We start from the raw sequence: 56404 nt of genomic DNA, 5'->3' as shown, positions 1-56404 counted from the left end.
GCGGATCTTCGCCAGGCATAACCTGACGTGTACAGTACTCGCAGCCGATACTCGGATAGTTCTGATCATGCAGTGGGTTATATATCACGTTATTGGCACGAATGTATTCCCACACATCCTCACTCGTCCAATGTGCAATAGGATTAAATTTCATCAGTCCAAACTTCGTATCATATTCTACCTTCTTCGCATTCGCACGTGTTGGTGCCTGATCTCTGCGGATGCCTGTAATCCATGCATCATATTGCGATAGAATACGCGTCAGTGGTTCCACTTTACGAATGTTGCAACAAGCGTTAGGGTCGGATTTCCACAACTCTTCACCATGCTCAGCAGCTTGCTCTTCAGGTGTAATTTTTGGTGATACTCTAACAAAATCAAGATTATACTTTTCTTGCATCCGATCACGTGTAGCATATGTTTCCTGGAAATGAAAATCCGTATCCAGATAAAAGATATCAGTAGAAGGGCTGATTTTTTGCAACATATCTACCAGTACTACATCCTCTGCACCAAAGCTACACGCAAATGTGATATTCGGGAATGTCTCGATCGCATAGCGAATAATATCTTCTGGACTTGCATGCTCCAGTTCTTCAGCCTTCGTGCGTGCTAGTTCTTCCTTTTCCAACAAATTCATTATTCCATTTCCCCCATTCATGATCTACAAATGAAACAAAGCCGACTAATCAAATATGAATTATTTATGTATAGTATAAAACTTTCACTCCGCATGTCAATGCCTACCATCTGGTATAATCGATCCATTCATCAAAGTTGTTACAACCTACCACTAAAAAGATCCGCATGTATAACAGGCTTACAGATGAAAAATATATGGAATAATGCAGAGATCTCCTAAGGGAGAATTTTTAGAGGGCACACGTGACTTATACTCCAAAACTGTTGTCGCCGTTGGATTTATAACATCATCAGTCCGCCATAATTTCATAAGTATAAAGTAGATCCACAGACATAATGATTCTTATAAAGCTCATTAGTTCTTGTTAAACGGTTGATGCAACTGATAATTAAAGTAAGCTCACTTTATCGTATTTATAAGAAAAACTGATAATCAAACAATGTGGAAACGTGAGATATAGAATTCAAATCCAGGGTGATCATAAAAGAGTATTAAAACAGTATTGAGAATGTAGAAGGTATTTAAAGCACAATAACAAGGATATGTACAGGCAGGCATACTCCTTACTGGGAGCAAACAATAGAGGTTGAATGTGTAAGTTAGGTATGGAAGTCGATAGCAAGCTACGTAAGGAAGTGAATATAATGGATGGACTTAAAAGAGATTGATATGAGGTCAATCAGATAAGTTCCTCGGCCAAAGAACATTTTATTGGACATTCCTTTTCATTTCGTAAATTGTCCAGGCAGTGTTAACAACCACCTTACGATGAATAAAGGATCAATACTCAAAGGAACATTACAGAAAGGATCAATACAGTGCAACTAAACCCACTTTGATTCATTATAAAAAAAGCCCTTGGCAGAAGCCAAGAGCTTTTGGACATATTAACGTTTGGAGAACTGAGGTGCGCGACGAGCCGCTTTAAGACCGTATTTTTTACGCTCTTTCATACGAGGGTCACGAGTCAGGAATCCTGCTTTTTTCAGGGATGAACGATATTCCGGATCTGCTTTGAGCAGAGCGCGGGAGATACCATGACGGATTGCGCCGGCTTGACCGGAGATTCCGCCACCATGAGCGATAACCAAAACGTCATAGTTTGTGAGCGTTTCTGTCAAAGTCAGTGGTTGTTTTACGATCAGTTTGAGTGTTTCCAAACCAAAGTATTCATTAATATCACGTTTATTGATGACAATGCGTCCTTCACCCGGTACAAGGCGAACACGTGCTACCGAATGTTTACGACGACCTGTCCCATAGTATTGTACTTGTGCCATGAAACTGTCCTCCTTTTAATTAACCGCGAAGTTCGTAAACTTCTGGTTTTTGTGCTGCGTGTGGATGCTCAGTACCTCTGTACGCTTTAAGCCTCAGCTTCATTTTCTCGCCCATGCGAGTTTTAGGAAGCATACCGCGAACAGCCAATTCCAACATACGTTCAGGTTTGTTTTTAACCATCTCTTCAGCAGATGTTACTTTCAAACCACCTGTGTGCATAGAGTGACGGTAGTATTTTTTATCTTGCATTTTGTTACCAGTCAATACAATTTTCTCTGCATTGATGATAACAACGAAATCGCCAGTGTCCACATGTGGAGTGAATTGGGGCTTGTGTTTGCCGCGGATCAAAGCAGCTGCTTCGCTTGCCAAACGTCCGAGGGTTTTGCCTTCAGCATCAATGATGTGCCATTGGCGCTCAACTTCGTTAGGCTTCGCCATGTACGTAGTACGCATGAAAAGTTCCTCCTTAAATGTTCAATATCATCATTTTCATTTATCTTCATTCGTTAAGTGATAACTTTAGGTGTTGATGGATAGTTGTTACGATGTGAACCTCTTAATTGGGGCTGTGGGAAAGCCATTAAGAAAACACAACTTTTATATTACATGATAGGCGATTAAATCGCAAGCATAAATTAAGCTTTTTACGCGCGGAATTCAATCTTTTTTGTACTCAAGATCCCAGAGCATCAATCCGCAACTAACTGCAGTAGGTCCTGCAGCAGAACGATTACACGCAGCAATCATATTCGGTACATCAGAGGCTTTCCGTTTGCCCTCTCCGATCTCCAGCAGTGTTCCTACAATGATCCGTACCATATGCTGCAAAAAGCCGTTACCACTCACATAAATATGAATGACACCCTGATCGCGCGGATGGTCTCTGCACATTGAACGATCCACTTCTATCCATGCTTCGTATACCGAACGTACATGATTCTCTTTCTGAGACTTGCGTGAAGCAAAAGACGTAAAGTCATATGTGCCTATGAAATGACGTAGGCCCTCCTCCATTGCAGCGATGTCCAACTTAGCATGATGATGATGCTGTAGTCTTCTATTAAAGACGTCCGGGAATTGATTAGCATTAATTGTATATCGGTAGGTTTTCTTTTTCGCTGCATAACGAGAATGAAAATCTAACGGTACCTCCATTGCATCAATGACAACAATATCAGATGGCAATCTGGAGTTGAGTGCTAAACACCATCGTTCTACCGGAATCTGAGACACTGTTGGGAAGTTGAAGATTTGTCTACGGGCGTGAACACCTGCATCCGTTCGGCCTGAACCTGTGATTTTAACCGTCTCACCAGTTAATGCCCGAATGGCTTCTTCAAGATGGTCCTGAATGGTATTGCCTCCTGGTTGTACTTGAAAACCATAATAGGCCGTCCCATCATAAGTTACCGTCATACATAAGTTGCGCATATTACCACACCTTTGTTCCATACTATACATAACCCTATCCCGAACAGCAAAAGAAGCCCCTTACGGAGCTTCATTTACAGCACGAATTCCGATATGAAGAGAAAAAAAGGGTTAAACCAGAATCGATGGACTCTGTCCCCTTTCCTCATCTCACATCTGTATTACGCGCGGTCTACCAGTTCCAAGTAAACCATAGGCGCTGCGTCACCACGACGAGGTCCCAGTTTCAGAATACGAGTGTATCCACCTGGACGCTCAGCGTAACGACCGGACAATTCGCTAAACAGTTTTTGGATTGCATCTTGCTCACCATCGATCGTTTCGCGGCGAACATAAGCTGCCACTTGGCGACGGGCATGAAGATCTCCCTTTTTCGCCTTAGTGATCAGTTTTTCTGCAATAGAGCGAACCTCTTTTGCTTTCGCTTCAGTTGTCTGAATGCGCTCATATAAGAACAGGTCAGTTACCAGGTCACGAAACAAAGCTTTACGTGCGCTGGAATTACGGCCCAACTTTTGGTATGCCATTGTTTTCCCTCCTTCACTTCAAGCACTCTAGCTGTCTATTCTTCTGTACGAAGTCCCAAACCAAGTTCCTCAAGCTTCTCTTGAACTTCTTCCAAAGACTTGCGTCCGAGGTTACGGACTTTCATCATGTCTTCTTCCGTTTTCGTAGTCAGCTCTTGTACGGTATTAATACCAGCACGTTTGAGGCAGTTGTAAGAACGAACAGAGAGATCCAGCTCTTCAATCGTCATTTCAAGTACTTTTTCTTTTTTGTCTTCTTCTTTTTCAACCATAATCTCTGCATCTTTCGCTTCGTCTGTAAGACCCACGAAGAGCATCAAATGTTCGGTCAAAATTTTAGCGCCGAGGCTTACAGCTTCTTCAGGACGAATACTTCCGTCAGTCCAAACTTCCAACGTGAGCTTGTCATAGTTGGTTACTTGGCCTACACGCGTATTTTCCACACCGTAGTTTACACGGCTAATCGGGGTGAAGATGGAATCGACAGGGATGACGCCGATCGGCTGGTCATCGCGTTTATTCCGATCTGCCTGGACGTAGCCGCGACCGCGATTGGCAAAAATACGCATGTGAAGTCTCGAACCTGGTCCAAGCGTAGCAATGTGAAGATCCGGGTTAAGGATTTCCACATCGGAATCAGCACGAATATCTCCAGCCGTGATTGCTCCTTCGCCTTCAGCATCAATCTCGAGCACTTTCTCCTCGTCAGAGTGAATTTTGAGCGACAAAGCTTTCAGGTTAAGGATAATCTCTGTAACGTCTTCCATTACGCCAGGAACTGTAGCAAATTCATGCAGAACGCCGTCGATTTGAACCGAAGACACTGCCGCACCCGGCAGTGATGAGAGCAGGATTCGGCGAAGCGAGTTTCCAAGCGTCGTACCGTATCCGCGCTCCAGCGGTTCTACTACGAATTTCCCATAGGTGCCATCATCGTTGACGTCTACCGTCTCAATTTTCGGCTTTTCGATTTCTATCACTGCAATACCCCTCCTTCAAAACGTCGGTCCTTTATGAAACATTTACCTTCTCTTGCGAAAACATGTAGTAGTATGCCTAAACAACCATTATTAGCAGATTGTGCCGGAAGTATACCACACGCAGGGGCAAATCTCATTAGACACGACGACGTTTTGGAGGACGGCATCCGTTATGTGGGACTGGAGTTACGTCTTTGATCAGGTTAACTTCAAGACCAGCAGCTTGCAAAGAGCGAATTGCTGCTTCACGACCTGCACCTGGTCCTTTAACCATAACCTCAACGGATTTCATCCCATGTTCCATTGCAGCTTTGGCAGCAGTCTCAGCAGCCATTTGTGCAGCAAACGGAGTCGATTTACGGGAACCTCTGAATCCGAGGCCGCCGGAGCTTGCCCACGAAATCGCGTTTCCGTGAGGATCCGTAATAGTAACGATAGTGTTATTGAAAGTGGAACGGATATGTGCCACGCCAGATTCAATATTTTTACGGTCACGACGTTTAGTACGTACGACTTTTTTCGGTTTAGCCATTTTCTCTTATCCCCCCTTATTATTTCTTCTTGTTCGCTACTGTACGACGAGGACCTTTACGAGTACGAGCATTCGTTTTCGTACGTTGTCCACGAACAGGCAGACCACGACGATGACGAACTCCACGGTAACAACCGATCTCCGTCAAACGTTTAATATTCAAAGAGATTTCACGACGCAGGTCACCTTCTACTTTGACCTCTTTGTCGATACTTTCACGCAATTTGCTGACTTCATCTTCCGTCAAATCACGAACACGAGTGTCCGGATTGATGCCTGTAGAGCTCAGAATTTTCTGGGAAGTCGTTTTACCGATTCCGAAAATATAAGTCAAGGCGATCTCAACGCGCTTATCTCGTGGCAAATCCACACCAGCTATACGTGCCATTTTACGCTACACCCCCTTCATTAACCTTGTTTTTGTTTGTGTTTTGGATTTTCACAGATAACCATTACATTCCCTTTGCGGCGAATGACTTTGCATTTTTCGCAAATTGGCTTGACCGAAGGTCTTACCTTCATGTGAATTACCTCCTCAAAGTTTTGCTTAGCAAAACCCTCTTCGTAAGCATTGACCTCGTTCTACTATTGTAAAACCGGCTTCGAAGCTTTCGCAAGTTTTGCCGGGCAAAACCCGCTAAATAAGCTTCACAGTTCATTGCAACTGTCTACTACTATTTACGGTAAGTTATACGACCTTTTGTTAGATCGTAAGGCGATAACTGAACAACTACTTTGTCTCCAGTCAGGATACGGATGAAGTGCATCCGCAACTTTCCGGAAACGTGAGCGAGAATTTGATGACCATTCTCAAGCTCAACCTTAAACGTTGCATTCGGCAGTGGTTCAAGAACCGTGCCTTCCACTTCAATGACATCTTCCTTGGCCATGAGTCAGTCTCCTTTCTCTTCAGCTTGAATGTTGGTGGATTCCAAAAACGAATGAACCGCATAGCGGAGCTTTCCATTTGTCACCCGACCACTCTCGTTTAAACTGTTTACAACCTCACTGCTAATCATGGGCTGAAGTTCAAGATGAAGAATATTCTTCTTCTTGGGTTGGTCAAACTTTCGTTTGTCTCCATCCGCAATATATACGAACCTATTGTCCACTATAGCAACAATTACTGCGGCTTGGTCCGCATCGCGGCCTTTACGGATCTTCACAAGTTGACCGAGCTGCGGATTCGACGGATTGTTCATGCCTAATCACCTACACGTTCAATTTTGTGAAAATTTCCATTCCCTCAGGTGTAACTGCTACGGTGTGTTCAAAGTGGGCACATAACGATCCATCAGCTGTAACGACAGTCCAGTTATCTTCCAACGTTTTCACATACCGTCTACCTGCGTTCACCATCGGCTCAATAGCTAGCACCATCCCAGCCTTTAACCTTGGACCACGATCAGGAAGACCATAGTTCGGAATTGATGGTTCCTCGTGCAAATTCGCTCCAATGCCGTGACCGACATATTCACGAACGACTGAGAATCCCTCATCTTCGACATATTTCTGAATTGCATGAGATATTGTAAACAAGCGAACATCTGGTTTTACCAGCGCCAGACCTGCGTATAATGAAGCCTCGGTGACGTCCAGAAGACGACGGGCTTCCTCGGAAATACGGCCAACCGGATAAGTCCAGGCAGAATCTCCATGATACCCCTGGTACTGCGCGCCAATGTCAAACGTAACGATATCGCCCTCGTTCAACTTGCGTTTGCCGGGAAATCCATGTACCAACTCTTCATTCACTGAAGCGCACACACTGGCAGGGAAACCGTTATAACCTTTGAAAGATGGTATAGCTCCTTGACTGCGGATAAATTGATCTGCCATATGGTCAAGTTCGCCAGTCGTGATACCAGGAGCGATATGATCTGCCAAGAGACGATGCGTTTCAGCAACAATTCTCCCTGCTTCTCTCATCAAACCCAGTTCCGTTTCAGACTTACCAATGATCATCAATTAACCTCTCAACAAGGACACGATTTCTTGAGAAACTTGATCGATATCCTGCTCTCCGTCGATTTGACGAAGAAGACCTTTAGTTTCGTAGAATGTGAGGAGTGGTGCTGTTTTATTGATATATTCGTCCAAACGAGTACCCACACTCTCTTCATTGTCATCCGAGCGTTGGTATAACTCGCCGCCGCATTTATCACAAGTACCTTCCTGCTTCGGTGGATTAAATACGACATGATACGTGGATCCGCAGTTTTTACAAATGCGACGACCCGTTAAACGAGCGAGCAATTTATTGCGATCCACTTTCAGGTTGATCACATGATCAAGACCTGAGTTCAGTCGTCCCAGGATGCCATCGAGCGCCTCAGCCTGAGATAAGGTTCTTGGAAATCCATCCAAAAGAAAACCTTCTCTGCAGTCCGGCTGCTGCAAACGTTCTTCAACGATGCCGATGGTTACATCATCTGGTACAAGTAATCCTTGATCCATATATTCCTTGGCTTTCAAACCAATGGGAGTTCCCTGTTTAATCGCTAGACGAAATGCATCGCCTGTTGAAATATGGGGAATACCGAACTCTTTCACAATGACGTCTGCTTGCGTACCTTTTCCTGCCCCCGGAGGGCCCATGAATAGGATGTTCACGTTATGTCACTCCCTCCAAGACTACCCTACATCAACAAACAGCACAATAGGTGCCGGCAAGTAAATCTTTACTCAACCGGAACCTATTGCCTATTTATTGATAAAACCTTTGTAGTGGCGTTTGATCAATTGGCTTTCGATTTGCTTCATCGTATCCAGCGCAACACCGATTACGATCAGGAGGGAAGTTCCTCCAATTTGCGCTGACTGAGGCAAACCAGAAAGTGCCCCTAAGAATACAGGCAGAACGGAAATAACTGCCAAGAAGATGGCTCCGGCCATTGTCAAACGAGTCATGACACGGGTCAGATATTTCTCGGTAGCTTTACCCGGGCGAATGCCTGGGATGTAACCGCCGTTCTTTTTCATATTATCAGCCATCTGCTGAGGATTCATCTGTACAAAAGTATAGAAGAATGTGAATCCGAAGATCATCACAACATACAGAACCATACCAAGAGGTTTGTGTGTAGTCAAGTTCTGACCAATCCACTGTGCCCAACCATGATTAGCCCAGAAGTTGGCGATAATCGTCGGGAACATCAACAGAGATGATGCGAAGATGACAGGAATAACACCAGCTGCATTAATCTTCAGCGGAATATGTGTATTCTGTCCACCATACATTTTGTTTCCTACGACGCGTTTTGCGTACTGTACCGGAATTTTCCGAATCGCCTGCTGAATGTAAATGACACCAATGATAATCAACACGATCACAATCGCGATGATCACACCTTTAAGGATGTTCATAAACAACTGATCAGGTTGAATGAAGTCGGACTCAATTGTTTGTTTGATGATATTAGGCACGGTTGCCAAAATACCAGCAAAGATCAGAATTGAAATTCCGTTTCCGATGCCTTTCTCGGTGATCTGCTCACCAAGCCACATCAAGAATGAAGTACCGGCCGTAAGTACAATAGCGATCAAGATATAATCTGCAAATGTTGCGTTAGGAACCATCTCTGTATTGTACAAGCGGTTAAATCCGATCGACGTACCAAACGCTTGAATCAATGCAAGTCCGATAGTTAGATAACGGGTCAATTGTGCTGATTTTTTCTTACCTTGTTCACCTTGCTTTGCCCATTCCGCTAATTTAGGAATAACGTCCATGGAAAGCAACTGTACTATGATAGACGCAGTGATGTATGGTACGATCCCGAGCGCAAATATCGAGAACTGGAACAGTGCTCCACCCGAGAACGTATTGAGAAGTCCAAAAACTTCTTTACCCGCAGAATTTGTCGCTTCGAACACATCTTTGTTGACACCTGGAACAGGAACAAAGGAGCCGATGCGGTAAATGATCAGTACAAAAAGGGTAAATAATACCCTTTTGCGCAGATCCTCAACCCGCCAGATATTCTTTAGGGTCTTGAACATTAAATCACCTCGGTTGTACCGCCGGCAGCTTCAATTTTCTCCACCGCAGATTGAGAAAACTTATTAGCTTTAACAGTCAGCTTCACAGTGACTTCACCGTTACCCAAGATTTTGATTCCGGATTTAGCGTTTTTAACAACGCCATTCGTCATCAAGAATTCTGGAGTCACTTCAGTACCCGCAGGCAAACTGTTCAGGTCTTCGATATTAACAACTGCATATTCTTTGCGAGTTGGGTTTACGAAACCACGTTTTGGCAAGCGACGATACAATGGATTCTGTCCACCTTCGAAGCCTGGACGAACACCACCGCCAGAACGAGCGTTTTGTCCTTTATGACCGCGACCTGATGTTTTACCCGTACCACTACTTGGACCGCGACCAAGACGCTTACGCTCTTTGCGGGATCCAGGAGATGGTGAAAGCTCATGTAACTTCATCGTTCGTTGCACCTCCTTAAAGATTTGTGGGAATATACCCGTTTTATGCTTCTACTTCTTTAACAGCTACCAAGTGACTTACTTTGTTAATCATACCACGAATGGCAGGATTATCGTTCTGAATCACTTTGCTGTTTACTTTGCGCAAGCCCAATGTTTTTACAGTGGTTCTTTGCGTCTCCGGACGTCCGATCAAGCTACGGACGAGGGTAATTTCTAATTTAGCCATGAGAATTCCCTCCTAACCCAGAAGCTCTTCGACGGATTTTCCGCGCAGTTTAGCCACGTCTTCAGCACGCTTCAAACGAGACAAACCTTCCAAAGTCGCATTGACCATGTTCATGGAATTCGAAGAACCCAGAGATTTTGTCAAAATGTCACCTACACCAGCAAGTTCGAGAACCGCACGTACAGGACCACCAGCGATAACACCAGTACCTTCAGATGCTGGTTTCAACAGAACGCGTCCTGCGCCGAACTTACCTGTTACCAAGTGAGGAATCGAAGTTCCTACGAGTGGAACGTGTACAAGGTTTTTCTTAGCATCTTCAATACCTTTGCGAATTGCATCAGGTACTTCGCCCGCTTTACCGATACCCGCTCCAACCCAGCCGTTGCCGTCGCCGACTACAACCAGTGCGCTAAAGCTGAAACGGCGTCCGCCTTTTACTACTTTAGCTACGCGATTAATGTTTACTACTCTTTCAGACAGTTCCAAAGTATTCGGATCTACACGCAAGTCGTTAACCTCCTTTTGAAAAATATCTTAAAACTCAAGTCCTGTTTCACGAGCCGCTTCAGCCAAAGCTGCGATACGACCATGGTACAGATATCCGCTACGGTCAAATACGATGTTGGAAACACCTTTGTCTTTCGCACGTTTAGCGACGAGTTCGCCAACTTTGCGAGCAGATTCAACAGATGCACCGTTTTTGATGTCGCCACTCAGTTCTTTATCTACAGTAGACGCAGAAGCGATGGTTACACCAGCTACATCATCGATGATTTGAGCGTAGATATGTTTACCAGAACGGAATACGTTCAAACGAGGACGTGCTGCCGTTCCTTGGATTTTCTTACGAACACGCAGGTGTCTTTTCAGACGAGCCTTGTTTTTATCCTGTTTCGTAATCATCTCAGGGATTCACTCCTTTCAGGTTACCTCGCTGGCTTCAAACCGGAAGCCACGGGGTATATTAGAAACACACGAAGCAAGCAAACCGAAAGCCACGAAAAGGCGGTAAGAGAAATCTTATTTCTTCTTACCGGCTTTACCTTCCTTACGGATGATACGCTCGCCTTCATATTTAATACCTTTACCTTTGTACGGCTCAGGTTCACGAACGGAACGAATCTTAGCAGCGTATGCACCTACGCGCTCTTTATCGATACCGCGAACGATGATTTTAGTGTTCGAAGGTACTTCGAACTCAATTCCCGGTTCCGGTGTAATTTCAACCGGGTGAGAGTATCCAACGTTCAGAACGATTTTATCTCCGGATTTGCTTGCACGATATCCGACCCCAACCAGCTCCAGAGATTTAGCGAATCCTTCAGTTACGCCGCTCACCATATTGCTGACAACGCTGCGTGTTGTGCCGTGCAAAGAACGGTGAGTTTTGTTATCGGAAGGACGCACAACTGTAATTTCGTTGTTTTCAACTGTAACCTTCATGTCTTTGTGAAGTTCACGAGTCAAAGTTCCTTTTGGTCCTTTTACCGTAATAACGGTGTTGTCCAGAGTGATGTCTACACCACTTGGTACTGTAATTGGTTTGCGACCAATACGAGACATGTGTTGCACCTCCTATCTTGTGACGTTATATTACCATACGTAGCAAACGACTTCTCCGCCGGATTTTGCTTGACGAGCTTCTTTGTCCGTCATAACACCTTTGGATGTTGAGATGATCGCGATTCCCAGGCCGCCAAGTACGCGAGGTACTTCATTGCTTTTCGTGTATACACGAAGACCAGGTTTACTGATTCTTTTCAGACCAGTGATAACGCGCTCGTTATTTTGACCGTACTTCAAGAAAATACGGATAATCCCTTGTTTGTTATCTTCGATAAATTCAGCGTCACGGATGAACCCTTCACGCTTCAAAATATCGGCGATTTGTTTTTTCATTGTCGAAGCAGGCATTTCTACCGTTTCGTGACGAACAGTGTTCGCATTACGAATACGAGTAAGCATATCTGCAATTGGATCAGACATAGTCATTGTGAGTTAACCTCCTTCCCGTTCAGGACTTTTTACCAGCTTGCTTTTTTCACGCCAGGGATCTGGCCTTTATAAGCTAATTCACGGAAGCAAATTCTGCAAATTTTAAACTTTTGCAGTACCGAATGTGGACGACCGCAACGCTCACAGCGTGTATAAGCACGTACTTTAAACTTTGGTGTACGTTGTTGTTTAACTTTCATCGAAGTTTTTGCCACTTTAGCCTGACACCTCCTAAATGATTTCGGAGAAAAGGGAGTCTTTCCAGACACCCGGAACGTTTATGCCAACATTATTTTACGAAAGGCATTCCCAGTTGCGTAAGCAACTCACGGGACTCTTCGTCTGTTTTCGCCGTTGTTACGATGACAATATCCATACCGCGGACTTTGTCTACTTTATCGTACTCAATCTCTGGGAAGATCAATTGCTCTTTCAGACCCAGAGTGTAGTTACCGCGACCATCGAACGCTTTGCTCGATACACCACGGAAGTCACGTACACGTGGAAGTGTAACGTTGAACAATTTATCGAGGAAGTAGTACATACGCTCGCCGCGCAATGTAACTTTCACACCGATAGGCATATTCTCACGCAGTTTAAAACCTGCGATAGATTTTTTCGCACGAGTGATTACAGGTTTTTGACCTGCGATCAGTTGCAAATCGTTTACTGCGGAATCCAACACTTTGGAGTTTTGAACAGCGTCGCCCACACCCATGTTGATAACGATTTTCTCGATTTTCGGCACTTGCATTACCGTTGTATAGTTAAACTTCTGCATCAAAGCAGGAGCGATTTCTTGCAGGTAACGTTCTTTCATTCTTGATGCCATGAATCATAGCCCTCCTTTCTCATTCGGTTCAATTAGTCGATAATTTCTCCGGAACGTTTAGCAACGCGCACTTTCTTTCCGTTATCCAACACTTTGTAACCGATACGGGTTACTTTTCCGCTCTTTGGATCGATGTGCATCACGTTGGAAACGTGAATCGGAGCTTCCTTCTCGATAATGCCGCCTTGCGGATTTTGCTGGTTAGGCTTCTGGTGTTTTTTCACCATGTTAACACCTTCCACAAGGACGCGGTTCTCACGAGGATAAGCAGCGATGACACGGCCTTTTTTACCTTTGTCTTTACCGCTGATCACCATAACCGTATCTTCCTTTTTAACGTGAAGTTTGTTGTTATGGGATTCCAGAACTTTTTTCACTCTTGGCATTTCGTACACCTCCTGTTTCTAAACATCACGAGCTTAATCTATTAGATAACCTCTGGGGCCAAGGAAACGATTTTCATGAAGTCTTTCTCGCGAAGTTCACGAGCAACAGGTCCGAAAATACGAGTTCCACGTGGGCTTCTGTCGTCTTTTACAACAACAGCTGCATTTTCATCAAAACCGATGTAGGAACCGTCTTTACGACGTACAGAACGTTTCGTACGAACGATAACCGCTCTAACTACATCACCTTTTTTGACAACGCCGCCTGGTGTTGCTTGTTTTACAGAACAAACGATCAGATCACCAATTTGAGCTGTACGACGTCCCGTTCCGCCCAGTACGCGAATACACATCAGTTCCTTCGCACCGGAGTTGTCGGCTACAGTCAAACGTGTAAATGGTTGAATCATTTAGAATTCCTCCTTTCAGCTATGCTGTTAATGCATTAGATGATAACCGCTTTTTCTACGACTTCAGTAAGTCTCCAGCGTTTATCTTTCGAAAGCGGACGAGTTTCCATGATTTTCACCACGTCACCGATTTTAGCAGTGTTTTCTTCGTCATGCGCTTTGAATTTTTTAGTGTACTTGATACGTTTATGGTACAAGTCGTGTTTTTTGTAAGTTTCTACAGCAACAACGATTGTTTTATCCATTTTATCGCTGACCACTTTACCAATTTGCACTTTACGTGCGTTACGCTCTTCGCTCATTGTTAGCCTCCTCCCTGATTACGGACGGATTGTATATCCGACCTCTGATTAACCGATTCCCAATTCTCTTTCACGGATGATGGTTTTAGCACGAGCTATTTCTTTCCGCACATCACGGATTCGAGTCGGGTTATCCAGCTGACCGGTAGCGAGTTGAAAGCGGAGATTAAAGAGTTCTTCTTTAAATCCGGCAATCTTTTGCTCGATTTCAGCAGAGGTTAGGTTGCGAAATTCACTAGCTTTCATTTGCTTCACCACCCAATTCTTCACGTTTCACGAACTTCGTTTTGATTGGCAGTTTGTGAGCGGCAAGACGCATTGCTTCGCGTGCGATCTCCTCCGGTACTCCAGCAAGTTCAAACATGATCTTACCTGGTTTCACTACTGCAACCCATTTTTCTACGTTACCTTTACCGCTACCCATCCGCACTTCGAGAGGCTTTTGAGTGATTGGTTTGTCAGGGAAAATTTTGATCCAGACTTTACCACCACGTTTAATGTAACGAGTCATCGCAATACGAGCCGCTTCGATTTGACGGTTCGTAATCCAAGCCGGTTCCGTAGCTTGCAAGCCATATTCGCCAAAGTTCAGCGTTGTTCCGCCTTTTGCTTGGCCTTTCATATGTCCGCGTTGTTGCTTACGGTGTTTTACGCGTTTTGGTACCAACATGATTAGTTGCCTCCTTCCTTAGCAGCTTGTTTCTTAGCCGTAGGAAGAACCTCTCCACGATAGATCCATACTTTTACGCCGATACGTCCGTAAGTTGTATGTGCCTCTGCTGTACCATAGTCGATGTCAGCACGCAGTGTGTGCAGTGGAACAGTTCCTTCACTGTAGCCTTCAGAACGTGCAATCTCAGCACCGCCAAGACGTCCGCCTACTTGAGTTTTAATACCTTTAGCACCGGAGCGCATAGTTCTTTGAATAGCTTGTTTCAACGCACGACGGAAAGAAACACGACGTTCCAATTGTTGTGCAATGCTTTCTGCTACCAGGATCGCGTCCAGGTCTTGGTTCTTAATTTCAGAAATGTTGATGTGTACTTTTTTACCGCCAGCAATTTTCGTAATTTGGTTACGAAGATTCTCAACTTCAGATCCACCTTTACCGATTACCATACCTGGTTTCGCAGTGTGAATCGTAACATTAACGCGGTTAGCCGCTCTCTCAATTTCTACACGAGATACAGCGGAGTCTTTCAATTTATTTTTCAGGAATTCACGAATTTTCACGTCTTCCATCAAAAGATCGCCGAAGTCTTTGCCTGCATACCACTTAGATTCCCAGTCACGGATAACTCCGACACGAAGTCCGACTGGATTTACCTTTTGGCCCACACGTTTTCCCTCCTTCTACTTTTCAGATACCACCAAAGTGATGTGGCTAGTACGTTTGTTAATACGACTTGCACGTCCCATTGCACGAGGGCGGAAACGTTTCATAGTCGGTCCTTGGTTTACGTAAGCTTGCGAGATCACCAAGTTATTAACATCCATAGAATAGTTATGTTCCGCATTCGCAATAGCGGAGTTAAGCAACTTCTCAACAACTGGAGAAGCGGATTTCGGAGTGTGACGGAGAATGGCAACCGCCTCACCAACTTGCTTGCCGCGAATCAAGTCAACAACGAGTTGAACTTTACGAGGAGCAATCCGGATAAACTTAGCATGTGCTTTTGCTTCCATTGTGTAACCTCCTCTCAAACATTAGAGATATTCATTTATCTTCTTGTTTTCTTATCATCATCTGTATGGCCTTTATACGTACGGGTTGGAGCGAACTCACCCAGTTTGTGTCCGACCATGTCCTCAGTTACATACACTGGCACATGTTTACGACCGTCGTAAACGCCAAATGTGTGTCCGATGAATTGCGGGAAAATTGTAGAACGACGGGACCAGGTTTTGATAACGTTCTTTTTGCCTGATGCTTCCATCTCTTCTACCTTCTTGAGCATGTAGCCATCAATGAATGGCCCTTTTTTCAAACTGCGACTCATGTGGAGATCCTCCCTTCAAACATAGCTTTTATGCATCCGGAGATGCCTCACGAAGTTATGCACAGTGTGTATTACTTCGTGCGGCGACGGATGATGTATTTATCAGAAGCTTTATTTTTCTTACGCGTTTTGAAACCAAGAGTAGGTTTACCCCATGGTGACATTGGCGATTTACGTCCGATTGGAGCACGACCTTCACCACCACCGTGAGGGTGATCGTTAGGGTTCATTACCACACCACGAACCTCAGGACGTTGACCCAACCAACGGCTACGACCGGCTTTACCGATTTTGATAAGCTCGTGGTCTTGGTTACCAACGGATCCGATTGTCGCGCGGCAAACTTTCAAAATACGACGAACTTCTCCTGAAGAGAGACGTACGGAAACGTATTTATCTTCTTTACCGAGCAATTGAGCTTCAGTACCAGCAGCACGAACCAACTGTCCGCCTTTACCTGGTTTCAACTCGATGTTGTGGATAACGGTACCAACTGGAATGTTTTCAAGCGGCAGCGCGTTACCAATTTTGATATCTGCGTCAGGACCAGAGAATACTTGATCTCCAACTTTCAGACCTTTAGGAGCGATGATGTAACGTTTCTCACCATCAGCATAGTGAATCAATGCAATGTTGGAAGTACGGTTCGGGTCATACTCGATTGTAGCAACGCGGCCCGGTATTCCATCTTTAGTACGTTTGAAGTCGATGATACGGTATTTACGTTTGTGTCCACCACCGTGGTGACGAACTGTAATTTTACCTTGGTTGTTGCGGCCTGCTTGTTTGCTAAGTGGGGCCAACAACGATTTCTCCGGCTTATCTGTGGTAATTTCCTCAAATGTAGAAACGGACATATTCCGTCTTGCCGGGGATGTTGGTTTATACTTTTTGATTGGCACTAGTTTTCCCTCCTTACTTTAAAAATTTCAATTATACAGTTTCAAAGAACTCAAGCGCTTTGCTGTCTTGCGTCAGCGTTACAAACGCTTTTTTCCACTCACTTGTGTAACCGGAATAACGACCATAACGTTTCGGTTTAGCTGGAACACGAAGAGTGTTCACGTTTTTAACTTTTACGCCAAAAATAGCTTCAACCGCTTTTTTGATCTCGGTTTTGTTTGCACGGATATCGACTTCAAATACATATTTCAAGTCGTTCATCATGTCAGCAGTACGTTCCGTAATAATCGGACGTTTTACAATATCACGAGGATCCTTCATTACGCGAGCACCTCCTCTACCTTCTGAACTGCTTCTTTCGTAATGATCAGTTTGTCGTGACCAAGCACGTCAAGAACATTAATGCCGTCAGCAGCTACGAATTTCACGCCAGGAATATTCCGTGCGGAAAGAGCTACATTATCATCATAGCTAGGTGCTACGATCAAAGCTTTGCGACCTACTTTAAGGTTATTCAAAATAGCTGCAAATTCTTTAGTTTTAGGAGCGCTCAGTGTCAGAGCATCCAAAACGATAATGTCATTGTCTTGCACTTTGGATGAAAGGGCAGATTTGATCGCCAGACGACGAACTTTCTTAGGCAGTTTGTACGCATAGCTCCGTGGAGTCGGACCAAATACGATACCGCCACCTTTCCATTGTGGAGAACGAATCGAACCTTGACGAGCGCGACCTGTACCTTTTTGTTTCCAAGGTTTACGTCCACCGCCACGTACTTCAGAACGTCCTTTTACTTTGTGAGTGCCTTGACGAAGAGAAGCGCGTTGCATAAGAACTGCATCGTACAGAACGTGTTGATTCGGCTCAATTCCGAATACAGCATCATTCAATTCAACTTCACCGACTTGGCTACCATCTACATTGTAAACTGATACTTTTGGCATTTTGTGTTCCTCCTTTCTTCAGTGGTTATTTTTTCACCGTTTCTTTAACTTTTACAAGGCTGTTTTTCGGTCCAGGAATAGAACCTTTAACAAGGATAACGTTACGCTCAGCGTCTACTTTTACAACTTCAAGACGTTGAATTGTAATAGTCTCATGCCCCATATGTCCTGGCAGGCGTTTGCCTTTAGGAACGCGGTTAGCTTGGATCGAACCCATCGAACCCGGGCCACGGTGATAACGAGAACCGTGAGACATAGGTCCAGTGCTTTGTCCCCAACGTTTGATTACGCCAGCAAAGCCTTTACCTTTTGATACACCCGTTACGTCAACGAATTCGCCTTCAGCGAAAATGTCAGCTTTCAGCTCTTGGCCAACTTCATATTCCGCGATGTTGACGCCGCGAAGCTCACGAATGTAGCGCTTAGGTGCAGTATTCGCTTTTTTAGCGTGTCCTGCTTCTGGCTTGTTAGCATTTTTCTCTTTTTTATCAGAGAAACCAATCTGAACTGCTTCGTAGCCATCGTTCTCAAGATCTTTCTTTTGTAAAACAACACAAGGACCTGCTTCGATAACCGTTACTGGAACTACGTTACCTTCAGCGGTAAACACTTGAGTCATTCCAAGTTTTTTTCCTAAGATACCTTTCATGTTGACACCTCTTTTCCTCTATACGTGGTCTTGTTTGTTGCAATATTACAGTTTAATTTCGATATCTACACCGGACGGTAAATCCAAGCGCATCAAGGCATCCACAGTCTGTGGAGTCGGGTTAACGATATCGATCAAACGCTTATGAGTGCGTTGCTCGAATTGCTCCCGAGAATCCTTGTACTTGTGCACCGCACGAAGAATAGTAATGATTTGTTTTTCAGTAGGAAGCGGAATCGGACCGGATACACCAGCACCGGAACGTTTTGCTGTTTCAACAATTTTCTCCGCGGATTGATCAAGAATTCTGTGATCGTAAGCTTTCAAACGAATACGAATTTTTTGCTTTGCCATTTTAGTCCCTCCTTCTATCGCCCAATTTTTTATCGGACATACTCCGTGAAAATTTTCTAACCACTCTCCCATGGCAAAGGGGCCGGGTGTGTCAGTAACCTCTCACATCATCGCAACGTCACAAGAACAACATTCATTATTATATAGAAAAGATGGGCGTTTTGCAAGCATATTTATAAAAAACATTCAAACTAGTCTTTCCAAGAGAAAAGACTCTCATTTGTACAATGTTTATCTCAATATCCCAGCTGCCTAACCAATCTATTATCTATATGATGAATCATGTTCTTTTAATTGACGCAGGTTCCGAAACGTTGACATAAAAAAAGAGTTCTTTATCCGATATCGGATAAAGAACTCTTCCGAAGCTTCGTTACAGTACAATGTTACTCGTTCCAGTACACTGTTGCTATTTTCATTTAGCTGAAAGCTAAATTATTTTTGGATCGATGCTACGGAACCCGCACCAACTGTACGTCCACCTTCACGAATAGAGAACTTAGTTCCTTCTTCGATCGCGATTGGAGAGATCAGTTGAACAGTAACCGTGATGTTGTCACCAGGCATTACCATTTCAGTTCCGTCTGGCAGGTTGATGATACCAGTTACATCCGTTGTACGGAAGTAAAACTGTGGACGGTATCCAGTGAAGAAAGGCTTATGACGTCCACCCTCTTCTTTAGTCAAAACGTAGATTTGAGCTGTAAATTCTGTGTGTGGTTTAACAGATGCTGGTTTTGCAAGTACTTGACCACGCTCGATTTGAGTACGATCAACACCACGCAGCAACGCACCAATGTTGTCACCCGCTTGTGCGGAATCCAACAATTTACGGAACATCTCTACACCCGTAACTACGGATTTTTTAGTTTCTTCTACGATACCAACAATCTCAATCTCTTCGCCGACTTTGATAGTACCACGCTCTACACGACCTGTAGCAACAGTACCACGACCAGTGATGGAGAATACATCCTCAACTGGCATCAAGAAAGGCTTGTCAGTTTGACGCTCAGGCAGCGGAATGTAAGTGTCGATAACTTTGAACATATCAACGATTTTTTGAGCCCACTCGCCTTCAGGGTTTTGCAGAGCTTCACGAGCGGATCCACGAGTGATTGGAGTGTCATCACCTGGGAACTCATATTCGTTAAGAAGGTCGCGAACTTCCATCTCAACCAATTCCAACAACTCTTCGTCTTCAACCATATCACATTTGTTCAAGAAAACAACGATGTAAGGTACGCCTACTTGACGGGAGAGCAAGATGTGCTCACGAGTTTGTGGCATTGGACCGTCAGCTGCGGATACTACCAGGATAGCTCCGTCCATTTGTGCCGCGCCAGTGATCATGTTTTTAACATAGTCGGCGTGACCTGGGCAGTCAACGTGTGCGTAGTGACGAGCATCAGTTTCGTACTCAACGTGTGAAGTTGAGATTGTGATACCGCGTTCGCGCTCTTCTGGTGCTTTATCGATTTGATCGAAATCCATTGCAGCACCACCGTAAGTTTTGGACAATACAGTTGTGATTGCAGCAGTCAGAGTTGTTTTACCATGGTCGACGTGACCAATAGTACCAATGTTAACGTGTGGTTTAGTACGTTCGTATTTAGCCTTTGCCATTTGAACGTGGCCTCCTTAAAATTTATAATTATATGTTTCACTGAATGAAGTGCTTCAAACCATGTTTGAAGCACAAACATTCAGTGTGAGAAAACTACTCAGTACCTTTTGCTTTAGCAACGATCTCTTCAGCAATGTTCTTAGGAACTTCTTCATAGTGAGAGAGTTCCATGGAGAACACACCGCGACCTTGAGTACCGGAACGAAGAGTTGTAGAGTAACCAAACATCTCAGACAGAGGTACTTTAGCACGAATGATTTGAGCTCCACTACGGGAATCCATACCTTCAATGCGGCCACGACGGGAGTTCAACATACCCATAACGTCACCCATGTACTCTTCTGGAACAGTTACTTCTACTTTCATGATAGGCTCGAGCAGAACAGGACTACATTTGTCTTTCGCAGCTTTCAGCGCCATCGAACCGGCAATTTTAAATGCCATCTCGTTGGAATCGACATCATGGTATGATCCATCTACAATTGTAGCCTTAACGTCTACGAGCGGGAAGCCCGCAAGTACACCATTTTTCATTTGCTCTTCAATTCCTGTCAGTGCAGGCTGAATGTATTCTCTAGGTACAGAACCACCGACAATTTTACTGTCGAACTGGCTGCCTGTACCCGGCTCGAGAGGTTCGAATTCAACCCATACGTGACCGTATTGACCACGACCACCGGATTGACGTACGAATTTACCTTCAACACGCGCTGGTTGGCGGAATGTTTCACGGTATGCTACTTGTGGTTTACCCACAGTAGTGTCTACCTTGAACTCACGACGCATACGGTCAATGATGATATCAAGGTGAAGCTCACCCATACCTGCCAAGATCGTTTGTCCTGTTTCTTCGTCAGTGTGAGCGCGAAGAGTTGGATCCTCTTCCGTCAACTTACCGAGAGCAACACCCATTTTGTCTTGGTCAGCTTTAGTTTTAGGCTCAACAGCGATTTCGATAACCGGATCAGGGAAGTTCATGGATTCCAAGATAACCGGATTTTTCTCATCACATAGTGTATCACCTGTGCCCGTATCTTTCAAACCTACAGCAGCAGCAATGTCACCCGCGTGAACTAGAGTGATTTCTTGGCGGCTGTTTGCATGCATTTGAAGGATACGACCGATACGCTCACGTTTGTTTTTAGTGGCATTCAATACATAAGAACCGGATTGAAGAACACCGGAGTATACGCGGAAGAATGTCAATTTACCAACGTAAGGGTCAGTCATAATTTTGAATGCCAATGCGGCGAATGGCTCTTCATCAGCTGACTTACGAGTTGTTTCTGTTCCATCTTCAAGGTGACCCGTGATAGATGGAACATCTGTTGGAGCTGGCAAGTAATCGATAACAGCGTCCAACATCAGTTGAACACCTTTGTTACGATACGAGGATCCACAGATAACTGGGAAAATCTTAACTTCTACAACACCTTTACGGAGAGCGGCTTTGATCTCACTAACTGTGATCTCTTCGCCTTCCAGGTATTTCATTGTCAGTTCTTCATCGAGTTCTGCAACACGTTCAATCAGTTCGTTACGCAGTTCCTCAACTTGACCAGCCAATTCTGCAGGCACTTCGATTTCTTCGATATTTTGGCCCAGATCATCTTTGTAGATATAAGCCTTTTGTTCGACGATATCAACAATACCTTGGAAGTCATTCTCAGCACCGATTGGAAGTTGAATTGCTACGGCGTTCGCTTGCAAGCGATCGCGCATATCAGCTACAACATTCAGGAAGTCAGCACCGATGATATCCATTTTGTTTACATATGCGATACGTGGTACAGAGTACTTATCAGCCTGTCTCCATACAGTTTCAGACTGAGGCTCAACGCCTTCTTTCGCACTGAATACACCAACTGCTCCGTCCAATACACGAAGGGAACGTTCAACTTCAACTGTGAAGTCTACGTGACCCGGGGTATCAATAATGTTGACCCGGTGACCTTTCCAAGAAGCTGTAGTCGCAGCGGAAGTAATCGTGATTCCGCGCTCCTGCTCTTGTTCCATCCAGTCCATTTGCGCAGCACCTTCGTGTGTTTCACCGATTTTGTGCGTAATGCCTGTGTAAAACAAAATTCGCTCCGTGGTTGTTGTCTTACCCGCATCAATATGAGCCATGATCCCGATATTACGTGTATTTTTCAAGGAGAACTCTCTAGCCATAAAATGGGTCTCCCTTCGAAATTAAAGTTTTATTATGAACTGAATCCTACCAACGGTAGTGAGCAAACGCTTTGTTCGCTTCAGCCATTTTGTGCGTATCTTCACGTTTTTTAACGGAAGCGCCTGTGTTGTTGGAAGCATCAATAATTTCAGCCGCCAAACGTTCTTCCATTGTTTTCTCACCGCGGTTGCGGGAGTAGTTTACGAGCCAACGTAAACCCAATGCAGTACGTCTCTCAGGTTTCACCTCGATTGGTACTTGGTAGTTGGCACCGCCGACACGGCGAGCTTTAACTTCCAGAACTGGCATGATATTTTTAATTGCTGTCTCAAATACTTCCATCGGGTCATTACCCGTGCGTTCTTGGATCAACTTGAACGCATTATACAGAATGCTTTGAGCAACACCGCGTTTTCCATCGAGCATGATGCGGTTGATCAAACGAGTAACCAACTTGCTGTTGTATACCGGATCTGGCAACACGTCTCTTTTTGTAACTGGACCTTTGCGTGGCATGGATATCCCCCTTTCTTTTTTTGTTCAGCAGATCCTGCACCTTCAAGACTTAAGTCTGAAGGCTCTCAGGCTACCTGCTTATCATAATTTAGGCTTTTTTAGCTTTTGGACGCTTCGCACCGTATTTAGAACGAGCTTGCATACGGTTGTTCACGCCTGCAGTATCGAGAGCTCCACGAACGATGTGATAACGAACCCCTGCAAGGTCTTTTACTTTACCTCCGCGGATCAATACCACGCTGTGCTCTTGAAGGTTATGTCCGATTCCCGGGATATAAGCAGTTACCTCGAGACGGTTCGTCAAACGAACACGGGCATACTTACGAAGTGCAGAGTTCGGTTTACGTGGAGTCATTGTACCTACACGAGTGCAGACACCACGTTTTTGTGGGGCACTAGTGCTAGTGGATTCACGTTTCAAAGCATTGAATCCTTTTTGCAAAGCTGGTGATTTTGACTTGTAAACTTTAGCTTGACGTCCTTTACGAACTAGTTGGTTAATAGTTGGCATGTGATTGCCACCCCCTTCCTCAATTATTCATGTTTCTTTACAAACCTTTATCTAAGCCCACAGACCCAGGCGGTTCATAAAAAGACAAATGAAAAGTTTTTGCCTTAGAGAATCCTTAAATGTTCTCGGACAAAAACGTTCCTTACCCTATCATTTTACGACAGCAGCCATGGCTGCTCCCACTCCAATCCCGCAAGCTTTGCCGAGATTTTTCATTGTGTCCACTTTCGTGTACTTTACATTGTGTTGTTCACACAAGGCAATGATTTTGGAAGTGAGCTGCGGATCACAATCTTCAGCGACATAGACTTCAGAAGCCATCCCTGTCTCTACTGTCCGCATGGTCTGTTTGGTACCGATTTTGACATGAGCATCTTGCAAGTCTTTTTCATTAGACATCATACATTCCTCCGAATAGGACCAAATACAATCAGCTGCCCACGCACCTATGATATATTAGCATCTAGCGCAAGCAATGTCAATGCTAATCCTAAAAGATTTATAAAGTTAGTGTATATCAGGATCCGTCCATCTCTCTTTCGCAAACGTCCGTATCCTGAAATACACATCCTTATCCCCTTATGTGAGGGGGTTCAACTTAATCTACCGATACGGGTTCCAACTCTTCTACAGAAGATTGGCCACCTTCTGGTTCAGCAAATTTGATACTGCGGTATCGGTTCATACCTGTACCTGCAGGGATCAATTTACCGATGATTACATTTTCCTTCAGACCGAGCAACTGATCGACTTTACCTTTGATCGCTGCATCCGTCAATACACGTGTTGTCTCCTGGAACGATGCCGCAGAGAGGAAGGAGTCTGTCTCAAGGGATGCTTTTGTGATACCGAGCAAGATTGGTTTCGCAACCGCTGGCTCTTTATCACTTAGAATCGCAATTTTGTTCGCTCTTTCGTACTCATGCGTATCTACAAACGATCCCGGCAGCAGCGTTGTATCTCCCGCATCAACGATACGGATTTTACGCAGCATTTGACGAATCATAACTTCAACGTGTTTGTCATTGATTTCTACGCCTTGGTTACGGTATACGCGCTGTACTTCCTGCAAAATGTAGTTCTGTACGCCACGTACGCCTTTGATGCGCAGCATTTCTTTTGGATCGATGGAACCGTCTGTCAACTCGTCACCCGCTTCAATTTCCATGCCTTCGCTTACGCGGACACGAGAACCGTAAGTAACGGAGTACACTTTGGATTCCGCTTCACCTTGAATTTCGATTTCGCGACGATCCTTGGCTTCGCGAATTTCTTTAACCACACCATCAATCTCACTGATTGTTGCTTGACCTTTAGGATTACGGGCCTCAAACAACTCCTGAATACGCGGCAAACCTTGCGTGATATCGTCTCCGGCTACACCGCCGGTATGGAACGTACGCATTGTAAGCTGAGTTCCTGGCTCACCAATGGATTGTGCGGCAATGATACCAACCGCTTCACCAATCTCCACGTGTTTACCTGTCGCAAGGTTACGACCGTAACACTTCTTGCAGACACCATGGCTTGCACGGCAGCTGAGAACGGAGCGGATTTGCAATTTGGTTACGCCAGCTTTGATAATCGCTTCTGCTTTGTCAGAATCGATTAGTTCATTACGGCCAGCGATAATCTCTTTCGTTTCTGGATGACGAACAGTCTCGAAGCAATATCTGCCTTCAATACGGTCGTAGAGATCCTCAATAACCTCTTTACCATCCTGAATTCGGCTAACGGTAAACCCTTTATCGGTACCACAATCGTCCTCACGCACGATTACGTCTTGGGCTACGTCTACGAGACGACGAGTCAGATAACCTGAGTCAGCTGTACGCAGGGCTGTATCCGCGAGACCTTTACGCGCACCGTGAGTGGAAATAAAGTACTCGAGTACTGTCAGACCTTCACGGAAGTTCGATTTGATTGGGAGTTCGATAATTCGACCAGACGGGTTGGCCATCAGACCACGCATACCGCCCAATTGAGTGATTTGTGATTTGTTACCCCGTGCTTTGGAGTCTACCATCATCATGATCGAGTTATAACGATCCATAGACTTCATCAGGATATCCGTGATGTCATCTTTGGATTTCGACCAGATATCAATGATACGGTCATAGCGCTCTTCATTCGTGATCAGACCACGACGGTACTGATTGGTAACGATTTGCGCTTTCTCTTCAGATTGTTTCAAAATTTCTGTTTTCTCATCTGGAACGATAACGTCAGACACGGCTACGGTAATACCCGCACGTGTTGAGTACGTGAATCCGAGCTGTTTGATTTTATCGAGAATAACCGCTGTCTCGGTTGTGTGATAAATTTCAAAACAACGTGCGATAATGGAACCAAGGTATTCTTTGCCGACACCGCCCGCTTGAGGAGCATTCATAATTGCCTCTCTCAAGTCAGCACCTTTCTCATAAACGAATGAGTGATCAGCTGTACCTTGATATAGGTTTGCACGAGTCGCATCATTGATATAAGGGAAGCTCGCCGGGAAAATTTCATTAAAGATAATTTTACCGATCGTTGTCAGTAACATGCCTTTTTGCTGCTCTTCTGTGAAGCTCGTTTTACCGAGTGCTTTCACTGGAATTGCCACACGTGCATGCAGTCCCGCAGTACCTCGTTGGTATGCTGATATAGCCTCATGGACAGTACGAAGAATCATACCTGTACCCTTCTCTTCTTTGTTGTCCATTGTCAAATAGTACGAACCAAGAACCATATCCTGGGAAGGGGTTACTACCGGTTTACCATCTTTCGGGTTCAAAATGTTACCTGATGCAAGCATCAGAATACGTGCTTCTGCTTGTGCTTCAGCAGACAACGGAACGTGCACGGCCATTTGGTCGCCGTCAAAGTCGGCATTGTATGCAGTACATACCAGTGGGTGCAGACGAATCGCTTTACCTTCAACCAGAATCGGCTCAAATGCTTGAATTCCGAGACGGTGAAGCGTAGGGGCACGGTTCAAGAGAACCGGATGCTCTTTGATTACTTCTTCAAGGACATCCCATACTTCAGGACTCACACGCTCAACTTTACGTTTTGCGCTCTTGATGTTGTGAGCAAGTCCTTTATTCACAAGCTCTTTCATAACAAACGGCTTGAACAGTTCGAGGGCCATATCTTTAGGCAGACCGCATTGATACATTTTCAAGTAAGGTCCGACAACGATAACGGAACGGCCGGAGTAGTCAACACGTTTACCGAGCAAGTTTTGACGGAAACGACCTTGTTTACCTTTCAGCATGTGGCTGAGAGATTTCAAAGGACGGTTACCCGGACCAGTAACAGGGCGTCCACGACGACCGTTATCGATCAAAGCGTCAACTGCTTCCTGCAGCATTCGTTTTTCATTTTGCACGATAATATCTGGTGCGCCTAGGTCAAGCAGACGTTTCAGACGGTTGTTACGGTTAATTACACGGCGGTACAAGTCATTCAAGTCAGACGTAGCAAAACGTCCACCATCCAGTTGTACCATCGGTCGAAGTTCCGGTGGAATGACAGGAAGTACATCCATGATCATCCACTCTGGATTATTTCCAGAGTTACGGAATGCTTCAATCACTTCCAAACGTTTGATTGCACGGTTACGACGTTGTCCTTGTGCAGTACGGAGCTCTTCCTTCAGGAATTCAAGCTCTTTCTCTATATCAAGGTCTTGAAGCAATTTTTTAACTGCTTCTGCACCCATGCCAGCTTGGAAGCCGTATCCGTATTTTTCACGGTAGCTGCGATATTCCTTTTCGGACAACAGCTGTTTTTTCTCCAGTGGAGTTTCTCCTGGATCGGTTACTACATATGATGCAAAATAAATGATCTCTTCCAGAGATCTCGGAGACATATCCAGAGCGAGACCCATGCGGCTCGGAATACCTTTGAAGTACCAGATATGCGATACCGGAGCAGCAAGCTCAATGTGACCCATCCGTTCACGACGGACTTTTGCACGTGTTACTTCAACGCCACAGCGGTCACAGACAACGCCTTTATAACGAACGCGTTTGTATTTACCACAATGACATTCCCAGTCTTTTGTAGGACCAAAAATCTTTTCGCAGAATAGCCCTTCTTTTTCCGGTTTCAACGTACGATAGTTGATCGTTTCCGGTTTTTTCACTTCTCCGCGGGACCAAGAACGAATTTTCTCTGGGGAAGCAAGCCCGATCTTCATGTATTCGAAATTGTTGACGTCCAACAAGGAGCAACCCTCCTTAACCAATTCCTGTAATCTAGGTTACGTCTACTCCGGCTGAAGCCGGAGCAGAACGTGAGCCTGATGAAAAACGCTGGTCATCATGCGCCCGAAGCGATTATTCCGCTCCGACCTCTGTACCCTCCAGGTTGAGGCTGAGCTTATCGCTCGCAGCGTCATCTTCATCGTCCATTTCTTTCATTTCAATCTCTTGCTCATCTTCACTCAAAATCTTAACGTCCATACCCAAGCTTTGCAGCTCTTTGATCAATACTTTGAACGATTCCGGAACACCTGGCTCTGGTACGTTCTCGCCTTTGACAATGGACTCATACGTTTTCACCCGACCAACAACGTCATCGGATTTAACTGTCAATATTTCTTGTAGAGTATAAGCGGCACCATACGCTTCAAGCGCCCAAACTTCCATCTCCCCGAAACGCTGTCCACCGAATTGGGCTTTACCACCCAGCGGCTGTTGCGTAACAAGTGAATAAGGACCTGTGGAGCGGGCATGGATCTTATCATCAACCATGTGTGCCAATTTGATCATGTGCATGACACCGACAGTAACTTCACGTTCAAATTCTTCACCTGTACGACCGTCATACAACACCGTTTTACCGTTACGTTGCATACCCGCTTCTTCCATCGTATCGAAGACATCATACTCATCCGCTCCGTCGAACACAGGTGTTGCTACGTGGATGCCCAGTTGCATTGCTGCCATACCCAAGTGAACTTCAAGCACTTGACCGATGTTCATACGTGAAGGTACGCCCAGCGGGTTAAGAACGATTTGAACCGGTGTGCCGTCTGGCAGAAATGGCATATCCTCTTCTGGCAAAATACGAGCCACGACCCCTTTGTTACCGTGACGTCCGGCCATTTTATCACCCTCGGAAATTTTCCGTTTTTGGGCAATATAAACACGAACGAGTTGGTTCACACCAGGTGGCAGTTCATCTCCGTTTTCACGGGTAAATACTTTCACGTCAACGACGATACCATCTGTACCATGAGGTACACGCAGGGAAGTATCACGCACTTCACGTGCTTTCTCACCAAAGATAGCGTGCAGGAGACGTTCTTCTGCCGTCAGTTCTGTTACCCCTTTTGGTGTAACTTTACCAACGAGAATGTCGCCAGCTGCAATTTCAGCACCGATGCGGATAATACCCCGCTCATCCAGATTACGCAGCGCTTCTTCCCCAACGTTAGGGATATCGCGTGTGATCTCTTCAGGTCCGAGCTTGGTATCCCGAGCTTCCGACTCATATTCCTCGATATGGATAGATGTGTATACATCTTCTTTAACGAGTTTTTCGCTGAGCAAAATCGCATCCTCGTAGTTGTAACCTTCCCATGTCATGAAGGCAACAACAACGTTGCGTCCCAGAGCAAGTTCGCCCATTTCAGTCGAAGGACCGTCAGCAAGAATATCGCCAGCTTTGACAACTTCTCCTCTTTTCACGATCGGACGTTGGTTGATACATGTCCCTTGGTTCGAACGCATAAATTTGTGTAATTTATATTTAACGATGTCACCTTTGACTTCCTGACCGTCTACCTCTTCTACACGACGAAGCCAGATCTCGTTCGCAGAGGAACGTTCAATAATTCCGTCATATTCGGCTACAATACATACACCAGAGTCTTTTGCAGCTTTGTGTTCCATACCTGTTCCTACAAGCGGGGCTTTAGGAATCAAGAGCGGAACTGCCTGCCGTTGCATGTTTGATCCCATTAGGGCGCGGTTGGAGTCATCGTTCTCCAAAAACGGAATGAGCGCAGTAGCGACAGATACAACCTGCTTAGGAGATACGTCCATGTAGTCCACTCGATCACTCGGCATTGTAAGAATGTTATCCGATTGTTTGTTGTAACGTACAATGATCGCTTCTTCAGCAAATGTATTATCTTCATTCAGCTTTGCATTCGCCTGAGCGATAACATAGTTGTCCTCTTCGTCCGCTGTCAGGTAATCGATCTGATCAGTTACTACACCTGTCTTCGGATCCACCCAGCGGTATGGAGCTTCAATGAACCCATATTCGTTCACACGGGCAAACGTTGACAGAGAGTTGATCAAACCGATGTTTGGTCCCTCTGGAGTCTCGATTGGACACATCCGACCATAGTGAGATGGATGCACGTCTCGGACTTCCATGCCGGCACGCTCACGTGTCAAACCGCCTGGTCCGAGAGCAGAGAGACGACGTTTATGCGTCAACTCACCCAGCGGGTTCGTTTGGTCCATAAACTGTGACAATTGAGAGCTTCCGAAGAACTCTTTAATGGATGCGATGACTGGACGTATGTTGATCAAAGCCTGAGGTGTAATCACGTTAGCATCCTGAATGGACATTCTCTCACGAACTACACGCTCCATACGGGACAAACCGATACGGAACTGGTTCTGCAAGAGCTCACCAACGGAACGCAGACGGCGGTTACCCAAATGATCGATATCATCCGTGCTTCCAATGCCGTGCAGCAAATTAAGGAAGTAACTGATGGAGGAAATGATGTCTGCTGGTGTGATGTTTTTCACGGATTTGTCAATTTCACCATTGGCTATCAGCTTAACCACTTTACCATCTTCAATTGGTGAGAACACGTCAATCGTTTGCATAGGGATATCATTGGCATCCAAAACACCATTCCCTACGTGATATGTGCGGAAACCAACGCTTTTCTCCAAGTAAGGCATAATTTCGTCAAGCAAACGACGGTCAACCATCTGACCTGCTTCTGCAACGATTTCACCTGTCTCGGTGTCAATAAGAGACTCAGCCAAGCGCTGATTGAACAAACGATTTTTAATATGAAGCTTTTTGTTAATTTTGTAGCGACCTACGTTTGCGAGATCATAACGTTTTGGATCAAAGAAACGTGCTACGAGCAAGCTTTTTGCGTTATCCAACGTTGGTGGCTCGCCTGGACGGAGACGTTCATAGATCTCTATGAGGGCTTTCTCTGTAGAATCCGTGTTGTCTTTATCCAGTGTGTTACGGATATATTCGTCATTACCAAGCAAATCCAGAATCTCAGCATCTGTGCCAAAACCAAGTGCACGCAGAAGTACCGTAACCGGAATTTTACGCGTACGGTCGATCCGGACATAAACAACATCCTTTGCGTCCATCTCCAGCTCTAGCCAAGCGCCGCGGTTAGGAATTACTGTAGCGGTATACGTTTTTTTTGCGTTCTTATCAACTTTGGTACTGAAGTAAACGCTAGGAGAGCGAACCAACTGGCTGACAATAACCCGTTCAGCACCATTAATAATAAATGTGCCGGTGCTTGTCATCAGCGGGAAATCTCCCATGAATACTTCCTGCTCTTTGACTTCTCCGGTTTCCTTATTAATGAGCCGGACTTTGACCCGAAGTGGTGCTGCATAAGTAACATCACGCTCTTTCGCGTCGTCTACTGTATACTTCGGTTCTCCGAGACTGTAATCGATAAATTCCAAAATTAAGTTGCCTGTAAAATCTTGGATTGGTGAGATATCCTGGAACATTTCACGCAACCCTTCCTCCAAAAACCAATCATATGATTTTTGTTGGATTTCGATCAGGTTCGGAACTTCGAGTATCTCGTTAATTCGTGCATAACTGCGCCGAGTGCGTCGACCATATTGAACAAGATGTCCTGCCAACTTAAACTCACCCCTCAATGTCTACTCACTTTAAAAATTTCGTTGCGAACCTCTGTTTGTGACCTTATAATGGTACACATACAGAGCAAAGCAATGCACCCGCAAATAAAGAAAAGCCCTTATTCGAAATGTCGTTCGATAAAAGAGCAACTTTGATCGGCGGATATCCTTCCAAAACATTCTTATCCCCAGTTTGCCCAAAATGTACATATTATACGCCAAACATAGGCATAATAAGCCCGGTTCGGCGTAAAAAAGTTGAACATCTTCAGTTAGCTAAAGCCAACTAGGGCATCTTAATACTGACATTTTACAACTATACCATGCCTTGATTTTCAAGTCAATGGTCCTATTGCAAAAAAAGTGATCCCCTGCTTACTTTACAAACACAAATGATCCTTACACACTTCTTCGCTACTCTTCTTTTACCGCTTTGAAGATTCGGTAGCCTTTATCTTTCGTTACTTCTTCCACTCTTGTAAACAACGATTCCAACTTCGCTTTTGCTGAAGGCGCTCCTTGTTTCTTTTGAATGACAATCCATAACGTTCCACCCGTCTTCAAATGATGATAAGACTGTTCAAAGATAGCGTGCACAGTTTCTTTACCTGCTCGTATTGGAGGATTAGTCAAGATCACATCAAAATCGTGCCGCTTAATTCCAGTCAGCAGATTGCTTTGCATGATCGTAACATTGGAAATACCATTTTCTTTGGCATTTTCTCTGGAAAGCTCAACCGCTCTCTCGTTGATATCAATCATGGTGACATGCCCATCCGGTACAAGTTTTGCCGCTGTAAGCCCGATTGGCCCATAACCACATCCCACATCGAGAACCTGAGCGCCTGATTGCAGTTCCATCGCATCAATTAACACTCTACTGCCATAGTCGATTCCGTTCTTGGAAAAAACACCAGCATCCGTCACCAGCCGCAAACTGTAACCGCGAAGCACAACTTCTGTGGTTTTACGATCATGTGCTGTTTGCGGTTTGTCCGAATAATAATGATTGGACATGCCCTCACTCACTTTCCATAGTTACATTTACAGCAACAAACCCCTTGATATAAGTCAAGGGGTTTGTTGTTTTATTCATTTAGCCTGTTAAAGCTAAATTATTTAACTTCGATTGTAGCGCCAGCTTCTTCAAGCTTAGCTTTGATTGTTTCCGCTTCTTCTTTAGCCACTTTTTCTTTCAGTGGTTTTGGAGCGTTGTCAACCAGTTCTTTTGCTTCTTTCAAGCCAAGACCAGTGATTTCGCGAACTGCTTTGATAACGTTGATTTTGGAAGCACCAGCGTTAGCCAGGATTACGTCGAACTCGGATTGCTCAGCTTCAGCTGAAGCCGCGCCGCCACCTACAACAGCTACTGGAGCTGCAGCAGTTACGCCGAATTCTTCTTCGATTGCTTTAACGAGATCGTTCAGTTCCAATACAGTCATGCCTTTGATTGCTTCTAAGATTTGCTCTTTACTCATGATTGAACCTCCATATATAATTTTATTTTTTTGTATTCCATTACTGCTTAAGCAGCATTTAGATCAAGTAGCTTACGCGCCTTGTTCTTCTTTTTCTGCAACGGCTTTAACCGCAAGCGCGAAGTTGCGCATAGGGGCTTGAAGCACGCTGAGGAGCATGGAGAGGAGACCTTCGCGGGATGGCAGTTCTGCCAACGCTTTAACTTCTTCTACTCCAATTACGCGACCTTCTACGACAGCACCTTTCAATTTCAGTGCATCGTTCTTTTTCGCGAATTCGTTCAGAATTTTGGCTGGAGCTACAGCATCTTCTCCGCTGAATGCAATCGCAGTAGGACCTGTCAGAACGCTATCGAGTTCTGTCAATTCAGCTGCAGCAGTTGCACGGCGAAGCAATGTGTTTTTCAGCACTTGGAATTCTACACCAGCTTCACGAAGCTGCTTCCGCAGTTCAGTAGCTTGGGAAACGTTCAAACCGCGATAGTCAACAACAACTGTTGTCGCGCTTTCGCGCAATTTCGCTGTTACTACATCAACGGATTCTTGTTTTGCTTGAATCACTTTTGCGTTTGCCAATCTGTACACCTCCTGATCAAATTTATCCCAATAAGAAAAGCCTCCGTAGAATCACGAAGGCTTGATATATACTCGCAATCGATTTGCATCGTTTCAAGTTGTATAATCACACCTCGGTAGGAAATTAAGCCAGATGGCACCTACTGTCTACGGCAAGCATATTCAAATGTCAACGGTCAGTCACATGGACTCACAACTTTTATAGAATACCAGAACAGAACTCGTCTGTCAAGATATATTATCTAAAAGCTGCTGCGTTCACGCGTGCGCCAGGTCCCATCGTAGAAGAAAGACTTACATTCTTCAGATAAACACCTTTTGCTGCCGCCGGTTTAGCACGGTTCAGAGCGTCCATGAGAGCTTTGAGGTTCTCATTCAGTTGCTCAGTAGAGAAAGATGCTTTACCGATCGGTGCATGAATTTGACCTGCACGATCCAGACGATACTCGATTTTACCGGCTTTAATTTCTTGAACAGCCTTGGATACATCGAAAGTTACCGTTCCGGCTTTAGGGTTAGGCATCAGGCCTTTACCGCCGAGCAGACGGCCCAATTTACCTACTTCACTCATCATATCTGGTGTCGCTACGCAGACGTCGAATTCGAACCAGCCTTGTTGGATTTTGTTGATCATGTCTGCATCACCAACATAGTCCGCGCCAGCCGCTTCCGCTTCTTTCGCTTTGTCACCTTTTGCAAATACCAATACGCGTTGTGTTTTACCTGTACCGTGTGGCAAGACAACAACACCACGTACTGCCTGGTCTTGTTTACGAGGGTCTACACCCAAACGAACTGCTGCTTCGATTGTTTCATCGAATTTTGCAGTAGCTGCCTTTTTCACAAGCTCAACAGCTTCTGAAGGCTCGTAAGTTGCTTCGCTATCAATCAGCTTCGCAGCTTCCAGGTATTTTTTACCGTGTTTAGCCATGTTTTATTCCTCCTTTGTGGTTTTAGCGGATATACCTCCCACATTGACCGGCCGCGAATCGGCCGGCTTTACGAAGCCATGTTTCATGTGAAAATTAGTCTTCGATGGTGATACCCATGCTGCGGGCAGTACCTTCGACCATACGCATTGCAGACTCAACGTCAGCTGCATTCAGGTCAGGCATTTTTGTTTCCGCGATTTGACGTACTGTATCACGTTTAACAGTAGCAACTTTTTTCTTATTCGGCTCGCCAGATCCTTTTTCAACTTTAGCTGCCACTTTCAACAGAACTGCTGCAGGTGGAGTTTTAGTGATGAATGTAAAGGAACGGTCTTCGAATACAGAGATTTCAACTGGAATGATCAATCCCGCTTGATCAGCTGTACGAGCGTTGAATTCTTTACAGAATGCCATGATGTTGACACCTGCTTGACCCAATGCCGGACCTACTGGTGGTGCTGGGTTTGCTTTACCTGCTGGAATCTGCAGTTTTACCATTTTGATTACCTTTTTTGCCATGATTGACACCTCCTTGCAAAATAGTGGTCACCGGGCCTCTCAGCCCTCCCACAAGAAACCTGAAGAAACTATATCTTCTCCACCTGTGTGTATTCCAACTCAAGCGGTGTTTCCCGTCCAAACATGTTGACGTGTACTTTCAGCTTGCTCTTGTCTACCAAAATCTCTTCCACGGAGCCCACAAAATTCGCAAAAGGACCAACTTTAATTCGTACGGATTCCTTAATATCGAATTCAATTTTAGGCTTAGGTTCAACCATACCCATGTGCTTCAGAATTTGTTCCACTTCTTCTGGCAACAAGGCTGTTGGTTTAGAACCGGAACCTGTCGAACCGACAAAACCGGTAACACCTGGTGTGTTGCGAACAACATACCAAGAATCATCTGTCTGTACCATTTCGACCAAGACATATCCAGGGTAAACTTTACGCATAACGGTCTTTTTCTTACCGTCTTTGTTCACCACTTCTTCTTCCATCGGAACAAGAACACGGAAAATCTTGTCTTCCATACCCATGGACTCTACGCGTTTTTCCAAATTGGCTTTGACCTTATTCTCATACCCTGAATAGGTATGAACGACGTACCATCTTTTTTCCATATCAAGCCACCTGGGACCCTTCTTAAATAATCGCTTCGATCACAGCGGAGATGCCGATATCTACGACCCAAAAAAACAGCGTCATAACCACAACAGTACCAAGTACAATTAACGTGTAGTTCGTCAGCTCTTTACGATTAGGCCAGCGAACCTTTTTAAGTTCAGCCCAGCTTTCAGAGAAAAAGGAAATCAGAGATTTGAAACTACGTTTCACGCCGACTACACCTCCCAAAAACTATCTGGTTTCGCGATGAGAAGTCTGCTCGTTACAAAACTTGCAAAATTTCTTCATCTCCATGCGGTCGGGGTGATTACGCTTGTTTTTTGTCGTAGTGTAATTTCTTTGTTTGCAGTTTGTACAAGCCAAAGTAATAATTACCCGCATGATGTACACCTCCCGAAGACTTCCACATTGAAGCAGAGTCTCTAAATTGATCCTGAAAAAAAAGCCGTAAAATAGGCCTACCTAAAACACTTTATCACAAGGGTATAAGCATGTCAATGACAGAATAACCTTTCATCATTGGCTATTAATTCCGCACAAACGTCGTATCTCTCATCTCTGATTGTTTTCACTGCTCCGGTATGAATCAAGCGATTACTAGTATTTATCAATCTTTAATAATATAAACTTCAGACAATAAAAAAAGACTCAAACACCGAGCCTTTTCCGTCAACGACAACAATCTTGTTCAATTATCTCGAACTTCAAGGTACTTTTCAAGTTTTCGCTTCACGCGCTGCAGGGCATTATCGATAGACTTCACATGTCGGTCCAAATCCACTGCAATTTCTTGATAAGATCTCCCATCCAGATACAACATCAGTACTTTACGTTCCAGGTCACTCAAAATCTCCGACATTTTATCTTCCAGACCAACAAACTCTTCCTGGTTAATAATCAGTTCTTCCGGATCACTGACCTGAGTTCCACAAATCACATCGAGTAACGTACGATCAGACTCTTCATCATAAATGGGCTTATCCAGAGATACATAAGAATTAAGTGGTATATGCTTCTGACGTGTGGCTGTTTTGATCGCCGTAATGATCTGTCTTGTAATACACAGTTCGGCAAAAGCCTTGAAAGAAGCAAGCTTGTCTCCTTTAAAATCACGAATGGATTTATAAAGACCAATCATTCCTTCTTGAATAATATCTTCCCGGTCTGCTCCGATCAAAAAATAAGATCTTGCCTTGGCGCGTACAAAGTTGCGATACTTGTTGATCAAAAACTCCAGCGCTTCGCTTTCGCCTTCACGGACCGCTTCGACTATGTCTTCGTCACTTTGGTAATCATACTTGGATAACATGATATCTTTGAGGTCGACACTCACAGACAATCCCTCCGGCTGCAACGCAAGGTACCCCGTTACTCTACTCTATGAAATATACGAACAGTATATATGATGGTACCTCCAACCGTCAACCACGCTATCCCTAAAAAAGAACAGCTATAACATAATTGTCAATAGTTTCAATATTGTAAAAATTGTAAATCCCTATGATCAGCCTCGTCTCCAGCGTTCAAACTGCTTTAATACATCCGGACTTAATTTCCCCCCGATTGTATTCCTTGTTGATCTAGCTTGATCTTCCGCAAGTCGTTGCTGAAGTTCTTTTTCATTCTGCTCTACTTCAATCAGCAACTCTCTGGCAGACACGCGTAGCGCCCCTTGTCCGAAGATGACATGTTGCTCGACCATGTCGCTGGTAGCTACATAAATTTGGCGTCTTCGCATGCTTAGTTCCCGAACGAGTCTCTCAATACATTCGTCTGCCGTCTCTTTTTCCTTTGTAAAATGAACTTGGATTTTGCTCTGTGTAAAGGATTTACCGAGTCCTGGCACAAGGTAGGCGTCAAACACAACAATGACTCGACGGCCGGAGAAAGCCTGATAATCCGCAAGTCGGAAGAGCAACCTATTCCTCGCTTCTTCCAACCCACCACTTTCTGCAAGTTTGGATAATTCCGGCCAGTCGCCAATCATGTTATACCCGTCTACAAGAAGCACATCACGGGAATCAGCCATATCATCTATTCCTGCACTTGGCGGGAACGAAGCACCTCATACATGACAACACCCGCTGCCACAGAAGCATTCAGAGAATTAATCTGACCTTGCATCGGCAATTTAACCAGAACATCACATTTTTCACGAATAAGACGACCCATTCCTTTGTTCTCATTCCCGATAACCAGTGCAACCGGCCCTGTAAATACACCATTTCCAAACACAGCTTCCTGTGCAGTAACATCTGTACCCACAACCCAGACACCTTCTTCTTTCAAACGATCGATTGTCTGTGCGAGATTACTTACACGTGCAACCGGTACATACTCTGCCGCACCTGCTGATGTTTTGGAGACCGTAGCTGTTACAGATGCTGAACGACGTTTTGGGACAATAACACCGTGGGCCCCTGTGCAATCCGCTGTACGCAAGATAGAGCCTAGATTATGAGGGTCTTCTATCTCATCCAGTAAAATGAGGAATGGCTGCTCATTTTTAGATCTCGCTGCTTCCAAAATATCTTCTACCTCAGCGTAAGCATAAGGCGCTGCCTGAGCAACCACACCCTGATGCTGAATGCCCGGGACAGTTTGATCCAGCTTCCGCTTGTCCACGTGCTGGATGACGATCCCCAGTTTTTTCGCTTCAGCAATGATCGGTTGTGTTAGATGTTTCTGTGCCGTATCGGCAATCCATATTTTATTAATGGTCCGGCCTGAACGCAGCGCCTCCGTTACGGAGTGTTTACCGGCAATCCATTCTTCTTCCATCTTTGTTCGTTCCTCTCTTTAATGCTTGTTATATATAATCATACAGTACATTTATTTCAATGTTGCAGCAGAGGCCTGCTCTGCCAGGTCAATACCAAGCCCAACCAAGTGCACCATTCGATCGTGCTGTCCGCTGCTGTACAGATAACCGATCAGACATTCGAATGCTGTTGCATGTCGATACTCCAGTACATCCGCATTTTTCGGAATGCTACCAGACTTCGCATTCCGCCCTTGTCGCACTACGTCTAGTTCTTCCGCCGTTAATGCAGCCTCAATACTTGTCAGTATACGACTCTGTGCTTTGGCAGACACCAACTTGGTTGCACTGCGATGCAGATGGTTGGGGCGCATATTCGCTTTGGATAACAGGTACTGTCTCACTGCAACCTCGTACACAGCGTCACCAATGTAAGCCAAAGCAATGGGCGGAATTAATCGTGCAGGTCTGGAAGGCGGATATGGAAACCATCCACCTTCCTGAAGATTCGCTTGATTGTTGACTAAAGATGGGTCAGTCTGGTCGACAGTTTGGGACAAGATATTCTCTTTTTCTTCATTCATTTGCGACGCCATCTCATTCCCTGAGCTGTATCCTCCAGCAGAATACCTTGAGCAGAAAGCTCATCACGAATTTCATCTGCACGGGCCCAGTTTTTCGAAGCGCGCGCTTCCACGCGCTCTTGGATCAAACGTTCAATCTCTTCGTCCAATAGTTCAGGTTCGACATCAGTATAGATGCGCAGGACGGCATTCAGTTCACTGAAGAGCTCAAGCAGAGCATGAATCTCAGCAGCATTAACGACATCCTGTTGCAGCAACTGGTTTGCTTCAGCAGCCCATTCGAACAGCGTGGTGATTGCATCCGGTGTGTTGAAGTCATCCTGCATTTTTTCATGATACTGCTGTCGAATCTTGTCCAGTTTTGCTGCGAATTCTGCCGAGATCTCCTCATTTACAGTCACGGCACCAAGGCGATGCTTCAAGTTCCCTACCGCATTGGCGATTCGATCAACACTGTTCTGCGCCTGCTCCATCGTATCCTCTGTGAAATTAAGCGGATTACGATAGTGGGTGGATAACATAAAGTAGCGAATGGCTTCACGTTTATACTGACTACGCAGGTCTTTGACCAGAACGCCGTTGCCGAGGGATTTCGACATTTTCTCGTTATCTATGCGAATAAAACCGTTATGCATCCAGTAATTTGCCAAAGGTTTCCCCGTAATAGCCTCAGACTGTGCACATTCGCACTCATGGTGAGGGAACTGCAAATCCTGACCGCCGCCGTGAATATCCAGTGTATCTCCAAGGTATTCTCTTGCCATCGCAGAGCACTCAATGTGCCATCCAGGACGACCATCACCCCAAGGACTAGACCAGAAAATTTCACCCGGCTTAGCTGCTTTCCAGAGCACAAAATCTTCCGGATGTTCCTTCCGTTCGTCTACACCAATTCGAATACCAAACTGAAGCTCCTCCAGATTCTGTTTCGACAATTGGCCGTATTTATCAAACTTTCCTGTTCGATAATATACATCACCGCCACTTTCATAAGCGAAACCCTTCTTAACCAGCTCATTAATAAAATCAATAATCAGCGACATGTTCTCTGTCACTCGCGGGTTACTGCTAGCCTTGGGAATACCTAGCCCTTCCAGGTCTTCGTAATAAGCCGCAATGAATTTTTCCGCCACATGGGGAACATCCGTACCGAGCTGTTCTGCTTTGCGAATCAGTTTATCATCCACATCTGTAAAATTGACGACATAATTCACATCATGTCCGGTCTGTTCCAGATATCCCCGAACTGTGTCGAAAAAGATTACCGGGCGCGCATTCCCGATATGAATGTAGTCGTATACTGTTGGTCCGCATACATACATCTTTACCTTGCCAGGCTCTTGTGGAACAAACTTCTCTTTGGTACGACTCATCGTATTATAAATCTGAAGCGTCATAGTCACTTTTCCTTTCATCCTAAACTGCCTTCACTTTATTCCATGGTTTATGTTGATGGATGCAGTTATGTGCATTTCTCGGATTCACGTGTATTTTGCAATGTGCGTACTTCTTCTTGCAGTCGTTCAATCTCCCGCTGCATACTACGTAAAGAGTCAATGACCGGATCGGGCAATTGTTGGCTGAGACGATCCACCCGCCGTCCATCCTGCTTGACGATTCTACCTGGAATCCCTACTACCGTGCTATTTGCGGGAACTTCTTTCAGTACAACGGAGTTCGCTCCGATGTTGCTCTGATCCCCAACACGAAAAGACCCCAGCACTTTTGCTCCAGAAGAGATAACCACATTATTACCAATTGTCGGGTGTCTCTTCCCTTTTTCTTTCCCTGTTCCGCCAAGAGTTACTCCTTGATAAATGACGACATCATCACCGATCTCACACGTTTCTCCTATAACTACCCCCATACCGTGGTCAATGAACAAACGTTCGCCGATGGTTGCTCCAGGATGAATCTCTATACCTGTCATAAACCGGCTAACCTGTGATATGAATCTCGCGAGCGAGTACCATCTTCGTTTGTATAGATAGTGCGCACAACGATGGGCCCATATCGCATGAAGCCCTGAGTACGTTAATACCACTTCAAACCAACCCCGGGCGGCTGGATCGTTTTCAAAGACCGTCTGGATATCTGATCTGATCTTTTTGAACATGATTTTCCCCTCTTGTTCAGGTTCTCGTCTTCCGGGTGTGCCGGACGGCAAGTTCCTTGGTATTGTAATGCACAATGCACACTCGCCTAAACAAAAAACGCCCCTGCAGCACGAAGCTGCAGAGGCGTTAATCGCGGTCCCACTCTGCTTGGTTCATTTTTATTTTTGGTCAAATGAACCCTCTGGCGGCTCGGTAACGGGAACCAATCGTCGCCATCTATCCTGACGTTTTCCTCTAATCTTGTACACAGAGGCGGGGTCGGATTCGACGGTGCAGCTCACGGGTGCATTTCAGGCTGTAGACAGTGGACGGCTCGCAGCCACCACTTATTTGCACGTGGGGCCATCCTCTCTGGATCTGTCCGGATCAGCTTACTTCTCCCGGTCTTTGCTGTTCTATATGAACGTATTATGACAATTCAACTCTCGTGTTGCTATTATAGCGAAAAGCCTTGGGACTGACAACCAGCAGTATCCAAATCATAAGTTGAACGAATGAATATTTACACGATTTATTGGCCTTTCACTTGAGCAAGCAAACGCTCAATGACAGTATCACGGCCAAGTAGCACAATCGTCTGATTCAGATCACGGCCATGTGTCTGTCCAGTCAATGCAACGCGGATTGGCATGAAGAGCTGTTTGCCCTTAAAGCCTGTTTCCTTCTGCACTTCCTTGATCAGAGCTGCCATTTTACTCGGCGTAAATTCGTCACTCGCCTGGACCTTATCCGCAAATGCCTTCAGCACGGTTGGAACTTGCTCTTCAGCCAGTACCGCAGCTCCTTCACTCTCCAGCTCAACCTCAGAACGGAAGAACACTTCCGATAGCTCTACGATATCGGATGCCGCATTCATCTGCTCCTGATAGAGGCGCACAAGCGTGTACGCCCATTCTTTTTGCTCCGCGGACAGCTCGGCAGGAAGACGTCCAGCTTTTTGCAGATGCGGAATCGCCATCTCGGCAATCCGTGCTGGATCAGCATTTTTGATGTAATGGTTGTTCAAATGCGCCAGCTTATGAGTATCAAATACAGCCGGGCTTTTCGAGAGACGCTTCGTATCAAAAATGGAGATTAGCTGCTCCTGTGAGAAGATCTCCTCTTCTCCTTCTGGCGACCAGCCAAGCAGGGAGATAAAGTTAAACATCGCTTCCGGCAGATAGCCGAGCTGATCGTATTGTTCAATAAACTGAATCACGGATTCATCACGTTTGCTCAGTTTCTTGTGATTTTCGTTCACGATGAGCGTCATATGACCGAATTGCGGCGGCTCCCAGCCAAGCGCTTCATAGATCATGAGCTGACGCGGCGTGTTTGAGATATGATCCTCCCCACGTAGTACGTGGGAGATCTTCATCAAGTGATCATCCACGGCAACGGCATAGTTGTACGTGGGAATGCCGTCCTTTTTCACAATGACGAAGTCGCCTGATTCTTTACTGTTGAATGAGATTGTACCTTTGACCATATCGTTGAATGTATAGGTGCGGTCTGCCGGTACACGGAAACGAATGCTCGCCACACGGCCTTCTGCTTCAAATGCTTCAATCTGCTCTGGTGTCAGGTCACGGTGTTTGCCAGAGTAACGCGGAGTTTCTCCACGAGCTGACTGCTCTTCGCGCTCCTGTTCCAGCTCTTCTTCCGTGCAGTAGCAACGATAAGCCAGACCTTTGTCCAATAGCTCTTGTGTATATTTGCGATACAGATCCAGACGTTCTGTTTGACGGTAAGGTCCGTATTCTCCGCCGACATCAATACTCTCATCCCACTCGATCCCGAGCCATTTTAAGTATTTCAGCTGGCTTTCTTCTCCGCCCGCAATGTTTCGCTTCACGTCTGTATCTTCGATACGAATGATAAACTTTCCGTTATTATGTTTAGCATACAAATAGTTAAATAGTGCTGTACGAGCATTCCCGATATGCAGATGTCCCGTTGGGCTAGGTGCGTAGCGCACCCGAATGTCTGAACTCATATAATCCTCTCCGTTTCTAATTGGTTGATGATATCACACACGCACCAGGCATACAACGGACTGGGCTGCAATTCCCTCTCCCCGTCCAGGGAACCCCAGTTGCTCTGTTGTTGTTGCCTTCACGTTCACTTGTGACACATCCGCTTCCAGCGCTTTGGCAATCACTTCGGCCATCTGCGGAACGTATGGTGCCATCTTCGGCTTCTGGGCAATGATCGTCGAATCGATATTCCCCAGCTTGTAACCGCGATCCTTCACAAGTTGCCATACACGCTCGAGTAGTTTCAAACTGTCAGCATCCTTATACTCCGGGTCCGTATCCGGGAAATGCTTGCCGATATCCCCGAGTGTCAGTGCACCAAGAATCGCATCACTGACTGCGTGCAGCAGCACGTCTGCGTCCGAGTGGCCCATCAGCCCTTTTTCATATGGAATAGTTACTCCACCTATAATACACGGTCTACCTTCCACCAACTGATGCACGTCAAATCCTTGTCCTACACGTATCATCGCTTCTTCTCTCCCTTAAGCCAAAACGCGGCATACTGTAAATCTTCCGGTGTCGTTAGTTTGATGTTGGTATAACTGCCTTCCACAACCTTAACCGATATTCCCTGGCGTTCAGCCAGCATGGCATCGTCCGTCCCCAAGAAACCGTCCCGCTCCGCCGCTTCATGAGCCTCAAGCAGGGATGAAAGACGAAAAGCCTGCGGGGTTTGAATGCTCCACAGACTGCTGCGATCTGGTGTCGCCGTAACGAGACCTTCCGCATTCACTTGTTTAATCGTATCCTTCACCGGCACAGCCAACACAGCACCTCCGCACGATATAGCTGCAGCCATGCAGTGTCTAATCTGCTCACGGTTTACAAAAGGACGTACCCCGTCGTGAACGAGGACCCAGTCCGTGTTCAGTGCCCGAAGGCCTTCATGAACCGAGTGTTGTCTCTCTTTCCCTCCGGGGATCACGCGGACACGAGATTCCAGCTGGTATTCTTTTACCCATTTCAGGCATCGTTCAACATCTGCAGCTCCAGTAACCAGGATCATCTCACGAATCTCATCCAGAGCCGCAAACACTTCAAGCGTATGTATGAAAACGGGCTTGTCCTGTAGCAGCAAAAATTGTTTGCTCTCGGTTGTTCCCATGCGGGTACCCCGACCTGCCGCCACAATGACAACGCCCCACCCTTTATCCATGCCGCAATCCCTGCCTTGTCTGTCAGTTTATCGCCGGGCAACAATACATATCTGCCTCGATATCCATCATCGTTCAACGATACACTACCCATCATACCGCTTTTATTGGGCTTTTTCCAACAGTTTTGGCTTGGCAAAAATCATTCGTCCCGCAGACGTCTGGAGTACACTGGTTACAAGCACTTCCATCATCATGCCAATATACTCGCGTCCGCCTTCTACAACGATCATCGTTCCGTCATCCAAATAGGCTACGCCTTGTCCATGCTCCTTGCCATCCTTAATAATCTGTACCATGATCTCTTCTCCTGGCAGTACGACCGGTTTCACCGCATTGGCCAGATCATTGATGTTAAGCACAGACACACCCTGGAGTTCACAGACCTTATTGAGATTAAAATCATTCGTGACCACCTTGCCCTGAAGAACTTTGGCGAGTTTCACCAGCTTGCTATCCACTTCGGAGATTTCCTCGAAATCGCCTTCGTAGATCAAGACTTGCACATCAAGCTCTTTCTGAATTTTGTTCAAAATATCCAGCCCACGACGACCACGATTACGTTTGAGTAGATCTGAGGAATCTGCAATATGCTGCAGCTCTTCCAACACAAATTCCGGGATAACAATGGTACCCTCGATAAATCCGGTTTTGCAGATATCTGCGATTCTGCCGTCAATAATCACACTGGTGTCCAATATTTTATGTTCTTCCATTCTGCGTGGCTCTTCTGCTTCCGGATGCCCCCATCGTCCTGACTTCCAGAATGCTGCAAGATCGTCCTTCTTAGCCATAGCCAAGCTATACCCTGAGTATGCAGCAATAACGGTTAAAGCGACTTGAAGCACCTCTCCTGCGGTTCCCAGCCAATTCAGACAAGGATATAGCAATAAAGCAACGAGTAGTCCAGCCACAGTACCTGCCGCGCCTGCTGCAAGCTCATTCATAGGTATTCTAGCTAAAGAGTCGATCCCGCTCTGCAACCGGTTTGCCACCATTGTACCGCCAATCGTACATACGGACATAAAAAGTACTGCTCCCAGCAGTGTCGATACGCCAGCTCCCAGCAATCCTGTTGATTGAACCCATTCTGCCATCCAAGGAATGGACTTGCCTGCCAGATGATAAGCCGTGTACCCGAACCATGCGCCGCACAATCCAGTAAAAGTTAAAATGCCTTTTCTCCACATGAGTTCCTGCACCTCCTTAATCATTGTTCATTTTCATATCCAGTATGATCCAATTTTCGGAATGCTAATCGTGTCTTTATGAAGTTTTTGGAAATGTTGCGTCCATCGGTTGAAAGTAATACTTTTATTGGCATATAATGAATTCAATTCATATCCGAGGTGAGTGGCAAAATGAGTACGCTAAGTTTACAGGCTTTTCAGGATCAAGTTTCCGAACTGTTGCTGCGCCATCGCAGCCTGATTGATGTACTGTCCAAAACGGGACAAGCCGGGGCCTCTGTTAACCGCGCTGTTTCCAAAGCCATTACCGAATGCGGCTGCATTGAGCTGCACGCCACCAAACAGCAATATGCACCCGAGAGTGATATTTCGCAAGCCAAGGGTCTGCTGGAAACGCATGTGGAAGGTGAATTGTGTGAGAACTGCAAAGAGGTGATCAGCTCCGAGTTGGGGCGCAACCTGTTCTATATGTCTGCACTCTGCAATCTACTGGACATTAACTTGGAAGAGGTCGTGAATCACGAATCACAGAAATGTTCAACGCTCGGGATGTTTAATCTGTCCTAGCCAAGCTCCTCGCTACTTGGTCATTAATCTGCTACTAATAACAAAAAGCACGTACTCTCCGTTGAGGAAATGTACGTGCTTTTTTTATACTCATTTTATCGTTTGATAAGTACGATACCATTGTTCTAATTGTCAGAAGATCGCGAAGATTTCCTGTCTTTGCGTTTTTTGGCGCGATTGCGTGAAGCCGCCGTCCGCACATTATGTTTCATACCATACAGAGCATACAGCACTAATGGAATGAATATCAACTTGGAGAGCTGATCCGGGAAAAGAACCGCGAGCGCTACCGCTAGTATCACAACCCAAGGAGCAATCCAGATTGCTTTGCGGGGTAATCCGACTTTTTTAAAATTGGGATATTTCAGTGAACTGACCATTAAGTACGACAGCAACAGCGTAGCAATCATCATACTGATGGGACCGATATCCTTATGGAACAGAGAGAGCGTAGCCAGCACACCGCCGGCCGCCGGAATCGGCAGTCCTGTGAAGTACCCCGGTATGCCTGGACGGACATTAAATCTAGCCAGACGAATGGCACCACAGATCGGAAAGGCAGCCGTAGCGATCCAAGCGAAGATCGGCATCGTATCCTGGAACGACACCATGAAAATAATCAATGCTGGTGCCGCGCCAAAGGACACCATATCGGACAAGGAATCAAGTTCTTTGCCGAATTCACTTTGCGCATTCAACGCCCTCGCCACACGCCCATCCAGTCCATCCAGTAGCATCGCAACGATGACCATTATGGCAGCCAAGCTGTAGCTCCCGTTAATGGCAAGTAAAATAGCCATCATACCGAGAAATAAATTACCTAAGGTAAAGAGGTTTGGAATGAATCTAGTTAACATGTTGTTTCACCCCATTCATTAGAAGCCGTTACAGCCGATTCTACATCTGTCTGTCAATAAACATTTGCTCCTGCAGACGTTTGAGACCTTCCTTGATGGTACGGGCACGAACCTCTCCGATGCCATCCACCTCATCCAGTTCTTCAATCGTTGCCATGAGGACATGAGGTAATTGTTCGAATTGATCCACCAGGTTGTGAATAATCACATTAGGCAGACGAGGGATCTTATTTAATACCCGATATCCACGTGGTGCAACCGAATCTTCGGAAGTTGCCGCAGAAGACGGGTAGCCAAGCAGACGTACAATGTGGTGTGCATCAAGCAGCTCATCGTCTGACAATCTTTTTAAACCGACGATAATTTCACGAATCTTGTCATCGCTATCATCACGGGCATAGTCCTTGTACAGCAGCCACGCCTCTTCCTCTGTTGTACCCACAAGCTCCTCCATCTGCATGGAGATAAGCCTTCCTTCATTCCCTAACTCATCAATGTATCGTTCGATCTCGGTTTTGATTCGCAACACCATCTCTGTCCGCTGAATGACGTTAACCACTTCGGGAATCGTAACCAACTCCTCAAATTCAGAGGCACTCAGATTCGTAAGGGATTGTTTCAGCACAGCTTTATACTTTTCAAGCGTTTGAATCGCCTGATTGGCTTTGGTCAAAATAACCCCGATTTCCTTAAGTGAATATCGAAGTGTCCCCTGATACAGGGTAATAATATTTCGGCGCTGTGAGATGGACACGACCAGCTTGCCGGTTTGTTTGGCCACTCGCTCTGCTGTCCGGTGACGAATGCCTGTTTCTGATGACGAGATAGAGGAATCGGGAATGAGCTGTGTGTTCGCGTACAAAATCCGTTTCAAGTCCTCACTCAGAATAATCGCACCGTCCATTTTAGCAAGCTCATACAGATAGTTTGGGGAAAAATCACAGTTAATCGAAAATCCCCCGTCGACTACTTCCATGACTTCAGGACTGTATCCTACAACAAGCAGAGCGCCCGTCTTGGCGCGCAGCACATTTTCCAGACCTTCGCGGAAAGGTGTACCTGGTGCGATCAGCCTCAACAAATCATTCATATTGTCCAGTTGGCTTGAATCCTTCATTTTTTGTTATGCCCCCTAATCTAAAGCAACCGCTAGTGCATCTGCCACGGTATTTACACCGATCAGTTGTATCCCGCGAGGATGTTTCCAGCCTTTTAAGCTTTTTTCTGGTAAAATAACTCGTTTGAAGCCCAGCTTCGCGGCTTCTTTCACACGCTGTTCCGCCCTGGATACGGCACGGACTTCACCGGTCAGGCCAATCTCGCCGAAGATGACATCATCTGGCTTGGTTGGCACATCTCTCAAGCTGGAGGCAATACTGATGGCCACTGCCAGATCGACTGCTGGCTCATCCAGCCTTACCCCGCCTGCCACGTTAAGATACGCATCCTGTGTCTGCAGAAACATACCCATACGCTTCTCCAGTACGGCAATAATCAGATTCAGCCGATGATGATCAATACCTGTTGCCATCCGCCGTGGAGATGGAAAGTGTGTCGTTGAGATCAAAGCTTGGAGCTCTACCAACATCGGACGTGTACCTTCCATACTTGCCACGACAGTAGACCCCGCTACTCCTAATGGACGCTCCGATAAAAACAACTCTGAGGGATTACCGACTTCACGAAGGCCATCTTCCCCCATTTCAAATATGCCAATTTCGTTGGTGGAACCAAAACGGTTCTTCACCGCACGAAGTAGACGATACGTATGATGACGTTCTCCTTCAAAATAAAGCACGCAGTCGACCATATGCTCCAACATACGAGGACCAGCAATGGCACCTTCTTTGGTAACATGCCCTACTAGAACTGTTGCGATGCCTCGCCCCTTAGCTATTCGCATAAATCTGGACGTGCATTCCCTTACTTGTGCAACACTCCCTGGGGCGCTGGTAACTTCGGGCAGATACACCGTTTGAATGGAGTCGATGACAAGAAAATGCGGCTGGATCTGATCCACCGCTTCCTCCACTCGTTCCATATTGGTTTCGCACAGCACATACAGCTCCGGCGAGAGTGCACCAAGTCGGTCAGCCCGTAATTTTGTCTGCTTCACGGATTCTTCTCCCGACACATACAAGACACGTAGCCCAGAATGGGTTAGTGCATGAGAAGTCTGTAACATCAGCGTAGATTTTCCGATCCCAGGATCGCCGCCCACCAGAACGAGTGAACCTGGCACGATCCCGCCGCCCAATACACGGTTTAACTCTCCGATTCCAGTCTGTACCCGCGGTTCTTGACCGCTATCTATATCTATGATAGGAAGCGGTTTATCTTTACTGTCAAACAACGGAGAATTTCTTCCTTGTGTTTTGACAACCGTTTCAGTTTCTTCTATCATCGAATTCCACGACTGACAACCAGGACATTTTCCGTACCATTTGGGGGCTTCATAGCCGCATTCCGTACATTGAAACTTGGTTTTAACTTTGGCCACTTCAGCACTCCTATAAATTTATTTTATAACAGCATTTTGCATTATTCGACGAATTTTGCTCGTTACCCTAGACACACAGGGATACTAAAAGTTTACCATTGTTTGAGATTTTCCGTAAAGGATTATCGCAAACTTTACACATGTTCCTGCTTAATCCTCAATACATCTCATTCCAATCTTCGGATGTACCCCTTCATTTATCCTTATCTTATAAAAAAATCCTTCCCGGCCGAAGCCGAGAAGGACCTGAATCTGGGGCTACTGATGAGATCATCTCACCATGTCAACCTTATTTAGTTTCGATTTCCTCATTAGATGGTACCGCTGCAGCCTTTTTGGTTACAGACAGAGCACCATCCTCTTCATCAATGAGCAAGGAATCACCTTTGGTCACATTACCCGTGAGCAACTCTTCAGACAATTTGTCTTCGATATGCTTCTGGATGGCCCGGCGAAGTGGGCGTGCACCGTAAGCAGGATCAAAGCCAGCTTTCGCCAAGAATGCTTTAGCGTTATCTGTAAGCTCAAAATCAACCTCGTACTCATTAAGACGTTTACGCAGATCTTCACTCATAAGAGTTACAATCTCAGCGATATGTTTCTCTTCGAGGGAGTGGAATACGATGATTTCATCGATCCGGTTCAAGAACTCTGGACGGAAGCTTTTCTTCAGCTCATCCATGACTTTACCCTTCATGTTATTATAATCTGCGCCTGCATCCATGACAGCAGTGAAACCAAGGGTAGAGTTACGTTTGATCGCTTCAGCACCCACGTTGGATGTGAGAATAATCAGTGTATTCCGGAAGTCAACGACACGACCTTTGGAATCTGTCAGACGACCATCTTCCAGCACTTGCAGCAAGATGTTGAATACCTCAGGGTGTGCTTTCTCCACTTCATCCAGCAGGACAACGGAGTACGGTTTACGACGAACTTTCTCTGTCAACTGACCGCCTTCTTCGTATCCAACATATCCTGGAGGTGCTCCGACTAGACGCGCTGTGGAGTGTTTCTCACCATACTCAGACATGTCGATCCGGATTACGGCATTTTCATCGCCAAACATCGCTTCCGCGAGTGCACGAGCCAGCTCAGTTTTACCTACACCTGTAGGTCCGAGGAAAATGAATGAACCCATTGGACGTTTCGGATCTTTAAGTCCAGCACGCGCACGGCGCACGGCACGGCTGACGGATTTAACAGCTTCATCCTGACCGATAACACGTTCATGAAGAATGGACTCCAGATTCATCAGACGCTGTGTCTCTTCTTCTTTCAACTTGTTCACCGGAATTCCTGTCCAGTTGGCTACCACTTGAGCGATATCCTCTGGAGTAACTTCGGAATCCGTGCGGCCTTGTTTTTCTTTCCACTGATTTTTCGTGGTATCCAGCTCTTCACGAATTTTTTGTTCTGTATCACGTAGTGCCGCTGCCTTTTCGAACTCTTGGCTCTGAACCGCAGCGTCTTTTTCCTTGCGGATATCTTCCAGACGGCTCTCCAATTGTTTCAGGTTCGGCGGGATGGTATAGGAGTTCAATCTCACTTTTGATCCTGCTTCATCAATCAAGTCGATCGCTTTATCCGGCAAGAAACGGTCTGTGATGTAACGATCAGACAATTTGACGGCTTGCACAATGGCTTCATCGGTAATTTTCACGCGGTGATGCGCTTCGTAACGATCACGCAGGCCATGCAAGATTTGAATCGCTTCTTCTGGTGATGGTTGATCCACCGTAATCGGTTGGAAACGACGCTCCAGGGCAGCATCTTTCTCAATATATTTGCGATATTCATCCAGTGTCGTTGCACCGATGCACTGCAGTTCACCACGAGCGAGGGCCGGTTTCAGAATATTCGATGCGTCAATCGCACCTTCCGCACCACCTGCACCAATCAGCGTATGCAACTCATCGATGAACAGGACAATGTTGCCTGCTTGGCGAATCTCATCCATGATTTTTTTCAAACGATCTTCGAACTCACCACGATATTTGGTTCCGGCAACAACCGAACCCATATCCAGTGTCATAACACGTTTATCACGCAATGTTTCTGGAATTTCGTTTGCGATAATTTTCTGTGCAAGACCCTCAGCAATCGCTGTTTTACCTACACCAGGTTCACCAATCAATACCGGGTTATTTTTGGTACGACGGCTCAATACCTGAATAACACGCTCAATTTCCTTACTACGGCCAATAACCGGATCAAGGTTATTCTCTCTAGCATACGCCGTAAGATCGCGAGCCAAGCTGTCCAGAGTTGGTGTGCTCACGTTGGCAGGCGTACCATTGTGACTGGAAACAGCTTCACTGCTACCAAGCAACTGCAGCACTTGTTGACGTGCTTTGTTCAAACTGATACCCAGGTTGTTAAGCACACGCGCCGCTACCCCTTCACCTTCACGGATCAATCCGAGAAGAATATGCTCTGTACCTACATAGGTGTGGCCAAGTTTACGCGCCTCATCCATGGACAATTCAATGACTTTCTTCGCCCGTGGCGTATATGCAATGTTCGTAGGTTGCTCCTGGCCACGGCCAATCAGCGTTTCTACTTCATCCTGAATTTTTTCCAATCCGAGTCCCAGGCCGATCAGTGCTTTGGCAGCAATGCCTTCGCCTTCACGAATGAGGCCGAGCAAAATATGCTCCGTACCGATGTTATTGTGACCGAGACGGACAGCTTCTTCCTGCGCGAGTGCGAGCACCTTCTGGGCCCGTTCCGTAAATCTTCCAAACATCATATCTCCTGCACCTCCATGGTTTTGGATAAAACGAGGGAATTCAATCTAATAATAACCCTTCGTATTTTCATATCATTTTTGTTTGCAGCCATGCTGCGAATAAAATCATTAGTGGCTCCATTAAAAGCAAGAACCGAATTATATATAAACCGCAGATGCGGTGTGAAACCAATTTTAAAATTCAAGGATAGCTTATCCAGAACTTTTGGCTGCATTGATCGTATCACGAATTAATTGAGCACGATAGATGTCACGTTCATCTGTACGCATATCCCCAAACGTTTTCTGTAAAAATCCTGGCTGTGTCATTACATTCAACTCATTCATGACAGGGATGGACAGACCATCTAACAATCCAAGATCTACGCCTAGCCGAACATCGGACAAGCGTTGTGCTGCTTCCTTGGTATCTACAATAGCCGCATGAGACAAGATGCCGTAGGAACGCATTACACGATCTGTAATACGTAATCTGGATTCCGTAATCAGTCGTTCTCTAGCCGTGCGCTCATGACCAATCATTTGCAGTACAACACTATGAAGATTATCAATAACCTCTTGTTCCGTCTGTCCAAGTGTGATCTGGTTCGAGATCTGGAACAGATTGCCCATTGCCTCGCTGCCTTCACCGTATATTCCCCGAACCGTTAACCCCACTTGGGATACAGCTGTTAAAATACGGCCAATCTGCTGCGTCATAACCAGTGCAGGCAAATGCATCATCACGGATGCCCTCACACCTGTACCTACGTTCGTAGGACAACTGGTCAGATATCCTCTATGATCATCAAAAGCATAATCCACATGCGCTTCAAATGCATCGTCTATTGCGGAGGCTTTCTCCCAGGCTTCTTTCACCTGGAACCCCGGATAGAGGCACTGGATCCGAAGATGATCCTCTTCGTTGATCATAATACTGACCGACTCATCCTCACTGAGGATAACGGCACCGTTTCTCGATTCATTCGCAAGACTCGGACTGATCAGATGTTTTTCAACCAGCACACGCTTGTCGAGTTCTTCGATGTCCACGAGATCAAGTGTGGTAAAATCTCCGAAAGCGTGTACCTCATCGTACTGAAGTACTTCGCTCAGTTTATTCAGCACTTCTTCCGATTGCTCATTGGTAGCCAACATCGGAAAGGGGATGTGCTGAAGGTTACGTGCAATGCGCACGCGGCTGCTGATTACAATCTCTGAATCGGCTGCATCACTGCGCATCCAGTCACTGAGCGCCTTCTCTGTAAAGCGCAGATTAGGCATTATGCTTCCCTCCTACTCATGACAAACTTTACTCCTGGGCTATTTCTTTTTCAAGTTTTCGGATCTGATCGCGAATTTGAGCTGCTTGTTCAAACTCTTCTTGAGCAATACTTTGTTGGAGATTTTGCTTCAGATCAGCGATCTGTCGTTTTACCTTAATTCGACCACCCGCTCTGGCAGGAACTTTACCTACATGAGACGTGCTGCCATGCACCCGTCTAAATAATGGGTCGAGACGGCTGTCAAAATATTTATAACAGGAACTGCAGCCAAAACGGCCTATTTTACTGAACTGAGCATAGGTCATGCCACATTCTTCACATTGCAGTGCCTTCGCAGGTGTTGCACCTGCACTTTTGCCTGCCGGATCAAAATCAAGCAAGCCGGACAATAAATTGTGAATGGAAAATCCACCTGCTGTTCCGGGGATCATCTCCCCCTTCTCACGAGCACATGATTCACAAATATGGAATTCCGTCTTCTCTCCATTTACAATTTTGGTGAAATGAAGTGTAGCCGGACGTTTATTACATTCTTGGCACAGCATATAGATGTACCTCCTTTGACCCCGATAGTTTTCATTTACCGAGCAAAGATATTAACATCGCCTTCAACATTCTGGCACGAATTTGATCCCGGTAAGGAAGTTTGACCATGAGAACCTCTCTCGACACAGCTGCACGCATCAACCCCGCTTCACGTTTACTTAAGAAACGTGCTTCTTCCAGTTGATAGATCAATCCTTCCGCAGCAGTCTGTCCAATCTCTTCACCAATACTGTGATGGAGATGGTGGTGAAGTGCGGATTGAGCAGGCAATTCAATGCGCTGTATTCGAACATATCCACCACCGCCACGTTTACTCTCGACAAGATATCCTTTTTCAAGAGTGAAACGGGTGCTGATGACGTAGTTGATCTGGGATGGTACACATGAAAACTGATCTGCCAGATCATTACGCTGAATTTCAATCATTCCTTCGGGACTTTCGTGCAAAATATCCTTCAGATATCGTTCGATAATATCAGAGATATTACGCATCCAATCATCCTCCACTGTCTGAAACGTTAAGTCAATAAGGACCCGCACGCCCCCACAGAGTACACCTACACCACCCATTTAACCATTCAGAGAAACAGCGAATCTGGCTGTATCTGATGTTAAACAAGAGAGTCAAGGAAGCACGAAGGTCCTTTAATCATTCCTTTGATCATCCAATGATTGTATATACGAAATATGATACGATCATCAGAGACCGTAAGAAAGGCGAGTATCATGTCGCAGATATATTATATGCATTTATCCTTTGGTTGACTTTGACTTTCTTTGACTTTATATACATTATAGCATATTTTGCAGGTTTGCCAAGTGGGGGTACTATTCATTTTTTACGATTTTACACGAAATATTCGCCTGACACAAAAAAACCTCTCCCTACATCGGGAGAAGTCTTGTTGTCTCACTATTGTGCTCTGTATCTATTCGGATCAATTCATACTCGCGTGCTTAAATTTAGAAGAAGTCGAGTAAATAGGTTCCTCGAACTGGAATAGCCTTCTCCAGCGCCTGAATGGCAGCAGATGTGCCCTCAATCCGCCCGATCTGTTCCATCTCTACTGGTCTTCGATACCCCATCAACATTGTAGTAAGCGATTGAATATGGAGTCGAATGTGCTGACCCCGTTGACCCTCATGTTCTGATTCGGCTTTTTTCCAGATCGAAGCAGTCCCGTTCATCGCCACGTTTAACTCCCATACCCCTTCATTCCAAGGAGCGTACTGGTCCTCAACCTCAAGTAAAATCTGTATAGGCGATTCCTGACTTGCAAACGGGTACTGCGAAATGAACTGTTCCACGCTAACGATTCGCGCCATAAAGTACGGGATAACCTCTTGTTGAATTCTTGGGTTGTCCAGTTGAAAAGCAAGCATATCATCTGCAGGTGCTTGTAAAGTCACTTCTTCAATCATAGAATCATGATTGGCAATGAACGTCCACAGTCCTTCTCTCGCCTCTTCATTCAGATGGATCATCTCGCCGATGGTGAATTTCCTTTCCTTGACCTCGTAGAATACATAGCCTTGTGGTACTTCTGCTTCATCATAGTATACTGCTTGCTGGCTGCCTTTTTTCAGAAAAACTGAACGGGTCCACCAAGCATCATCGCGATCCAAAGTTCCATTATAACGAGCTGCATACGCATTATAAACCTGCTTCAAGACAGCAAGTTCCGGCTTTCCCCGTTTGACGGTACCTGGCGTTACCTTCTTAGCTGGCAACTGGGAGGTGGTCAGTTTGTATCTTTTATATTCAACATACGTTTCCCAACCATACTTCCGATAAAATGCAAATGAAAAAGGGTGGAGGAAAGATATGCTCTGTTTATTCCGATTCATCTCTTCCAGCGCAGATTGTAGTAGTTTTGCAACCCAGCCCTTACGTCTGTACTCTGGCCAAGTAGCTACAGCTGCAATTCCACCCATTTCGAAAGATCTTCCATGGATATACGTTTGAAAAGGGACTATCTGAAGTTTCGCTCCCACCTGTCCATCTGCATATACACCAAGCACATTGTGTTTGGCGAATTCTTCTCGCCGCATCTCGATCTGTTCTTCGGTCAGTTTGAACTGAAAGGCATACTCGGAAAGCGCCATACACGCTTCATAGTCATCCATCGTTAATTTGCGAATTTCCATGTATTGCTGCACCCCATTCTCTCATAATGTAAGTCCATTTTATAAAAAGGCTAGGTAGCTCTTGCTCTTACAATTGAGTGTGTCAGAGGTTTCCGCTAAAGTCAAACAGGAGATGCCGCGTTCACATCTCCTGAATAATGAGTACATATAATAAAAACCACCACCAATTTTTCATCGGCAGTGGTTCTTTGCTTGGCGGCTTCCTACTCTCCCAGGACCCTGCGGTCCAAGTACCATCGGCGCTAGAGGGCTTAACGGTCGTGTTCGGGATGGGTACGTGTGGAACCCCT

At 45.6% G+C, this 56404-nt stretch carries 70 protein-coding genes, 1 rRNA gene and 1 other annotated feature (1 of these 72 cut by a window edge); of the genes, 2 read left to right on the top strand and 69 right to left on the bottom strand.

Translation table 11 applies throughout. The annotated features are described in order from the left end of the window. The 56 genes from PQG66_RS24535 to cysE all read right to left on the bottom strand — a co-directional run. On the bottom strand, positions 1-640 hold the 5' portion of the coding sequence (locus tag PQG66_RS24535; RefSeq protein ID WP_272040467.1) for a phosphoadenylyl-sulfate reductase. It extends 53 nt beyond the left edge of the window; the window shows 640 of its 693 coding nt (coding positions 1-640); the start codon lies at positions 638-640; its stop codon lies beyond the left edge, outside the window. Between the two features lie 890 nt (positions 641-1530). Continuing rightward, a complete protein-coding gene (gene rpsI / locus PQG66_RS24530; protein ID WP_272040466.1) occupies positions 1531-1923 on the bottom strand; it encodes a 30S ribosomal protein S9 in 393 nt (130 codons plus the stop codon). Between the two features lie 19 nt (positions 1924-1942). Next, entirely contained in the window at positions 1943-2380 is a 438-nt protein-coding gene (gene rplM / locus PQG66_RS24525; protein WP_272040465.1) for a 50S ribosomal protein L13, read from the bottom strand. 204 nt (positions 2381-2584) lie between these two features. Beyond that, positions 2585-3358 carry a tRNA pseudouridine(38-40) synthase TruA gene (truA, locus tag PQG66_RS24520; RefSeq protein ID WP_272040464.1) on the bottom strand — a complete coding sequence of 258 codons (774 nt, stop codon included), beginning with the start codon at positions 3356-3358 and terminating at the stop codon, positions 2585-2587. A gap of 161 nt (positions 3359-3519) precedes the next feature. After that, complete coding sequence (gene rplQ, locus PQG66_RS24515; RefSeq protein WP_017692102.1) at positions 3520-3885, bottom strand: 50S ribosomal protein L17; 366 nt, start codon at positions 3883-3885, stop codon at positions 3520-3522. A gap of 35 nt (positions 3886-3920) precedes the next feature. Continuing rightward, complete coding sequence (locus tag PQG66_RS24510) at positions 3921-4865, bottom strand: DNA-directed RNA polymerase subunit alpha (protein ID WP_272040462.1); 945 nt, start codon at positions 4863-4865, stop codon at positions 3921-3923. Between the two features lie 136 nt (positions 4866-5001). After that, the gene (gene rpsK, locus PQG66_RS24505; RefSeq protein ID WP_068537278.1) at positions 5002-5397 is read right to left on the bottom strand and encodes a 30S ribosomal protein S11; all 396 of its coding nucleotides are present in this window, start codon (positions 5395-5397) and stop codon (positions 5002-5004) included. A gap of 19 nt (positions 5398-5416) precedes the next feature. Further along, positions 5417-5785, bottom strand: a complete 369-nt coding sequence (rpsM, locus tag PQG66_RS24500; RefSeq protein ID WP_095293406.1) for a 30S ribosomal protein S13 — start codon at positions 5783-5785, stop codon at positions 5417-5419. Between the two features lie 20 nt (positions 5786-5805). Further along, positions 5806-5919, bottom strand: a complete 114-nt coding sequence (rpmJ, locus tag PQG66_RS24495) for a 50S ribosomal protein L36 (RefSeq protein ID WP_003333770.1) — start codon at positions 5917-5919, stop codon at positions 5806-5808. 152 nt (positions 5920-6071) lie between these two features. Beyond that, entirely contained in the window at positions 6072-6287 is a 216-nt protein-coding gene (gene infA, locus PQG66_RS24490; RefSeq protein ID WP_017692098.1) for a translation initiation factor IF-1, read from the bottom strand. A gap of 3 nt (positions 6288-6290) precedes the next feature. Beyond that, positions 6291-6599 (bottom strand): KOW domain-containing RNA-binding protein, encoded by a 309-nt coding sequence (locus PQG66_RS24485; protein ID WP_272040461.1) that lies wholly within the window; start codon positions 6597-6599, stop codon positions 6291-6293. 10 nt (positions 6600-6609) lie between these two features. Next, entirely contained in the window at positions 6610-7362 is a 753-nt protein-coding gene (gene map, locus PQG66_RS24480; protein ID WP_272040460.1) for a type I methionyl aminopeptidase, read from the bottom strand. Positions 7363-7365: 3 nt separating this feature from the next. Further along, positions 7366-8010 (bottom strand): adenylate kinase, encoded by a 645-nt coding sequence (locus PQG66_RS24475; RefSeq protein ID WP_272040459.1) that lies wholly within the window; start codon positions 8008-8010, stop codon positions 7366-7368. Between the two features lie 90 nt (positions 8011-8100). After that, positions 8101-9399 (bottom strand): preprotein translocase subunit SecY, encoded by a 1299-nt coding sequence (gene secY, locus PQG66_RS24470; RefSeq protein ID WP_272040458.1) that lies wholly within the window; start codon positions 9397-9399, stop codon positions 8101-8103. Beyond that, complete coding sequence (rplO, locus tag PQG66_RS24465) at positions 9399-9839, bottom strand: 50S ribosomal protein L15 (RefSeq protein ID WP_272040457.1); 441 nt, start codon at positions 9837-9839, stop codon at positions 9399-9401. The genes secY and rplO overlap by 1 nt, the downstream gene beginning before the upstream one ends. 43 nt (positions 9840-9882) lie before the next feature. Continuing rightward, positions 9883-10068, bottom strand: coding sequence for a 50S ribosomal protein L30 (gene rpmD / locus PQG66_RS24460; protein WP_272040456.1), 186 nt, complete (start codon positions 10066-10068; stop codon positions 9883-9885). A 12-nt stretch (positions 10069-10080) separates the two neighbouring features. Next, complete coding sequence (rpsE, locus tag PQG66_RS24455; RefSeq protein WP_024633574.1) at positions 10081-10578, bottom strand: 30S ribosomal protein S5; 498 nt, start codon at positions 10576-10578, stop codon at positions 10081-10083. A gap of 27 nt (positions 10579-10605) precedes the next feature. After that, positions 10606-10974, bottom strand: a complete 369-nt coding sequence (gene rplR / locus PQG66_RS24450; protein WP_272040454.1) for a 50S ribosomal protein L18 — start codon at positions 10972-10974, stop codon at positions 10606-10608. Between the two features lie 117 nt (positions 10975-11091). Beyond that, the gene (rplF, locus tag PQG66_RS24445) at positions 11092-11634 is read right to left on the bottom strand and encodes a 50S ribosomal protein L6 (RefSeq protein ID WP_272040453.1); all 543 of its coding nucleotides are present in this window, start codon (positions 11632-11634) and stop codon (positions 11092-11094) included. 30 nt (positions 11635-11664) lie between these two features. After that, entirely contained in the window at positions 11665-12063 is a 399-nt protein-coding gene (gene rpsH, locus PQG66_RS24440; protein WP_272040452.1) for a 30S ribosomal protein S8, read from the bottom strand. Between the two features lie 32 nt (positions 12064-12095). Beyond that, positions 12096-12281: a type Z 30S ribosomal protein S14 gene (locus tag PQG66_RS24435; RefSeq protein ID WP_013312154.1), complete on the bottom strand. Its 186-nt coding sequence runs from the start codon at positions 12279-12281 to the stop codon at positions 12096-12098. A 74-nt stretch (positions 12282-12355) separates the two neighbouring features. Further along, positions 12356-12898 carry a 50S ribosomal protein L5 gene (gene rplE / locus PQG66_RS24430; protein ID WP_111271027.1) on the bottom strand — a complete coding sequence of 181 codons (543 nt, stop codon included), beginning with the start codon at positions 12896-12898 and terminating at the stop codon, positions 12356-12358. Positions 12899-12930: 32 nt separating this feature from the next. Continuing rightward, positions 12931-13284, bottom strand: a complete 354-nt coding sequence (gene rplX, locus PQG66_RS24425) for a 50S ribosomal protein L24 (RefSeq protein ID WP_090924672.1) — start codon at positions 13282-13284, stop codon at positions 12931-12933. 41 nt (positions 13285-13325) lie between these two features. Next, positions 13326-13694, bottom strand: coding sequence for a 50S ribosomal protein L14 (rplN, locus tag PQG66_RS24420; RefSeq protein WP_272040447.1), 369 nt, complete (start codon positions 13692-13694; stop codon positions 13326-13328). 35 nt (positions 13695-13729) lie between these two features. Next, positions 13730-13996 (bottom strand): 30S ribosomal protein S17, encoded by a 267-nt coding sequence (gene rpsQ, locus PQG66_RS24415; RefSeq protein WP_272040446.1) that lies wholly within the window; start codon positions 13994-13996, stop codon positions 13730-13732. A gap of 48 nt (positions 13997-14044) precedes the next feature. Continuing rightward, on the bottom strand, positions 14045-14242 hold the full coding sequence (gene rpmC / locus PQG66_RS24410; protein ID WP_017692083.1) for a 50S ribosomal protein L29: 198 nt from the start codon (positions 14240-14242) through the stop codon (positions 14045-14047). Continuing rightward, complete coding sequence (rplP, locus tag PQG66_RS24405) at positions 14232-14666, bottom strand: 50S ribosomal protein L16 (RefSeq protein WP_017692082.1); 435 nt, start codon at positions 14664-14666, stop codon at positions 14232-14234. The genes rpmC and rplP overlap by 11 nt, the downstream gene beginning before the upstream one ends. Positions 14667-14668: 2 nt before the next feature. Beyond that, positions 14669-15334 carry a 30S ribosomal protein S3 gene (rpsC, locus tag PQG66_RS24400; protein ID WP_110899283.1) on the bottom strand — a complete coding sequence of 222 codons (666 nt, stop codon included), beginning with the start codon at positions 15332-15334 and terminating at the stop codon, positions 14669-14671. 15 nt (positions 15335-15349) lie between these two features. Next, positions 15350-15682, bottom strand: a complete 333-nt coding sequence (rplV, locus tag PQG66_RS24395) for a 50S ribosomal protein L22 (protein WP_272040445.1) — start codon at positions 15680-15682, stop codon at positions 15350-15352. A 35-nt stretch (positions 15683-15717) separates the two neighbouring features. Then, entirely contained in the window at positions 15718-15996 is a 279-nt protein-coding gene (gene rpsS / locus PQG66_RS24390; protein ID WP_056697694.1) for a 30S ribosomal protein S19, read from the bottom strand. Positions 15997-16067: 71 nt separating this feature from the next. Then, positions 16068-16898, bottom strand: coding sequence for a 50S ribosomal protein L2 (rplB, locus tag PQG66_RS24385; protein ID WP_272040444.1), 831 nt, complete (start codon positions 16896-16898; stop codon positions 16068-16070). A gap of 31 nt (positions 16899-16929) precedes the next feature. Next, positions 16930-17220 carry a 50S ribosomal protein L23 gene (rplW, locus tag PQG66_RS24380; protein ID WP_110899281.1) on the bottom strand — a complete coding sequence of 97 codons (291 nt, stop codon included), beginning with the start codon at positions 17218-17220 and terminating at the stop codon, positions 16930-16932. Then, a complete protein-coding gene (gene rplD, locus PQG66_RS24375; protein WP_111271025.1) occupies positions 17220-17843 on the bottom strand; it encodes a 50S ribosomal protein L4 in 624 nt (207 codons plus the stop codon). Before rplD ends, rplW begins: the two co-directional genes overlap by 1 nt. Before the next feature lie 25 nt (positions 17844-17868). After that, a complete protein-coding gene (gene rplC, locus PQG66_RS24370) occupies positions 17869-18492 on the bottom strand; it encodes a 50S ribosomal protein L3 (protein WP_272040443.1) in 624 nt (207 codons plus the stop codon). Between the two features lie 45 nt (positions 18493-18537). Beyond that, entirely contained in the window at positions 18538-18846 is a 309-nt protein-coding gene (rpsJ, locus tag PQG66_RS24365; protein ID WP_017692074.1) for a 30S ribosomal protein S10, read from the bottom strand. Positions 18847-19281: 435 nt separating this feature from the next. After that, positions 19282-20472: an elongation factor Tu gene (gene tuf, locus PQG66_RS24360; RefSeq protein ID WP_272040438.1), complete on the bottom strand. Its 1191-nt coding sequence runs from the start codon at positions 20470-20472 to the stop codon at positions 19282-19284. 94 nt (positions 20473-20566) lie between these two features. Next, positions 20567-22645, bottom strand: a complete 2079-nt coding sequence (fusA, locus tag PQG66_RS24355; protein WP_272040437.1) for an elongation factor G — start codon at positions 22643-22645, stop codon at positions 20567-20569. Between the two features lie 46 nt (positions 22646-22691). Beyond that, entirely contained in the window at positions 22692-23162 is a 471-nt protein-coding gene (rpsG, locus tag PQG66_RS24350; RefSeq protein WP_056697679.1) for a 30S ribosomal protein S7, read from the bottom strand. Positions 23163-23250: 88 nt separating this feature from the next. Further along, entirely contained in the window at positions 23251-23673 is a 423-nt protein-coding gene (gene rpsL, locus PQG66_RS24345) for a 30S ribosomal protein S12 (protein WP_272040436.1), read from the bottom strand. Positions 23674-23823: 150 nt separating this feature from the next. Continuing rightward, a complete protein-coding gene (locus PQG66_RS24340; RefSeq protein ID WP_272040478.1) occupies positions 23824-24072 on the bottom strand; it encodes a ribosomal L7Ae/L30e/S12e/Gadd45 family protein in 249 nt (82 codons plus the stop codon). A gap of 199 nt (positions 24073-24271) precedes the next feature. After that, on the bottom strand, positions 24272-27886 hold the full coding sequence (gene rpoC, locus PQG66_RS24335; protein WP_272040435.1) for a DNA-directed RNA polymerase subunit beta': 3615 nt from the start codon (positions 27884-27886) through the stop codon (positions 24272-24274). A 112-nt stretch (positions 27887-27998) separates the two neighbouring features. Next, on the bottom strand, positions 27999-31544 hold the full coding sequence (gene rpoB, locus PQG66_RS24330; protein ID WP_272040434.1) for a DNA-directed RNA polymerase subunit beta: 3546 nt from the start codon (positions 31542-31544) through the stop codon (positions 27999-28001). A 414-nt stretch (positions 31545-31958) separates the two neighbouring features. After that, positions 31959-32561: a class I SAM-dependent methyltransferase gene (locus tag PQG66_RS24325; RefSeq protein ID WP_272040433.1), complete on the bottom strand. Its 603-nt coding sequence runs from the start codon at positions 32559-32561 to the stop codon at positions 31959-31961. 98 nt (positions 32562-32659) lie between these two features. Then, positions 32660-33022, bottom strand: a complete 363-nt coding sequence (rplL, locus tag PQG66_RS24320) for a 50S ribosomal protein L7/L12 (RefSeq protein WP_272040431.1) — start codon at positions 33020-33022, stop codon at positions 32660-32662. Positions 33023-33094: 72 nt separating this feature from the next. Then, on the bottom strand, positions 33095-33598 hold the full coding sequence (rplJ, locus tag PQG66_RS24315; RefSeq protein ID WP_272040430.1) for a 50S ribosomal protein L10: 504 nt from the start codon (positions 33596-33598) through the stop codon (positions 33095-33097). A gap of 24 nt (positions 33599-33622) precedes the next feature. Further along, positions 33623-33769: a sequence feature (ribosomal protein L10 leader region), on the bottom strand. 67 nt (positions 33770-33836) lie between these two features. After that, positions 33837-34529, bottom strand: coding sequence for a 50S ribosomal protein L1 (rplA, locus tag PQG66_RS24310; RefSeq protein WP_272040429.1), 693 nt, complete (start codon positions 34527-34529; stop codon positions 33837-33839). Positions 34530-34623: 94 nt separating this feature from the next. Beyond that, positions 34624-35049, bottom strand: a complete 426-nt coding sequence (gene rplK / locus PQG66_RS24305) for a 50S ribosomal protein L11 (protein ID WP_272040428.1) — start codon at positions 35047-35049, stop codon at positions 34624-34626. Positions 35050-35117: 68 nt separating this feature from the next. Continuing rightward, positions 35118-35651: a transcription termination/antitermination protein NusG gene (gene nusG / locus PQG66_RS24300; RefSeq protein WP_024633599.1), complete on the bottom strand. Its 534-nt coding sequence runs from the start codon at positions 35649-35651 to the stop codon at positions 35118-35120. A 22-nt stretch (positions 35652-35673) separates the two neighbouring features. After that, complete coding sequence (gene secE, locus PQG66_RS24295) at positions 35674-35865, bottom strand: preprotein translocase subunit SecE (protein WP_024633600.1); 192 nt, start codon at positions 35863-35865, stop codon at positions 35674-35676. 21 nt (positions 35866-35886) lie between these two features. Further along, positions 35887-36036, bottom strand: a complete 150-nt coding sequence (rpmG, locus tag PQG66_RS24290; RefSeq protein ID WP_072735843.1) for a 50S ribosomal protein L33 — start codon at positions 36034-36036, stop codon at positions 35887-35889. 307 nt (positions 36037-36343) lie between these two features. Beyond that, on the bottom strand, positions 36344-36988 hold the full coding sequence (gene sigH / locus PQG66_RS24285; protein WP_024633601.1) for an RNA polymerase sporulation sigma factor SigH: 645 nt from the start codon (positions 36986-36988) through the stop codon (positions 36344-36346). Positions 36989-37159: 171 nt separating this feature from the next. Continuing rightward, a complete protein-coding gene (locus tag PQG66_RS24280) occupies positions 37160-37684 on the bottom strand; it encodes an NYN domain-containing protein (protein WP_272040426.1) in 525 nt (174 codons plus the stop codon). 5 nt (positions 37685-37689) lie between these two features. After that, positions 37690-38436, bottom strand: a complete 747-nt coding sequence (gene rlmB / locus PQG66_RS24275; RefSeq protein WP_272040425.1) for a 23S rRNA (guanosine(2251)-2'-O)-methyltransferase RlmB — start codon at positions 38434-38436, stop codon at positions 37690-37692. Positions 38437-38487: 51 nt separating this feature from the next. Beyond that, entirely contained in the window at positions 38488-39000 is a 513-nt protein-coding gene (locus tag PQG66_RS24270) for a Mini-ribonuclease 3 (protein WP_272040424.1), read from the bottom strand. Continuing rightward, entirely contained in the window at positions 38997-40397 is a 1401-nt protein-coding gene (gene cysS / locus PQG66_RS24265) for a cysteine--tRNA ligase (RefSeq protein ID WP_272040477.1), read from the bottom strand. The genes PQG66_RS24270 and cysS overlap by 4 nt, the downstream gene beginning before the upstream one ends. A gap of 65 nt (positions 40398-40462) precedes the next feature. Next, complete coding sequence (gene cysE / locus PQG66_RS24260; protein ID WP_272040423.1) at positions 40463-41116, bottom strand: serine O-acetyltransferase; 654 nt, start codon at positions 41114-41116, stop codon at positions 40463-40465. Positions 41117-41357: 241 nt separating this feature from the next. Between cysE and PQG66_RS24255 the strand changes: the two genes are divergently transcribed. Continuing rightward, entirely contained in the window at positions 41358-41531 is a 174-nt protein-coding gene (locus PQG66_RS24255) for a hypothetical protein (RefSeq protein WP_272040422.1), read from the top strand. A 97-nt stretch (positions 41532-41628) separates the two neighbouring features. Here PQG66_RS24255 and gltX read toward each other — a convergent pair whose 3' ends face one another. The 4 genes from gltX to PQG66_RS24235 all read right to left on the bottom strand — a co-directional run bounded on the left by gltX (position 41629) and on the right by PQG66_RS24235 (position 45479). Beyond that, positions 41629-43092, bottom strand: a complete 1464-nt coding sequence (gene gltX, locus PQG66_RS24250; protein ID WP_272040421.1) for a glutamate--tRNA ligase — start codon at positions 43090-43092, stop codon at positions 41629-41631. A gap of 33 nt (positions 43093-43125) precedes the next feature. After that, a complete protein-coding gene (ispF, locus tag PQG66_RS24245; RefSeq protein WP_272040419.1) occupies positions 43126-43602 on the bottom strand; it encodes a 2-C-methyl-D-erythritol 2,4-cyclodiphosphate synthase in 477 nt (158 codons plus the stop codon). Then, a complete protein-coding gene (gene ispD, locus PQG66_RS24240; protein WP_272040417.1) occupies positions 43599-44291 on the bottom strand; it encodes a 2-C-methyl-D-erythritol 4-phosphate cytidylyltransferase in 693 nt (230 codons plus the stop codon). Before ispD ends, ispF begins: the two co-directional genes overlap by 4 nt. A gap of 102 nt (positions 44292-44393) precedes the next feature. After that, positions 44394-45479: a PIN/TRAM domain-containing protein gene (locus PQG66_RS24235; protein ID WP_272040415.1), complete on the bottom strand. Its 1086-nt coding sequence runs from the start codon at positions 45477-45479 to the stop codon at positions 44394-44396. A 171-nt stretch (positions 45480-45650) separates the two neighbouring features. Here PQG66_RS24235 and PQG66_RS24230 point away from each other — a divergent pair, with 171 nt between their 5' ends. Further along, complete coding sequence (locus PQG66_RS24230; RefSeq protein ID WP_272040414.1) at positions 45651-46046, top strand: DUF1573 domain-containing protein; 396 nt, start codon at positions 45651-45653, stop codon at positions 46044-46046. A gap of 125 nt (positions 46047-46171) precedes the next feature. Here the strand turns inward: PQG66_RS24230 and pssA are convergent, their stop codons facing one another. From pssA to rrf, 9 genes are all read right to left on the bottom strand, one after another. Beyond that, on the bottom strand, positions 46172-46903 hold the full coding sequence (gene pssA / locus PQG66_RS24225) for a CDP-diacylglycerol--serine O-phosphatidyltransferase (protein WP_272040413.1): 732 nt from the start codon (positions 46901-46903) through the stop codon (positions 46172-46174). A gap of 40 nt (positions 46904-46943) precedes the next feature. Continuing rightward, a complete protein-coding gene (gene disA, locus PQG66_RS24220) occupies positions 46944-48020 on the bottom strand; it encodes a DNA integrity scanning diadenylate cyclase DisA (protein WP_272040412.1) in 1077 nt (358 codons plus the stop codon). A gap of 15 nt (positions 48021-48035) precedes the next feature. Beyond that, entirely contained in the window at positions 48036-49403 is a 1368-nt protein-coding gene (gene radA, locus PQG66_RS24215; RefSeq protein ID WP_272040411.1) for a DNA repair protein RadA, read from the bottom strand. A gap of 289 nt (positions 49404-49692) precedes the next feature. Further along, positions 49693-52155 (bottom strand): ATP-dependent Clp protease ATP-binding subunit, encoded by a 2463-nt coding sequence (locus tag PQG66_RS24210; protein ID WP_272040410.1) that lies wholly within the window; start codon positions 52153-52155, stop codon positions 49693-49695. Between the two features lie 192 nt (positions 52156-52347). Beyond that, entirely contained in the window at positions 52348-53418 is a 1071-nt protein-coding gene (locus PQG66_RS24205) for a protein arginine kinase (protein WP_272040409.1), read from the bottom strand. 28 nt (positions 53419-53446) lie between these two features. Then, the gene (locus tag PQG66_RS24200; RefSeq protein ID WP_272040408.1) at positions 53447-53965 is read right to left on the bottom strand and encodes a UvrB/UvrC motif-containing protein; all 519 of its coding nucleotides are present in this window, start codon (positions 53963-53965) and stop codon (positions 53447-53449) included. Between the two features lie 31 nt (positions 53966-53996). Beyond that, positions 53997-54458: a CtsR family transcriptional regulator gene (locus PQG66_RS24195; RefSeq protein ID WP_272040407.1), complete on the bottom strand. Its 462-nt coding sequence runs from the start codon at positions 54456-54458 to the stop codon at positions 53997-53999. A 471-nt stretch (positions 54459-54929) separates the two neighbouring features. Continuing rightward, positions 54930-56114: a GNAT family N-acetyltransferase gene (locus PQG66_RS24190; RefSeq protein WP_272040406.1), complete on the bottom strand. Its 1185-nt coding sequence runs from the start codon at positions 56112-56114 to the stop codon at positions 54930-54932. 190 nt (positions 56115-56304) lie between these two features. Next, positions 56305-56404: ribosomal RNA gene (gene rrf, locus PQG66_RS24185) — 5S ribosomal RNA — on the bottom strand; the annotation flags it as partial.

Origin of the sequence: Paenibacillus sp. JJ-100 (assembly GCF_948329825.1) — a bacterium.
GTDB lineage: Bacteria > Bacillota > Bacilli > Paenibacillales > Paenibacillaceae > Paenibacillus.
The sequence above is the reverse complement of the archived record's forward strand: the minus strand, read 5'-3'. Positions and strand labels throughout refer to the sequence as shown.

What these genes read in the sequence shown, in the direction of transcription:
- rplE (WP_111271027.1), bottom strand. Translation starts at nt 12,898, where the DNA reads ATGGCATCAAGAATGAAAGAACGTTACCTGCAAGAAATCGCTCCTGCT.
- rpsL (WP_272040436.1), bottom strand. Translation starts at nt 23,673, where the DNA reads ATGCCAACTATTAACCAACTAGTTCGTAAAGGACGTCAAGCTAAAGTT.
- PQG66_RS24325 (WP_272040433.1), bottom strand. Translation starts at nt 32,561, where the DNA reads ATGTCCAATCATTATTATTCGGACAAACCGCAAACAGCACATGATCGT.
- PQG66_RS24340 (WP_272040478.1), bottom strand. Translation starts at nt 24,072, where the DNA reads ATGTCTAATGAAAAAGACTTGCAAGATGCTCATGTCAAAATCGGTACC.
- cysS (WP_272040477.1), bottom strand. Translation starts at nt 40,397, where the DNA reads ATGACGCTTCAGATTTATAATACGATGAGTCGTACCAAAGAGAAGTTT.
- tuf (WP_272040438.1), bottom strand. Translation starts at nt 20,472, where the DNA reads ATGGCAAAGGCTAAATACGAACGTACTAAACCACACGTTAACATTGGT.
- rplC (WP_272040443.1), bottom strand. Translation starts at nt 18,492, where the DNA reads ATGAAAGGTATCTTAGGAAAAAAACTTGGAATGACTCAAGTGTTTACC.
- rplV (WP_272040445.1), bottom strand. Translation starts at nt 15,682, where the DNA reads ATGGAAGCAAAAGCACATGCTAAGTTTATCCGGATTGCTCCTCGTAAA.
- secY (WP_272040458.1), bottom strand. Translation starts at nt 9,399, where the DNA reads ATGTTCAAGACCCTAAAGAATATCTGGCGGGTTGAGGATCTGCGCAAA.
- gltX (WP_272040421.1), bottom strand. Translation starts at nt 43,092, where the DNA reads ATGAGTTCAGACATTCGGGTGCGCTACGCACCTAGCCCAACGGGACAT.
- rplP (WP_017692082.1), bottom strand. Translation starts at nt 14,666, where the DNA reads ATGTTGGTACCAAAACGCGTAAAACACCGTAAGCAACAACGCGGACAT.
- rpsG (WP_056697679.1), bottom strand. Translation starts at nt 23,162, where the DNA reads ATGCCACGCAAAGGTCCAGTTACAAAAAGAGACGTGTTGCCAGATCCG.
- rplQ (WP_017692102.1), bottom strand. Translation starts at nt 3,885, where the DNA reads ATGGCATACCAAAAGTTGGGCCGTAATTCCAGCGCACGTAAAGCTTTG.
- PQG66_RS24230 (WP_272040414.1), top strand. Translation starts at nt 45,651, where the DNA reads ATGAGTACGCTAAGTTTACAGGCTTTTCAGGATCAAGTTTCCGAACTG.
- rplF (WP_272040453.1), bottom strand. Translation starts at nt 11,634, where the DNA reads ATGTCTCGTATTGGTCGCAAACCAATTACAGTACCAAGTGGTGTAGAC.
- disA (WP_272040412.1), bottom strand. Translation starts at nt 48,020, where the DNA reads ATGAAGGATTCAAGCCAACTGGACAATATGAATGATTTGTTGAGGCTG.
- truA (WP_272040464.1), bottom strand. Translation starts at nt 3,358, where the DNA reads ATGCGCAACTTATGTATGACGGTAACTTATGATGGGACGGCCTATTAT.
- PQG66_RS24190 (WP_272040406.1), bottom strand. Translation starts at nt 56,114, where the DNA reads ATGGAAATTCGCAAATTAACGATGGATGACTATGAAGCGTGTATGGCG.
- infA (WP_017692098.1), bottom strand. Translation starts at nt 6,287, where the DNA reads ATGGCCAAGGAAGATGTCATTGAAGTGGAAGGCACGGTTCTTGAACCA.
- PQG66_RS24205 (WP_272040409.1), bottom strand. Translation starts at nt 53,418, where the DNA reads ATGCCTAATCTGCGCTTTACAGAGAAGGCGCTCAGTGACTGGATGCGC.
- pssA (WP_272040413.1), bottom strand. Translation starts at nt 46,903, where the DNA reads ATGTTAACTAGATTCATTCCAAACCTCTTTACCTTAGGTAATTTATTT.
- rlmB (WP_272040425.1), bottom strand. Translation starts at nt 38,436, where the DNA reads ATGGAAGAAGAATGGATTGCCGGTAAACACTCCGTAACGGAGGCGCTG.
- PQG66_RS24485 (WP_272040461.1), bottom strand. Translation starts at nt 6,599, where the DNA reads ATGAACAATCCGTCGAATCCGCAGCTCGGTCAACTTGTGAAGATCCGT.
- rpmD (WP_272040456.1), bottom strand. Translation starts at nt 10,068, where the DNA reads ATGGCTAAATTAGAAATTACCCTCGTCCGTAGCTTGATCGGACGTCCG.
- rpsS (WP_056697694.1), bottom strand. Translation starts at nt 15,996, where the DNA reads ATGAGTCGCAGTTTGAAAAAAGGGCCATTCATTGATGGCTACATGCTC.
- rplX (WP_090924672.1), bottom strand. Translation starts at nt 13,284, where the DNA reads ATGCCAAGAGTGAAAAAAGTTCTGGAATCCCATAACAACAAACTTCAC.
- nusG (WP_024633599.1), bottom strand. Translation starts at nt 35,651, where the DNA reads ATGGAAAAAAGATGGTACGTCGTTCATACCTATTCAGGGTATGAGAAT.
- rpmG (WP_072735843.1), bottom strand. Translation starts at nt 36,036, where the DNA reads ATGCGGGTAATTATTACTTTGGCTTGTACAAACTGCAAACAAAGAAAT.
- rplL (WP_272040431.1), bottom strand. Translation starts at nt 33,022, where the DNA reads ATGAGTAAAGAGCAAATCTTAGAAGCAATCAAAGGCATGACTGTATTG.
- rpsI (WP_272040466.1), bottom strand. Translation starts at nt 1,923, where the DNA reads ATGGCACAAGTACAATACTATGGGACAGGTCGTCGTAAACATTCGGTA.
- cysE (WP_272040423.1), bottom strand. Translation starts at nt 41,116, where the DNA reads ATGTTCAAAAAGATCAGATCAGATATCCAGACGGTCTTTGAAAACGAT.
- rplW (WP_110899281.1), bottom strand. Translation starts at nt 17,220, where the DNA reads ATGAAGGATCCTCGTGATATTGTAAAACGTCCGATTATTACGGAACGT.
- map (WP_272040460.1), bottom strand. Translation starts at nt 7,362, where the DNA reads ATGATCATTGGTAAGTCTGAAACGGAACTGGGTTTGATGAGAGAAGCA.
- PQG66_RS24270 (WP_272040424.1), bottom strand. Translation starts at nt 39,000, where the DNA reads ATGAATGAAGAAAAAGAGAATATCTTGTCCCAAACTGTCGACCAGACT.
- rplR (WP_272040454.1), bottom strand. Translation starts at nt 10,974, where the DNA reads ATGATTACGAAACAGGATAAAAACAAGGCTCGTCTGAAAAGACACCTG.
- rplK (WP_272040428.1), bottom strand. Translation starts at nt 35,049, where the DNA reads ATGGCAAAAAAGGTAATCAAAATGGTAAAACTGCAGATTCCAGCAGGT.
- rpsK (WP_068537278.1), bottom strand. Translation starts at nt 5,397, where the DNA reads ATGGCTAAACCGAAAAAAGTCGTACGTACTAAACGTCGTGACCGTAAA.
- rplA (WP_272040429.1), bottom strand. Translation starts at nt 34,529, where the DNA reads ATGGCTAAACACGGTAAAAAATACCTGGAAGCTGCGAAGCTGATTGAT.
- PQG66_RS24200 (WP_272040408.1), bottom strand. Translation starts at nt 53,965, where the DNA reads ATGCTGTGCCAAGAATGTAATAAACGTCCGGCTACACTTCATTTCACC.
- rpsJ (WP_017692074.1), bottom strand. Translation starts at nt 18,846, where the DNA reads ATGGCAAAGCAAAAAATTCGTATTCGTTTGAAAGCTTACGATCACAGA.
- rplM (WP_272040465.1), bottom strand. Translation starts at nt 2,380, where the DNA reads ATGCGTACTACGTACATGGCGAAGCCTAACGAAGTTGAGCGCCAATGG.
- rpsH (WP_272040452.1), bottom strand. Translation starts at nt 12,063, where the DNA reads ATGACTATGTCTGATCCAATTGCAGATATGCTTACTCGTATTCGTAAT.
- rpmJ (WP_003333770.1), bottom strand. Translation starts at nt 5,919, where the DNA reads ATGAAGGTAAGACCTTCGGTCAAGCCAATTTGCGAAAAATGCAAAGTC.
- rplN (WP_272040447.1), bottom strand. Translation starts at nt 13,694, where the DNA reads ATGATTCAACCATTTACACGTTTGACTGTAGCCGACAACTCCGGTGCG.
- rplO (WP_272040457.1), bottom strand. Translation starts at nt 9,839, where the DNA reads ATGAAGTTACATGAGCTTTCACCATCTCCTGGATCCCGCAAAGAGCGT.
- fusA (WP_272040437.1), bottom strand. Translation starts at nt 22,645, where the DNA reads ATGGCTAGAGAGTTCTCCTTGAAAAATACACGTAATATCGGGATCATG.
- rpmC (WP_017692083.1), bottom strand. Translation starts at nt 14,242, where the DNA reads ATGAAAGCTAGTGAATTTCGCAACCTAACCTCTGCTGAAATCGAGCAA.
- rpsM (WP_095293406.1), bottom strand. Translation starts at nt 5,785, where the DNA reads ATGGCACGTATAGCTGGTGTGGATTTGCCACGAGATAAGCGCGTTGAG.
- PQG66_RS24195 (WP_272040407.1), bottom strand. Translation starts at nt 54,458, where the DNA reads ATGCGTAATATCTCTGATATTATCGAACGATATCTGAAGGATATTTTG.
- PQG66_RS24280 (WP_272040426.1), bottom strand. Translation starts at nt 37,684, where the DNA reads ATGGCTGATTCCCGTGATGTGCTTCTTGTAGACGGGTATAACATGATT.
- ispD (WP_272040417.1), bottom strand. Translation starts at nt 44,291, where the DNA reads ATGGATAAAGGGTGGGGCGTTGTCATTGTGGCGGCAGGTCGGGGTACC.
- rplD (WP_111271025.1), bottom strand. Translation starts at nt 17,843, where the DNA reads ATGCCAAAAGTATCAGTTTACAATGTAGATGGTAGCCAAGTCGGTGAA.
- PQG66_RS24235 (WP_272040415.1), bottom strand. Translation starts at nt 45,479, where the DNA reads ATGTGGAGAAAAGGCATTTTAACTTTTACTGGATTGTGCGGCGCATGG.
- PQG66_RS24210 (WP_272040410.1), bottom strand. Translation starts at nt 52,155, where the DNA reads ATGATGTTTGGAAGATTTACGGAACGGGCCCAGAAGGTGCTCGCACTC.
- rpsQ (WP_272040446.1), bottom strand. Translation starts at nt 13,996, where the DNA reads ATGAGCGAAGAGCGTAACGCACGTAAAGTGCAAATTGGTAAAGTGGTC.
- ispF (WP_272040419.1), bottom strand. Translation starts at nt 43,602, where the DNA reads ATGATACGTGTAGGACAAGGATTTGACGTGCATCAGTTGGTGGAAGGT.